Source organism: Microbacterium sp. MYb64 (genome assembly GCF_002979495.1).
Lineage (GTDB): Bacteria > Actinomycetota > Actinomycetes > Actinomycetales > Microbacteriaceae > Microbacterium > Microbacterium azadirachtae_A.
Window position 1 is genome coordinate 1 of sequence record NZ_PCOW01000024.1, and the last position, 56,005, is coordinate 56,005.

The 56,005-nt window shown below is 70.3% G+C and carries 50 protein-coding genes (1 of these 50 cut by a window edge); 25 read left to right on the forward strand and 25 right to left on the reverse strand.

The window, feature by feature from the left end:
- Positions 1 to 600 (reverse strand): NAD(P)H-dependent oxidoreductase (locus CQ044_RS16735; RefSeq protein ID WP_105689563.1); only part of this gene is annotated, 600 nt, incomplete at its 3' end.
- 64 nt (positions 601 to 664) lie between these two features.
- On the opposite strand from CQ044_RS16735, the gene CQ044_RS16740 reads away from it, so the two are divergent.
- Both CQ044_RS16740 and CQ044_RS16745 read left to right on the forward strand, forming a co-directional pair.
- Positions 665 to 1,243 carry a TetR/AcrR family transcriptional regulator gene (locus CQ044_RS16740; protein WP_105689564.1) on the forward strand — a complete coding sequence of 193 codons (579 nt, stop codon included), beginning with the start codon at positions 665 to 667 and terminating at the stop codon, positions 1,241 to 1,243.
- Between the two features lie 194 nt (positions 1,244 to 1,437).
- Complete coding sequence (locus CQ044_RS16745; protein ID WP_219844991.1) at positions 1,438 to 3,513, forward strand: DUF4407 domain-containing protein; 2,076 nt, start codon at positions 1,438 to 1,440, stop codon at positions 3,511 to 3,513.
- A gap of 223 nt (positions 3,514 to 3,736) precedes the next feature.
- Here the strand turns inward: CQ044_RS16745 and CQ044_RS16750 are convergent, their stop codons facing one another.
- Genes CQ044_RS16750 through CQ044_RS16765 form a run of 4 tightly spaced genes read right to left on the reverse strand, consistent with a single transcriptional unit; the run spans position 3,737 to position 8,197 of the window.
- Positions 3,737 to 4,630 carry a carbohydrate ABC transporter permease gene (locus CQ044_RS16750; protein ID WP_258133354.1) on the reverse strand — a complete coding sequence of 298 codons (894 nt, stop codon included), beginning with the start codon at positions 4,628 to 4,630 and terminating at the stop codon, positions 3,737 to 3,739.
- Positions 4,627 to 5,607, reverse strand: a complete 981-nt coding sequence (locus CQ044_RS16755; RefSeq protein ID WP_105689521.1) for a carbohydrate ABC transporter permease — start codon at positions 5,605 to 5,607, stop codon at positions 4,627 to 4,629. The genes CQ044_RS16750 and CQ044_RS16755 overlap by 4 nt, the downstream gene beginning before the upstream one ends.
- 4 nt (positions 5,608 to 5,611) lie before the next feature.
- Complete coding sequence (locus CQ044_RS16760; protein WP_181158357.1) at positions 5,612 to 6,925, reverse strand: sugar ABC transporter substrate-binding protein; 1,314 nt, start codon at positions 6,923 to 6,925, stop codon at positions 5,612 to 5,614.
- Positions 6,926 to 6,979: 54 nt separating this feature from the next.
- Complete coding sequence (locus tag CQ044_RS16765; protein ID WP_105689522.1) at positions 6,980 to 8,197, reverse strand: aminotransferase class V-fold PLP-dependent enzyme; 1,218 nt, start codon at positions 8,195 to 8,197, stop codon at positions 6,980 to 6,982.
- Between the two features lie 176 nt (positions 8,198 to 8,373).
- Between CQ044_RS16765 and CQ044_RS16770 the strand changes: the two genes are divergently transcribed.
- Entirely contained in the window at positions 8,374 to 9,051 is a 678-nt protein-coding gene (locus CQ044_RS16770; protein WP_045270176.1) for a FadR/GntR family transcriptional regulator, read from the forward strand.
- Positions 9,052 to 9,304: 253 nt separating this feature from the next.
- The gene (locus tag CQ044_RS16775; RefSeq protein WP_045270181.1) at positions 9,305 to 10,318 is read left to right on the forward strand and encodes an aldo/keto reductase family protein; all 1,014 of its coding nucleotides are present in this window, start codon (positions 9,305 to 9,307) and stop codon (positions 10,316 to 10,318) included.
- Between the two features lie 137 nt (positions 10,319 to 10,455).
- Here the strand turns inward: CQ044_RS16775 and CQ044_RS16780 are convergent, their stop codons facing one another.
- Both CQ044_RS16780 and CQ044_RS16785 read right to left on the reverse strand, forming a co-directional pair.
- Positions 10,456 to 10,968 (reverse strand): glycine cleavage system protein R, encoded by a 513-nt coding sequence (locus CQ044_RS16780; protein ID WP_105689523.1) that lies wholly within the window; start codon positions 10,966 to 10,968, stop codon positions 10,456 to 10,458.
- 127 nt (positions 10,969 to 11,095) lie between these two features.
- Positions 11,096 to 12,163: a PLP-dependent cysteine synthase family protein gene (locus CQ044_RS16785; protein ID WP_105689524.1), complete on the reverse strand. Its 1,068-nt coding sequence runs from the start codon at positions 12,161 to 12,163 to the stop codon at positions 11,096 to 11,098.
- Between the two features lie 158 nt (positions 12,164 to 12,321).
- Here CQ044_RS16785 and CQ044_RS16790 point away from each other — a divergent pair, with 158 nt between their 5' ends.
- Entirely contained in the window at positions 12,322 to 13,836 is a 1,515-nt protein-coding gene (locus tag CQ044_RS16790; RefSeq protein WP_105689525.1) for a sulfatase, read from the forward strand.
- Between the two features lie 3 nt (positions 13,837 to 13,839).
- Here the strand turns inward: CQ044_RS16790 and CQ044_RS16795 are convergent, their stop codons facing one another.
- From CQ044_RS16795 to CQ044_RS16805, 3 genes are read right to left on the reverse strand one after another with little or no spacing between them, the layout of a single operon-like run.
- Entirely contained in the window at positions 13,840 to 15,249 is a 1,410-nt protein-coding gene (locus CQ044_RS16795) for a sulfatase (RefSeq protein ID WP_105689526.1), read from the reverse strand.
- A complete protein-coding gene (locus tag CQ044_RS16800) occupies positions 15,246 to 16,238 on the reverse strand; it encodes a Gfo/Idh/MocA family protein (protein ID WP_105689527.1) in 993 nt (330 codons plus the stop codon). The genes CQ044_RS16795 and CQ044_RS16800 overlap by 4 nt, the downstream gene beginning before the upstream one ends.
- Positions 16,239 to 16,247: 9 nt before the next feature.
- Positions 16,248 to 17,378, reverse strand: a complete 1,131-nt coding sequence (locus CQ044_RS16805; RefSeq protein WP_105689528.1) for a substrate-binding domain-containing protein — start codon at positions 17,376 to 17,378, stop codon at positions 16,248 to 16,250.
- 225 nt (positions 17,379 to 17,603) lie between these two features.
- Here CQ044_RS16805 and CQ044_RS16810 point away from each other — a divergent pair, with 225 nt between their 5' ends.
- The 3 genes from CQ044_RS16810 to CQ044_RS16820 are packed head-to-tail and all read left to right on the forward strand — an operon-like array spanning position 17,604 to position 20,800.
- On the forward strand, positions 17,604 to 18,905 hold the full coding sequence (locus tag CQ044_RS16810; protein ID WP_105689529.1) for an ABC transporter substrate-binding protein: 1,302 nt from the start codon (positions 17,604 to 17,606) through the stop codon (positions 18,903 to 18,905).
- Positions 18,902 to 19,864: a carbohydrate ABC transporter permease gene (locus tag CQ044_RS16815; protein ID WP_105689530.1), complete on the forward strand. Its 963-nt coding sequence runs from the start codon at positions 18,902 to 18,904 to the stop codon at positions 19,862 to 19,864. The genes CQ044_RS16810 and CQ044_RS16815 overlap by 4 nt, the downstream gene beginning before the upstream one ends.
- A gap of 9 nt (positions 19,865 to 19,873) precedes the next feature.
- Positions 19,874 to 20,800, forward strand: coding sequence for a carbohydrate ABC transporter permease (locus CQ044_RS16820; RefSeq protein WP_105689531.1), 927 nt, complete (start codon positions 19,874 to 19,876; stop codon positions 20,798 to 20,800).
- Positions 20,801 to 21,095: 295 nt separating this feature from the next.
- Here the strand turns inward: CQ044_RS16820 and CQ044_RS16825 are convergent, their stop codons facing one another.
- Positions 21,096 to 21,632 carry a CGNR zinc finger domain-containing protein gene (locus tag CQ044_RS16825; RefSeq protein WP_105689532.1) on the reverse strand — a complete coding sequence of 179 codons (537 nt, stop codon included), beginning with the start codon at positions 21,630 to 21,632 and terminating at the stop codon, positions 21,096 to 21,098.
- Between the two features lie 39 nt (positions 21,633 to 21,671).
- On the opposite strand from CQ044_RS16825, the gene CQ044_RS16830 reads away from it, so the two are divergent.
- The 5 genes from CQ044_RS16830 to CQ044_RS16850 all read left to right on the forward strand — a co-directional run bounded on the left by CQ044_RS16830 (position 21,672) and on the right by CQ044_RS16850 (position 27,332).
- A complete protein-coding gene (locus CQ044_RS16830) occupies positions 21,672 to 22,652 on the forward strand; it encodes a DMT family transporter (protein WP_105689533.1) in 981 nt (326 codons plus the stop codon).
- Positions 22,653 to 22,745: 93 nt separating this feature from the next.
- Positions 22,746 to 23,480: a GntR family transcriptional regulator gene (locus CQ044_RS16835; RefSeq protein ID WP_105689566.1), complete on the forward strand. Its 735-nt coding sequence runs from the start codon at positions 22,746 to 22,748 to the stop codon at positions 23,478 to 23,480.
- Positions 23,477 to 25,021, forward strand: coding sequence for an MmgE/PrpD family protein (locus CQ044_RS16840; protein ID WP_105689534.1), 1,545 nt, complete (start codon positions 23,477 to 23,479; stop codon positions 25,019 to 25,021). Before CQ044_RS16835 ends, CQ044_RS16840 begins: the two co-directional genes overlap by 4 nt.
- Before the next feature lie 131 nt (positions 25,022 to 25,152).
- A complete protein-coding gene (gene prpB / locus CQ044_RS16845) occupies positions 25,153 to 26,061 on the forward strand; it encodes a methylisocitrate lyase (RefSeq protein ID WP_105689535.1) in 909 nt (302 codons plus the stop codon).
- A 137-nt stretch (positions 26,062 to 26,198) separates the two neighbouring features.
- Positions 26,199 to 27,332, forward strand: coding sequence for a bifunctional 2-methylcitrate synthase/citrate synthase (locus CQ044_RS16850; RefSeq protein WP_105689536.1), 1,134 nt, complete (start codon positions 26,199 to 26,201; stop codon positions 27,330 to 27,332).
- A 113-nt stretch (positions 27,333 to 27,445) separates the two neighbouring features.
- On the opposite strand, the gene CQ044_RS16855 is transcribed toward CQ044_RS16850, so the two are convergent.
- The 7 genes from CQ044_RS16855 to CQ044_RS16885 all read right to left on the reverse strand — a co-directional run bounded on the left by CQ044_RS16855 (position 27,446) and on the right by CQ044_RS16885 (position 35,052).
- Positions 27,446 to 28,042 (reverse strand): antibiotic biosynthesis monooxygenase, encoded by a 597-nt coding sequence (locus CQ044_RS16855; RefSeq protein ID WP_105689537.1) that lies wholly within the window; start codon positions 28,040 to 28,042, stop codon positions 27,446 to 27,448.
- Between the two features lie 245 nt (positions 28,043 to 28,287).
- On the reverse strand, positions 28,288 to 29,328 hold the full coding sequence (locus tag CQ044_RS16860) for an N-acetylglucosamine kinase (RefSeq protein WP_105689567.1): 1,041 nt from the start codon (positions 29,326 to 29,328) through the stop codon (positions 28,288 to 28,290).
- Positions 29,325 to 30,599 (reverse strand): 6-phospho-beta-glucosidase, encoded by a 1,275-nt coding sequence (locus tag CQ044_RS16865; protein WP_105689538.1) that lies wholly within the window; start codon positions 30,597 to 30,599, stop codon positions 29,325 to 29,327. The genes CQ044_RS16860 and CQ044_RS16865 overlap by 4 nt, the downstream gene beginning before the upstream one ends.
- Before the next feature lies 1 nt (position 30,600).
- Positions 30,601 to 31,482 carry a carbohydrate ABC transporter permease gene (locus CQ044_RS16870; RefSeq protein WP_105689539.1) on the reverse strand — a complete coding sequence of 294 codons (882 nt, stop codon included), beginning with the start codon at positions 31,480 to 31,482 and terminating at the stop codon, positions 30,601 to 30,603.
- Positions 31,479 to 32,486 carry a carbohydrate ABC transporter permease gene (locus CQ044_RS16875; RefSeq protein WP_181158359.1) on the reverse strand — a complete coding sequence of 336 codons (1,008 nt, stop codon included), beginning with the start codon at positions 32,484 to 32,486 and terminating at the stop codon, positions 31,479 to 31,481. Before CQ044_RS16875 ends, CQ044_RS16870 begins: the two co-directional genes overlap by 4 nt.
- Entirely contained in the window at positions 32,486 to 33,820 is a 1,335-nt protein-coding gene (locus tag CQ044_RS16880; protein WP_105689540.1) for an ABC transporter substrate-binding protein, read from the reverse strand. Before CQ044_RS16880 ends, CQ044_RS16875 begins: the two co-directional genes overlap by 1 nt.
- 68 nt (positions 33,821 to 33,888) lie before the next feature.
- Positions 33,889 to 35,052: an ROK family transcriptional regulator gene (locus tag CQ044_RS16885; RefSeq protein ID WP_105689541.1), complete on the reverse strand. Its 1,164-nt coding sequence runs from the start codon at positions 35,050 to 35,052 to the stop codon at positions 33,889 to 33,891.
- 168 nt (positions 35,053 to 35,220) lie between these two features.
- On the opposite strand from CQ044_RS16885, the gene CQ044_RS19665 reads away from it, so the two are divergent.
- The 6 genes from CQ044_RS19665 to CQ044_RS16915 all read left to right on the forward strand — a co-directional run bounded on the left by CQ044_RS19665 (position 35,221) and on the right by CQ044_RS16915 (position 42,080).
- Positions 35,221 to 36,633 (forward strand): DUF3824 domain-containing protein, encoded by a 1,413-nt coding sequence (locus CQ044_RS19665; protein ID WP_181158360.1) that lies wholly within the window; start codon positions 35,221 to 35,223, stop codon positions 36,631 to 36,633.
- Between the two features lie 316 nt (positions 36,634 to 36,949).
- A complete protein-coding gene (locus CQ044_RS16895) occupies positions 36,950 to 38,452 on the forward strand; it encodes a CoA-acylating methylmalonate-semialdehyde dehydrogenase (RefSeq protein ID WP_105689543.1) in 1,503 nt (500 codons plus the stop codon).
- Positions 38,453 to 38,492: 40 nt separating this feature from the next.
- Positions 38,493 to 39,680: an acyl-CoA dehydrogenase family protein gene (locus CQ044_RS16900; RefSeq protein ID WP_105689544.1), complete on the forward strand. Its 1,188-nt coding sequence runs from the start codon at positions 38,493 to 38,495 to the stop codon at positions 39,678 to 39,680.
- On the forward strand, positions 39,677 to 40,561 hold the full coding sequence (gene mmsB, locus CQ044_RS16905; RefSeq protein ID WP_105689545.1) for a 3-hydroxyisobutyrate dehydrogenase: 885 nt from the start codon (positions 39,677 to 39,679) through the stop codon (positions 40,559 to 40,561). Before CQ044_RS16900 ends, mmsB begins: the two co-directional genes overlap by 4 nt.
- A gap of 194 nt (positions 40,562 to 40,755) precedes the next feature.
- The gene (locus CQ044_RS16910) at positions 40,756 to 41,538 is read left to right on the forward strand and encodes an enoyl-CoA hydratase-related protein (RefSeq protein ID WP_045270410.1); all 783 of its coding nucleotides are present in this window, start codon (positions 40,756 to 40,758) and stop codon (positions 41,536 to 41,538) included.
- A gap of 5 nt (positions 41,539 to 41,543) precedes the next feature.
- Entirely contained in the window at positions 41,544 to 42,080 is a 537-nt protein-coding gene (locus CQ044_RS16915) for a putative immunity protein (protein WP_146116819.1), read from the forward strand.
- Positions 42,081 to 42,193: 113 nt separating this feature from the next.
- On the opposite strand, the gene CQ044_RS16920 is transcribed toward CQ044_RS16915, so the two are convergent.
- From CQ044_RS16920 to CQ044_RS16930, 3 genes are read right to left on the reverse strand one after another with little or no spacing between them, the layout of a single operon-like run.
- Positions 42,194 to 42,634 (reverse strand): YdeI/OmpD-associated family protein, encoded by a 441-nt coding sequence (locus CQ044_RS16920; RefSeq protein ID WP_105689547.1) that lies wholly within the window; start codon positions 42,632 to 42,634, stop codon positions 42,194 to 42,196.
- A 10-nt stretch (positions 42,635 to 42,644) separates the two neighbouring features.
- Entirely contained in the window at positions 42,645 to 43,118 is a 474-nt protein-coding gene (locus tag CQ044_RS16925) for an SRPBCC family protein (protein WP_105689548.1), read from the reverse strand.
- Positions 43,118 to 43,654, reverse strand: a complete 537-nt coding sequence (locus CQ044_RS16930; RefSeq protein ID WP_105689549.1) for a MarR family winged helix-turn-helix transcriptional regulator — start codon at positions 43,652 to 43,654, stop codon at positions 43,118 to 43,120. Before CQ044_RS16930 ends, CQ044_RS16925 begins: the two co-directional genes overlap by 1 nt.
- A gap of 259 nt (positions 43,655 to 43,913) precedes the next feature.
- Between CQ044_RS16930 and CQ044_RS16935 the strand changes: the two genes are divergently transcribed.
- The 3 genes from CQ044_RS16935 to CQ044_RS16945 are packed head-to-tail and all read left to right on the forward strand — an operon-like array spanning position 43,914 to position 47,370.
- Positions 43,914 to 44,690 (forward strand): electron transfer flavoprotein subunit beta/FixA family protein, encoded by a 777-nt coding sequence (locus tag CQ044_RS16935; RefSeq protein ID WP_105689550.1) that lies wholly within the window; start codon positions 43,914 to 43,916, stop codon positions 44,688 to 44,690.
- Positions 44,691 to 44,692: 2 nt separating this feature from the next.
- Complete coding sequence (locus tag CQ044_RS16940) at positions 44,693 to 45,673, forward strand: electron transfer flavoprotein subunit alpha/FixB family protein (RefSeq protein ID WP_105689551.1); 981 nt, start codon at positions 44,693 to 44,695, stop codon at positions 45,671 to 45,673.
- 2 nt (positions 45,674 to 45,675) lie between these two features.
- Positions 45,676 to 47,370 (forward strand): cytochrome b/b6 domain-containing protein, encoded by a 1,695-nt coding sequence (locus tag CQ044_RS16945; protein WP_105689552.1) that lies wholly within the window; start codon positions 45,676 to 45,678, stop codon positions 47,368 to 47,370.
- A 301-nt stretch (positions 47,371 to 47,671) separates the two neighbouring features.
- Here CQ044_RS16945 and CQ044_RS16950 read toward each other — a convergent pair whose 3' ends face one another.
- Complete coding sequence (locus CQ044_RS16950) at positions 47,672 to 48,178, reverse strand: GNAT family N-acetyltransferase (protein WP_105689569.1); 507 nt, start codon at positions 48,176 to 48,178, stop codon at positions 47,672 to 47,674.
- Positions 48,179 to 48,319: 141 nt separating this feature from the next.
- Here CQ044_RS16950 and CQ044_RS16955 point away from each other — a divergent pair, with 141 nt between their 5' ends.
- Positions 48,320 to 48,883 carry an acyl-CoA thioesterase gene (locus CQ044_RS16955; RefSeq protein ID WP_105689553.1) on the forward strand — a complete coding sequence of 188 codons (564 nt, stop codon included), beginning with the start codon at positions 48,320 to 48,322 and terminating at the stop codon, positions 48,881 to 48,883.
- A 56-nt stretch (positions 48,884 to 48,939) separates the two neighbouring features.
- Entirely contained in the window at positions 48,940 to 50,331 is a 1,392-nt protein-coding gene (locus tag CQ044_RS16960) for a hypothetical protein (RefSeq protein WP_146116820.1), read from the forward strand.
- A gap of 6 nt (positions 50,332 to 50,337) precedes the next feature.
- Here CQ044_RS16960 and CQ044_RS16965 read toward each other — a convergent pair whose 3' ends face one another.
- From CQ044_RS16965 to CQ044_RS16975, 3 genes are read right to left on the reverse strand one after another with little or no spacing between them, the layout of a single operon-like run.
- A complete protein-coding gene (locus CQ044_RS16965) occupies positions 50,338 to 50,892 on the reverse strand; it encodes a hypothetical protein (RefSeq protein ID WP_146116821.1) in 555 nt (184 codons plus the stop codon).
- Positions 50,889 to 51,512, reverse strand: coding sequence for a hypothetical protein (locus CQ044_RS16970; protein WP_105689556.1), 624 nt, complete (start codon positions 51,510 to 51,512; stop codon positions 50,889 to 50,891). The genes CQ044_RS16965 and CQ044_RS16970 overlap by 4 nt, the downstream gene beginning before the upstream one ends.
- Positions 51,509 to 52,198, reverse strand: a complete 690-nt coding sequence (locus CQ044_RS16975; protein ID WP_105689557.1) for a hypothetical protein — start codon at positions 52,196 to 52,198, stop codon at positions 51,509 to 51,511. Before CQ044_RS16975 ends, CQ044_RS16970 begins: the two co-directional genes overlap by 4 nt.
- A 122-nt stretch (positions 52,199 to 52,320) precedes the next feature.
- On the opposite strand from CQ044_RS16975, the gene CQ044_RS16980 reads away from it, so the two are divergent.
- Positions 52,321 to 56,005 carry the 5' portion of a bifunctional proline dehydrogenase/L-glutamate gamma-semialdehyde dehydrogenase gene (locus CQ044_RS16980; RefSeq protein WP_105689558.1) on the forward strand. The gene runs 218 nt beyond the window's last position, so only the first 3,685 of its 3,903 coding nucleotides appear in the window; it begins with the start codon at positions 52,321 to 52,323; its stop codon lies beyond the right edge, outside the window.

The window sequence follows — 56,005 nt, forward strand, 5'->3', positions numbered from 1 at the left end:
GGGGGAGGCCTGTGCCGGGGGCGCGGTCTTCGCGTCGCGGGCGCCGTCCGCCGCACCGAGCCGCGCGGCGCGATCGAACCACGCCTCGATGCGCGCCGGAGAGGCATCCTTCACACCGAGCATCCGCGTGGTCCGCACGTCCCTGATTCCGCAGAACCGCATGGTCGCGCGCACGACGTGCGTCTGTCCCGGCAGGCCGGTGAGAGGGCGGAAATACCAGGGGGTGTCCGCAAGCAGCAGCAGCCGGCCGTGCGGCGCGGTCAGCAGCCCCTCGGGGAGTCCGGAGGGGCGGTACCGGTACTCCTGCTGGGGCAGCAGGCTCCTGTCGAAGAAGCCCTTGAGCAGCGCGGGAACGGATCCCCACCACAGCGGCGTCGCGACGACGACCGTCTGGGCGGCGTGCAGGGCCTCCCGCGCCTCGACGAGGTCGGGTTCGAGCGTCATGCGCTCGCGGTAGCCGTAGCGCAGGATCGGGTCGAAAGCGAGATCGCGCAGAGCGAGCACGCGCGCATCTCCGTGCGCCTCGGCGTATCGCCGGGCGAGCGCGGCGGTGAGGGAACGGGCGTCGGGGTGGCCGTCGATGACGAGGGCGGCGGACATGCGATCTCCAATCTGGACACTGTCAACTAGGTGGACACTGTCAAGATAGGAGAGGATGTTGCTCGTGTCAAGTTCACGTTCCGGGTATCACCACGGCGATCTCGCGCATGCGCTCGAGGACGCGGCGATGCAGCTGCTCGCGGAGAAGCCCGCGAAGGAGATCAGCCTGCGCGAGGTCGCGCGCGCCGCGAACGTGAGCCACAACGCGCCGTATCACCACTTCGCCGACCGGAACGGCCTGATCAAGGCGATCGCCGAGCGCAGCATGGCGGATCTGCTCGCGCATGTGCGGGCAGCGATCGCCGCGAGCCCCGACCCGAGAGCGGCGCTGCGGAACGGCGGCGGCGCCTACATCCGCTTCGCGGTCGAGCACCCGAACGCCTTCGAGGCGATCTACGATCCGACCGTGTGCGTGCCGGGATCGCCCACGGCGACGATGGCGCCGCTCATCGCCGGTCTTGAGGAGGCGCTGGGGGAGGCCGCGCTCGCCGCAGGGCTGGACCGCGCCACGGACGCCGTGGGCTTCTGGGGGCTCGTGCACGGGCTCGGCATGCTTTCCGCCGCCGGGCATTTCCCGGTCGAGGTCGCGCTCCTCGGATACGAGAGCGCGGTCGATCGGATGCTGCCTCACGCCTCCGTCTGACCCCCCCGCGGAACCCACTTCCTCCGCCTTCGACCCCCTCCATCTCCGAGTCGTCCCCGTCAGCGGACCCCCTAGCGTCCGCTGACGGGGACGACGCGAAGGTGGGGGGTCCATAGCCGGTACCTCGGATCCGCCCGGCCTGCGCCCAGGGTTCGCCCACCGCTCTTACAGGCGGGTTTTCGTACGGTTGAGGGATGTCCTATTCCGCCCACCGCCCTGGCCGCATGGATTCCCAGGGCCGGATCGCCTTCGACGTCGATGGACAGCCCGACCCCGCGAACCCCGCCGACCCGACCGCCGAGGATCCGTTCATCTTCGTGCGCGACTACACGCCGACCGGATCCGATCCCGCCGCCGAGACCGCTCCGATCGAGCCGGTCGCCCCGCCGCGCCCGCCCGTGCCGGCGCCCGCACCGGAGCCGGAGCAAATGCCAGAACCCGAGCCCGAGCCTCGCATCGAGGACCTTCTCGCCGCGGCCGATGAGCCCGCCGCGCCGCAGGCCCCGGAGCCCACAGCCATCGTCGAGCCCGCTCCAGTCGTCGCCGCACCCGCACCGGCCGCCGCCCGGCCCCCGAAACAGCCCAGGCCCCCGAGACAGCCGAAGACCCCGCGCGAGCCCCGCCCGCAGGGCTGGTTCTGGCGCCGGCTGGCGATCCTCGGCGGCGCCGACGGCACGATCCTCGACCGCGTCCCCACCGAGCAGCCGCGCTTCGTGCAGATGTTCTTCGTGCTGGCGGGCACCGCGCTGGTGTCCGCGCTCTCGATGCTGTTCGCCCTCACCACGGGCGTGCAGGTGCTGGTCTGGCTGGCCGTGCCGCTCGCGATCGTCTGGGCGCTGCTGATCTTCAACCTCGACCGCTTCCTCACCTCGACGATGCGCTCGACCCGCAACATCTGGCGTCTGCTGGGTCTCGCGGTCCCGCGTGTGCTGATGGCCGCGATCATCGGGTTCGTCGTGGCCGAGCCGATCGTGCTGCAGGCGTTCCACAACGACATCGCCCGTGAGGTGACCGCGACCAACCTGGTGCAGGCGCAGTCCGACCAGAAGGCCGTGACCAGCGGCCCGGAGAAGAAGGCGCTCGACGCGGCCTCCGCCCGCCTCGCCGACCTGCAGAACCAGGCCTCGACCGGCATCGTGAAGGGCACGTCCAGCGACTCCGCCTCGCAGAAGGCGGCGCAGGACACGGTCACCAAGATCACCGGTCAGATGACGGATCAGCAGAAGGTCATCGACCAGGCCCGTGCGCTGTACCAGTGCGAGCTCACCGGGCAGGGCGCCGGCACGGTGCCGGGCTGCACCGGCGTGCAGGGGGACGGCGCGAGTTCGACCGCGGCGAAGTCGCAGCTCGACCAGGCGCAGCAGACCTACGACGCGCTCGCCGCGCAGCTGCGCCAGGCCAACACCGACCTCGAGTCCGCGGACAGCTCGTCGAAGACGGCGACCTCGGCCACCGAGGCGCAGAACCGTCAGCAGGCGAAGGACCAGATTCCCACCGCCGAGCAGGCGTACAAGACCGCGCTCGACGCGTACAACGCGCGGGCCGCGTCCGTGGCGGGCACGAACGCGGGTGCGGTGGGCCTGCTCAGCCAGATCTCGGCGCTCGACCGCCTCTCCGCGAAGGAGCCCGTGCTGGGCTTCGCGCACTGGCTGATCGCCGCGCTGTTCTTCATGATCGAGCTGCTGCCGGTCATCGTGAAGGTGCTGACCAGCTGGGGAGAGCCCTCGCTCTACGAGAAGGCCGAGGCGATCGCGAAGCAGGTCGAGCTCGACCGCGTCACGTCGAAGGGCTACCGCGACCGCGCCGCGATCATCGCCGAAGAGGCGAAGCACCGCGCCTTCGCCGACGCGCACGAGGCTGAGACGGCCGCCGCGGCGTCGGATCCGGCTCCCGCGTCGGCGACGGCCCCCGTTCCGGTGAGCACGCCGGATCCCGCGACCGCGCCTACGACCGCCCTCCCCGTGGTCACGGCCGAGGCCGCGCCGACGGCCGCGCTGCCGGCGGTCACGGCCGAGACCGCTCCGGTCGCCCCCGCCCCGCCGGCGCACACCGCTCCGGCCCCGCCCGCGCCGTCCGGTGCGCCCTCGTGGCCGGTGCCCGCGCACCCCGGTGTCGGATCCGCGCACCCGGCTCCCGCCTCCGCGCACCCGGCTCCCGCCTCCGGGCACCCGGCTCCGTCCTCGGCGCACCCGGCTCCGTCCTCGGCGCACCCGGTGGCGCCCGCCCCGCAGCCGGCGCCGCCCGCCGTGCCCGACGCCGCCCGCGTCTGACGCCTGTCCCGCGCGCCATCCGTCATTCCTCCCGACGGATGGCGCGCAGACGTCTGTCGACCTCGTTCCCGTCGCAGAATCTGTCGTTCTGACGGCGCTTGAGCGGCAGAAATCGCGACGTGAACACCTGGATCCGACGAGAATCGCGACCGGAACCGGGAAACCGGAACCGGGAATCCGGAACCGGGAAACCAGAACCGGGATCGCGGCGGGTCGAGCCGGCCTACTCCTTGACGGATCCCGCCGTGAGGCCGGCCACGATCCAGCGGCTGGCCACGGCGAAGAGCACCATGGTCGGCAGGATCGTGAGCACCGCGGCGGCCGACATCGAGCCCCAGTCCACGTTGAACGTGGAGATGAAGCTGTTCAGCGCGGCGGGGATCGTGCGGTTCTCCTCGGACTGCATGAGCACGACCGACAGGAACAGCTCGTTCCAGCAGTTCACGAAGTTGAAGATGAACGCGGCGATGATCCCGGGGGTCATCACCGGCACCAGGATCCGGAACAGCGCGCCGAGCCGGGAGCAGCCGTCGATCATCGCCGACTCTTCGAGCGCATCGGGCACGTTCTCGAAGAACCCGCGCAGCATCACCGTCGAGAACGGGATGCACACGGCGACGTAGACGAGGATCAGGCCGGGCTTGCTGTCCACCAGGCCCAGATCGGTCATCATCGTGTAGAGCGGGCCGAGCGCGATGAACGCGGGGATCATCTGGGTCAGCAGGAACGCGATGAGCACCGCGCCCTTGCCGCGGAACTCGAACCGCGAGATCACGTAGGAGCTGAGCAGCGCGATGAGCGTCGACGTCGCGCCCGCGATGAGGGCGACCACCGCCGAGTTCGCCAGGAAGACCCCGAAGTTCGAGTCCGAGAACAGCTTGGCGTAGTTCTGCACCGAGGGTTCTGAGGGCCAGTACTCGATCGGGAAGCGGTTCACGGTCTGCGGCGACTTGAACGACGTCAGCACGATCCAGTACAGCGGGAAGAGCGTGATCAGCAGCCAGAGCGCGAGCCCGACCACCTTGATGACGCCGCCCACGGTGACCCGGGAGCGGGAGGAGCGCGCCGGGCGCGAGGAGCCCGCGCGTCCGGTCGTGAGGGTCATGGTGGCGCTCATCGGCTGGCCTTCCGCATTGCGAAGAGGTAGAACGCGCAGAACACGAACAGCACCGCGACGACGATGAGGCCGATCGCGCTCGCCGTGCCGTAGTTGCCCTGCTGCGTGAAGTTGATCATCCAGGTCGTGATGATGTGCGTCCGGTTCGCCGGACCTCCGCCCGTCATCGCCCAGATGATGTCGGGGAAGTTGAAGATCCAGATCACGCGCAGCAGCACGGTGAGGAACAGGGTCGTGGAGATGTACGGGATCACGATCGAGAAGAGCTGGCGCGCCTTGCCTGCACCGTCCAGGCTCGCCGCCTCCAGGACTTCCTCCGGCACGGACTGCAGGGCGGCGAGGATCATGATCGCGAAGAACGTCACGCCGTACCAGATGTTCGCGACGATCACCGCGAACATCGCGAGCTTCGGATCCGCGAGCCACGGCAGCGGCGCCGAGATCAGATGCGCCTTCATGAGCAGGTCGTTGATCACGCCGAACTCGGCGTTGAACATCCAGCGGAACAGCATCCCGATGAGGAATCCGGACACGGCCCAGGGGAAGAACACGAGCGCCTGGTAGACGCCGCGGAAGCGGAATCGCTGGCGCAGGGCGAGGGCGATGAGGAAGCCGATCACGAATTGCGGGACCAGGGATCCGATCACCCACAGCACGGTGTTGCCCGCGACGGTCGGGAAGACTGGGTCGGAGAGGACCTTGACGAAGTTGTCGAAGCCGACGAACGGTGTCGAGGTGAGATCCCAGAGGTTGTAGTCCAGGAACGCCATGCGCGCGCCCTGGAGCATCGGCAGGTACGTGAACCAGCACACGAACACGATCGCGGGCGCGAGGAAGGCGAGGATCGTGAGCGCGTGCCGCGCGCGGAACGTGGTGCGGCGGCGCCCTGCGCCCGTGGGGGCGGGCTGTGGCCGCGCGGGCCGAGCGGCCCGGCCGGAAGAACCGGCCGGGCGCTCGGTGGCGGAGGTCGAGGTCACGACATCAGCCCTTCTTGTACTTGTCAGTCCAGTACTGGTCCCACGAGGTGAGCAGTTCCTTGGTGGTCATGTTGCCGAGCAGCACGCTCTGCACGTCCTGGTCGGACTTCTGGATCCACTCGGTCCACCATGCGACGCCTCGGGGCTGCTGCACGTTGACGTAGGTGTCGGGGTGCTCGGTCATGGTGACGTAGCTCGTCCAGGGCCCGGTCGAGTAGAACGGGTCCTTGGCCGCGGCCGCGATGATCGGCACCAGGCTGTTCTTCTGCGCGAACGTGGTCGCGGGCTTCGCCGAGGACAGGTACTCGACCAGCTTGACCGCCGCGTCCTTGTGGGCGCTCGACTGCGCGACGCCCCAGCCGGCGACGGCGAGGGGCTGCGCGGCCTTGCCGCTCGGGCCGGTGAGCAGCGGCGCGGTGTTCCACTGGTCCTGCTTCAGGCTGGACGCGGAGACGGTCGCGATGACCTCCGGGTCCTGCAGCAGGAAGGCCGTGGTGCCGTTCGTGAAGCCCGCCACCATCTCCGGGTAGCCCCAGGAGACGGCCGACGGCGGGGAGGCCTTCTTGAACAGCGCGAAGTAGTCGTCGACGCCCTTCTGCGCGTCGGGCGAGGAGAAGATCGTCTTGCCGTCCTTGAGCAGGAACGCGTTCGAGGTGTCGAGGTCGTCGATCGTGTACGCCTCGATCGCGGCGACGACGTTCGAGTTGGCGTTCTTGCCCCCGCGGAACGCGTAGCCGTACTGGTTCTTCTCCGGATCCTGGATCTTCGACGCCTGGTCGAGCAGGTCCTTCCAGGACTTGGGTGGCCCGTCGAAGCCCGCGGACTTCACGAGATCCGTGCGGTAGAAGAGCGAGAGGCCGTAGAAGCCGTAGGGGACGAACCAGGTCTTGCCGTCGGAGACGCCGGCCTTCTTGGCGTTGTCGGTGAGCGCGCTCCAGCCGTCCCAGCTCTTCAGATCCGCGGTCATGTCGTACAGCCAGTGGTTGTTCGCGAACGGGCCGACCGTGATGTCGCGGGTCTCCAGCACGTCGATGCCCTTGCCGGACTGCAGCATCTGCTGGATCGTGGTGTCGGCCTGCTCGGTGGGCGGCGAGACCAGCTTGACGGTGATGTTCGGGTTGGCCTTCTGGAAGTCGTCGAGCAGGCCGCGGATGAGCTTGGTGCGGTCCGGGTTCGTCAGGCTCTCCACCATCTGGAGGGTGACCTTGCCGTCGGCGGATCCGCTTCCGCTCGATGCTCCGCCGGAACAGGCGCTGAGTGCGAGGACGGCGACGATGCCGACCCCGGCGATCGAGGCGAGTCGGGTGCGCTTCACCATGGGGCTTCCTTTCATTGGGTGTTGCAGGGATGGTGCAGGTGGGGGAGGTGCGCGTCAGCGCCCGGCGAGTTCGAGGATCCGCGGCACGCAGCGCTCGGCGAACGCCTCGAAGTCGGCGGCCTCGTTGTACAGGTGCGCCGAGAGGCGGAAGTAGCCGGCGCCGGCGAAGCTCGTGAAGGCGGTCTCCACGCCGACCTCGTCGAACAGGCGCATGCGCAGGTCGTCGGCCTCCTCGCGGGTGCGGCCGATGCCGAGCGGCAGCCGGATCAGGCGCATGGAGGGGACCGGCATGGGCAGGTCGACGAGCGCCGGCTCGTCGGCGGCGCGCTCGAAGGCCTCCGCGATGATCCTGGCGCCGGCGTCCGCGATCTCGGCGACCGTGTCGCGCGTGCGGTCCCAGCCGTGCTCGCGCTCGATGAACGCGATCGCGGCGGGGGTGGCGAGGTAGGTCGTGGCGTCGATCGTGCCCTGCGTGTCGAAGCGCGCGGGGTATGCCTCCGTCGCGGCCCAGGAGTCGATGAGCGGCCAGAGTTCGTCGCGGTCGGGCGCCTGCGTCACGAGCAGGGCGGATCCGCGGGGGGCGCACGGCCACTTGTGCATGTTGCCGAACCACCAGTCCCCGCCCCCTGCGACCGCGGCGTCCCGGATCAGACCGGGGGCGTGGGCGCCGTCCACGAGCACGCGCACGCCGTGCTCGTGTGCGAGCGCGGTGATCTCGGCGGTGGGGAAGCGCCGACCCGTGGAGGACGTGATCTGGTCGAGGACGATGAGCCTCGTGCGCGGGCCGAGCTCTTCGGCGAACCGGGCGACGACGGTGTCGGCGTCGTCCAGCAGGCCGAGGGCGACCGTGCGCAGACGAGCGCCGAAGCGGCGGGCGAGCCGGGCCGCGCCCATGGTCACGGCTCCGTAGCCGTGGTCCGTGACGAGGATCTCGTCGTCGTGATCCAACTGCAGGGCGTTGTAGACGACCGTGGCCGCGGCGGAGGCGTTCGGCACGAAGGCGGTGTCGGCGGCGTCGGCTCCCACGAACGGCGCGACTTCGGCGCGGGCCGCCTCGACCTTTTCCGCGATCCGGGGGAACCAGCCGACCGGGCTGAGGTCGGCCTCTCGGCGCAACGCGTCCTGCAGGGCGACGACCTCGCTCGGGACGGCGCCGAAGGATCCGTGATTCAGGTGCACGATCCGGGGATCGAGCGGCCAGGCGTCACGGGCCCTGTCGTACGAGAGGAGCGGCACCGGGGCGATGCGGGCGGCCGTGCGGGGGTCGTCCATGGGGGTCTCATCCTTGAGGGCTTAGAGGGGAACAATTCAACTTGTCGCACAACTTTGGCACAGAAGCACCGTCTGGGCCAGCGAATGACGACTTTGGGCCCAAAGTCGTCCGACGACTATTCTCAAACCCGGCGGTGCTCCACACTCGTGAGAGGACTCGCCCAGGGAGGGAAACCATGAGCGCACTCGAGACCGCGCTGCACGGGTTGCGTGCGCTCGTCGCAGACGGGGAGCTCCGCCCCGGCGACAAGCTGCCCAGCGAGGGCGAGCTGTGCGAACAGCTCGGAGTGTCCCGCGGCTCGGTCCGCGAGGCGATCCGGATGCTCGCCGCCCTCGGCGTGCTGGAGACCCGGCACGGATCGGGCAGTTACGTGAGCACGCTGCGGCCCGCCGACCTCATCCGCGGTCTCTCCCTGACGGTCGACGTGCTGCCGCTGGACGCGATCCTCGAACTCGTCGAGATCCGCCGTCCGCTGGAGGCGCACGCGGCGTCGATCGCGGCGGCGCGCGCCGATGACGACATGCTCGCGGAGCTGGCCGAGCTCGTCGAGCGGATCGCCGACAGCCCCGATCACGACGAGGAATCCCGGCTGGATCATGAGTTCCACATGCGCATCGCGGAGCTCGCCGGCAACGCCGCCCTCACGAGCCTCCTCGAGGTCCTGCGCTCGCGCACCCGGCAGTATCGGATCTTCGACGACGCCGACGCCGCGCAGCTCAAGGTCCTCTCCGACGCCGGTCACCGCGCGATCGCCCGAGGTCTGGTCGCGCGCGACCCGGCCGCGGCGTCGGCGGCTGCGGCCGGGCACGTCGCGCAGACCGAGTACTGGCTGCGCAAGCAGATGGCGGAGTGACGGTCCCCGCCCCGGCCGTGGCGCTGGCTCCGGCTTCCGGCCGTGGCGCAGGCCCCGGCTGCCGCCCTCGCCGTGGCCCCGGTTCCGGCTGCCGCCCTCGCCGTGGCCCCGGTTCCGGCTGCCGCCCCAACCGCTCCCGTCGCGAAAGCTGCCGGAATATCCGCCGGAAAGCGGCAGGAGATGCGACGGGAACGTCTGTGTCCGGATGACGGATCCGGATCCCGACGTCGTCCGGCGCACCTACGCTGGATCCATGGTCAACTACCGATACCTGGGCAACAGCGGTCTGAAGGTCTCCGAGATCACGTACGGCAACTGGGTCACGCACGCCTCGCAGGTCGAGGACGCCGCCGCGGTCAAGACGGTGCACGCCGCTCTCGACGCCGGCATCACGACGTTCGACACGGCCGACACCTACGCGAACACGGCCGCGGAGGTCGTGCTCGGCAAGGCCCTCGAGGGTCAGCGCCGCGAGAGCCTCGAGATCTTCACCAAGGTCTACTTCCCGACCGGCCCCAAGGGACCGAACGACACCGGCCTCAGCCGCAAGCACATCCTCGAGTCGATCAACGGATCCCTGAAGCGCCTCGGCACCGACTACGTCGACCTGTACCAGGCGCACCGCTTCGACCACGAGACTCCGCTCGAGGAGACGTTCCAGGCGTTCGCCGACGTCGTCCGACAGGGCAAGGCGCTCTACATCGGCGTCTCCGAGTGGACCGCCGAGCAGCTCCGCGAGGGCCACGCCCTGGCGAAGCAGCTGGGTGTGCAGCTCATCTCGAACCAGCCGCAGTACTCGATGCTGCACCGCGTGATCGAGGGCAAGGTCGTGCCGGCGTCGGAGGAGCTGGGGATCTCGCAGATCGTCTGGTCGCCGATGGCGCAGGGTGTGCTGAGCGGCAAGTACCTGCCCGGCCAGCCGGTGCCGGAGGGCTCTCGCGCGACGGATCCGCACTCCGGCGCGCACTTCATCCAGCGGCTTCTGCAGGACGACATCCTCACCGCCGTGCAGCGGCTGAAGCCCATCGCGGCGGATGCGGGTCTGACGATGCCGCAGCTCGCGATCGCGTGGGTGCTGCAGAACAAGAACGTGGCGGCCGCCCTCGTCGGCGCGTCCCGCCCGGAGCAGCTGGCCGACACGGTCAAGGCGTCCGGCGTGGTGCTCGACGCCGACACGCTGTCCGCGATCGACGCGGCTCTGGCCGGCGTCGTGAACGACGACCCCCAGGACACCTACGAGGTCTCGCCGAAGCAGCGCCTGGTCTGAACTGGGCCTGGTCTGAACCCGGGCCTGGTCTGAACTGGGCCCTCCTGACCGCGAGACTCCATCTCCGCGACGAGACTGCACGCCTGAGCTGCAGTCTCGTCGCCCAGGTGGAGTCTCGCGGTTTTGTGTAGGGCGGGTCAGGCGACCGTGATGTCGACCTGCAGGTCGTGAGCGATTTGCTCGAGAGCCGCGCGCAGGGCCTCCGGATCCGCATCCGCGGGCACGCGTGCGACGACCGATGCCTCGAACAGGCGTCCGCCCGCCATCGCCGCGTCGCGCGTCTCGGTGGTCATGCTCTCGATGCTCAGGGCGTGCGCGTTGAGCACGCCGGAGATCTCGCGCACGATGCCGGGCCGATCGTTGCCGAGCACCTGGATCGACACCTCCTGCGCGGCCTCCGTCGCATCCGCCGCCCCGGATCCGGGGTGCACCGCGACCGTGAGCAGTCCGTCGAGTCCGTGCAACGACGCGCGCAGTTCCTCGACCCGCTCGACGGGCACCGACACCTGGATCACGCCGGCGAATGTGCCGGCGAGCTCCGCGAGCCGACTGTTCTCCCAGTTGCCGCCGTGCTCGTCGACGATGTGCGCGACGGTCGCGACGAGGCCGGGACGGTCGGATCCGACGACGGTGAGGATGAGCGTGGTCATGCCGCCAGCGTAGCGACCGGGGTCGGCGCGGTCACGCCCGGATCGCGGTCACGCTGGATCGCGGTCGCGCGCCGATCCGGTCGGCCCGGAACGTCGCACGGGCGGTCCGGCGGTCCGGGCGGCGCCCTCAGTCCTCGATCCACTCCCCGGTCGCGAGGAAGTGCTCCATGCGCGCGCGATGCGGGGCAAGGTCCCACTTCTGGGCGGTGACCCAATCGTCGGAGTAGTAGGTGTCGAGGTAGCGGGCGCCGCCGTCGCAGATGAGGGTGACCACGCTGCCGCGCTCGCCGGCCCGGAGCATCCGGGCGATGAGCTGGAAGGCGCCGACGAGGTTCGTCCCGGTGGATCCACCGGCCCAGTGCAGCGTGCGCTGCTTCAGCAGCCGGATCGCGGCGACCGAGGCGGCGTCGGGGACGGGGATCATCTCGTCGATGACGCCCGGCACGAATGAAGGCTCGACGCGAGGCCGCCCGATGCCCTCGATCCGGCTCGGGGTGCCGGTCGTGAACGACGGATCCCCGTTGCGCCAGCCGCCGTAGAAGGCCGAGCCCTCTGGATCCACCACCGCGATGCGGGTGTCGTGACAGCGGTAGCGCACGTAGCGGCCGAAGGTGGCGCTCGTGCCGCCGGTGCCCGCGCCGACGACGATCCAGCTCGGGATCGGATGCCGCTCGCGGCGCAGCTGGCTGAAGACGCTCTCGGCGATGTTGTTGTTGCCACGCCAGTCGGTCGCGCGCTCGGCGTAGGTGAACTGGTCGAGGTAGTGCCCGCCGCACTCGGAGGCGAGCCGCTCGGCCTCGGCGTACATGGCCGCTCCGGAGTCGACGAAGTGACAGCGCCCGCCGTAGAACTCGATGAGGTCGATCTTCTCCTGGCTGGTCGAGCGCGGCACGACCGTCACGAACGGCAGGCCCAGCATCCGCGCGAAGTACGCCTCGGACACGGCCGTGGATCCGCTCGACGCCTCGACCAGCGTCGTGCCCTCGTGGATGCGCCCGTTGACCAGCCCGTACAGGATCAGCGACCGGGCGAGCCGGTGCTTGAGGGATCCGGTCGGGTGCACCGATTCGTCCTTGAGGTAGAGGTCGATGCCCCACTCGGCCGGCAGCGGGAACACGTGCAGGTGGGTGTCGGCGCTGCGGTTCCCGTCCGCCTCGAGCAGGGCGATGGCGGATCCGGTCCAGTCGGAGGTCATGTCACGAGGGTAGCCGGGCCGTCCGACGCGAGTAGTCCTCCTGGTTCCGAGTCGTCCCCGTGAGCGGAGGCTATGGGGTGCGCTCACGGGGACGACCCGGACGTGGGGTGCGCCACCTTCCGAGTCGTCCCCGAGAGCGGAGGCTGTGGGGTGCGCTCATGGGGACGACTCGGAAGGTGGGCGAGCGGGCGGGGCGGGAGAGGTGCGCCGAGGGAAAGGGTGTTGATTCCTCTTGCCGCCGTCCCGTTGACTGGCCGCGATCCCGAACGCCTGGAGGCCGCGTGCCGCATCGTCCCAACATCCTCGTCGTCATGGCCGATCAGTTCCGCGCGGCTTCGCTCGGCGCCGTCGGATCCGATCCGGTGCGGACACCGCATCTCGATCGGCTCGCGGCCGAGGGGATCCTGGTGCGCCAGGCTGTGAGCTCCTATCCGGTGTGCAGTCCGCACCGTGCGATGTTCCTCACCGGCATGAGGCCCGAGGTGAACGGGGTGACGCTGAACGTCAACTCCGAGACTGCGCAGGACGGGGTGGGGCTTCGGGACGGTCTGCCGACCTGGGCGAGCGAGTTGCGCGCGCACGGCTGGCGCACCGGCTACATCGGCAAGTGGCACCTCGAGCCGCCGGTCGCCGATGACGAGCGGTTCGGGGAGGGGCGCCGCGACGACGGCAAGGTGTGGGACGCGTGGTCGCCGCCGGCCCGGCGCTTCGGCTTCGACTTCTGGTACTCCTACGGGGCCGCGGACCGTCACCTCGCCCCGCACTACTGGACCACGGAAGCCGGGCGGGACCAGCGCATCGACGTCGAGCAGTGGTCGGCCGAACACGAGACGGACGTCGCGCTGGGCTACCTCGCGGCGGGTGGGTCGGAGCCGTTCGCGTTGATGGTGTCGCTGAACCCGCCGCATCAGCCCTTCGATCAGGTGCCGGAACGGTATCGCGCCGCGTACACCGATCTCGACGAGCGGACCCTGCTCAACCGACCCAACGTGCCGCACGGCACCGCGGTCGCCGCCGAGGCCGCAACGATCGCCCGGGACTACTTCGCCGCGATCACCGGCGTCGACGAGCAGGTCGGACGCCTGGCCGCCGCCGTGGCCGCGCTCGACGACGACCGCCCGACGGTGATCCTGTTCACCTCCGACCACGGGATGCAGCTCGGCAGCCACGGTCTGCTGTACAAGAACGTGGCTTACGAGGAGTCCATGCGACTGCCGCTCATCGTGCACGCGCCCGGTCTCGTGCCCGCCGGATCCTCCGAAGCCGTGGTCGACTCGCTCGACTTCGCACCCACGATCCTGGGGCTCGCGGGCGTCTCGACGACGGATCCGCGGATGGTCGGCCGCGACCGTGCCGAGGCCCTGCGCGGCCGCGAGATCCCCGCCGCGGACGACGCGACGCTCTACCTCCGGCACGCCTCCCGGACGGATCCGAGCAGCGCGCGCGGATGGCGCACCCCCGAGGGCAAGCTCGTGGCGACCTGGAACCCCGGGGGCAGCCTGGGCCTGCAGTTCTTCGACCTCGTCGCGGATCCGTTCGAGCTGCGGAGCGTGCCGGACGCCCCCGCTGCCCGCTGCTTCGCCGCCGCGCTCATCGCTGAGCTCGCGGAGGCGGGGGATGCCTGGGAGGGCCGTACCGCGCTGCTGGCGGCGTACCCTGCCGTCACCACCTGAGGATCAGGCGCCGTCCCAGCCGGGCGCGGCGAACGCGCCCAGCGGATCGTCGTTCAGGGGGCGGGTCTGACCGGCGCCGAACACCGGCAGCCCCTGGCCGTCCAGGTCGGGGACCGCGTGCTCCACGAACCACGCCCGCATCCGGCCCCGCAGCGCCGCGACCTCGTCGGCGCGCGCCGGATCCCCGACGAGGTTGCGCCGCTCGCCGGGATCCGCGGCGAGGTCGTAGAACTCGTGCGGACCGTACGGATGCCGGTGCACGTACTTGCGCTCTGAGGTGCGGATCATCCGCACCGGCCCGTACTCGCTGTGCACGACGACGGGCCGCTCGGGCTCGGTCGCAACCTCACCGTGCAGCGCCCTGGCGAAGCTGCGGCCGGGCCCCTCCTCGAACGGCGCCGGATCCAGTCCGAGCAGATCGAGCAGCGTCGCCGACAGGTCGTAGGCGCTCAGCAGCTCGTCGCGCACGGCACCGGACGGCAGGAGCCCGGGAGCCGCGATGACGAACGGGACCATGACCGACTCGTCGTACATGTTCATCGGGAAGGTGCCGTTGCCCTTGCCCCAGAAGCCGTGCTGGCCGCAGTTGAAGCCGTTGTCGCTGAGGAACACGACGATCGTGTCGTCCTCGATGCCGTGCACGCGGAGGCGTTCGAGCACCCGACCGATCGCGGCGTCCATCGCCGTGACGGCCGCGAAGTAGCCGATCAGCGCCTCGCGGGCGTCGGCCTCGCCGCCGATCGGAGCGCCGTCGAGGGTCTGCAGCCACTCGTGCGGTTGCTCCTGCGGGCAGGTGTCGAATGCGCAGTCCTGGTACATATCCGTGAACTCGTCGGGATGCTGCCCGGCGAACGGCTTGTGCGGGGCAGTGAAATTGAGCGCCAGGAAGAACGGGGCGTCGTGATCCTGCTCGGCATCGATGAAGCCGGCTGCATCGTCGGCGATGACGTCGGTGAGATAGCCGGTGACGTGCTCGGGCTCGCCGTCGCGGTACATGATGGCGTCGCGGTACGGACTGCCGCCGCCGTGCAGGGCGTACCAGTGCACGAAGCCGCGCCGCGGCATGTCGCTCGCTCCCAGGTGCCACTTGCCGCTCAGCCCGAGCCGGTAGCCGGCGTCGGCGAGTGCGTCCGTCAGCGTCGGCAGGCCCCGCAGGTGGTCGCGGCTGCCCGCCCCCGCGTGTGCACCGTCGAGGTAGTCGTGCACGCCGTGCGCGGAGGGGATCCGGCCGGTGAGCAGCGAGGCCCGGGCGGGGGAGCACACAGGCGAGGCGCAGAAGAAGCGGTCGAGGCGGACGCCGCGGTCGGCGAGACCGTCGAGCACCGGGGTGCGGATCTCATGGTTGCCGGCGGCGCCGAGCGCCCACGGACCCTGATCGTCGCTCACGATCAGGACGAGGTTCTTCCGGCTCATGCGATCGCGCCCGCCCGGGAGAACGACACGCTCGCGCCGTCCGCAGCCGACCGGTACGCCGCGTGCACCAGCTCCACCACATGCCGGGCGTGCGCGAGCGGCACGGTGGGGGCGCCGCCCGCGACGACCGCCGCGAGGTCGGCGAGCTGTGCCGTGAAGGCTTGCTGGATCCCCGCGGGGTCGACGGCGTGCTCGATGCGGGATCGCCCGTCGGCGTGCACGACCGTGCCCCGGTGCGGGTCGACCTCGATCACGCCCCGTTCGCACACGATCGTCATGCTGTCGCCCCGCGTGGCAGGGTCGCTGATGACTGAGATCGTCACCCCCACGCCGTTGTCGAGGCGCAGCTGCATGTTGCCGTCGGTCTCGACCAGGGATCCGAAGCGGTTCGCCGTGTCGGCCAGCATCTCGACCGCTCGGCCTCCGCCCAGCCAAAGCGATCGATCCAGGCAATGACCGCCGATGTTGATCAGCGCGCCGCCGCCGGCGATCTCGGGGGAGAAGAACCACGCCGAACGGGATCCGGGCCGGTAATCGGTGCTGCGGTTGTCGCGGATCAAACGGACCTCGCCGAGCTCGCCCGACGCGATCACGCGAGCGGCCGCCACCTTCTCGGGGAGGAAATGCTGGATGTGCCCCACGGTCAAGGCGACGCCGGCGGTCCGGCACGCCGCGATCATCCGGTCGCAGTCGGCGACGCTCGTGGCCATCGGCTTCTCGACCAACATATGCGCACCTGCGCTCGCCGCATCCTCGGCGATCGGCAGGTGCAGCGCGTGCGGAGTGTTCACTATGACCGCGTCGACGACGCCGGCGTCCAGCATCCGGCGATGATCGGTGAACACGGCGGCTCTCGTGCCGGCCGTGGCACGCCGGGCGGCCTGCTCGTCGATGTCGCAGACCGCGGTCAGCTCGATCCCGTCCAGCACGGATGCTGCCGTGATGTGGAAAGGGGCGACCGCTCCGGCTCCGATCAATCCGATGCGCACGTGTTCTCCTCAGTGTTCGTCGTGTCGGTCGCCCGTGCCGCAGGATCGGCGGATCACGATGCGCGGGCGGAGTCTGATCTGGTGCAGCGGGCACTCGTCGCCCTCGACGAGGCGACGCAGCATGACGTCGGCCGCCATCCGGCCGATGCGGTACTTCGGCGGGGCAACCGCGGTCAGCGGGACCTCGGCCAGGTCGGCGAACTCGTCGTCGTACGAGACCAGGGCGAGACCGTCGGGCACGCGGACACCGCCGCGGCGTGCGGCGCCCTCGAGCATGGCTGCCTCACGATCGCCGAACACGAGCGCCGCGGTCGCCTCGAAGGCGCGCAGCGCACGGAACGCGGTCTCGGCGGAGTCGGCCTCCCAGTCGGTCTTCGCCTGCGAGAACTCCAGCTCCGGGGTGAGCCCGAGGTCGGCGATCGCGCTGCGATACCCCTGTACGACCCCGAACTCGGTGACCGTGCGCGAACGCGTGAGCAGCGCGATGCGGGTGTGCCCGAGGCGGGCGAGGTGCGCGACCGCGTCGTATGCGCCGCCGGCGTGGTCCGAGCAGACGTGCTCCGTGGTGTCGGCGGGGCCGATGCCGTGCAGGCTGCGCTCCACGAGCACGACCGGCACCGGCAGCGCCATGAGCTCCCGAGAACGGGCGAGCGGGTCCTCGATCCCGGTGAGGGTGGGTGCGAGCAGGAGCCCGTCGACGTCGGCGTCGAGGAGCGACGCGATGGACTCGTCCTCGCGCTCGGGCTGGTAGCGATAGGTGGCCAGCTGCAGGGAGGCGCCGGCCGCGGACAGCGACTCGTCGATGCCCTGCAGCACCCGCGGATAGTAGAGCTGGGTGTCGGGCAGCAGCACCCCGATCCGGCGTCGGGCGCGCTCCTCGCGCGGTCGGGCATGGGCGACGAAGCTGCCCGCGCCCTGCCGTCGCACGACGATCCGCTCGGCGACGAGCTCGTCGAACGCGCGCCGCACAGTGGTCAGCGACAACCCGCTCTCTTTGGCCAGCTCCTGCTCGGTCGGGAGCTTCTGCCCCGCGGTCCAGGTGCCGGCGAGGATGCCGCGGCGCAGCTGATCGGCGAGGATCTCGAACTTCAATCCCCGCGATTCCGCATCGCGCACAGGCGCCCCGCGCTTTCCGGCCATCACGATCCCTCCGTCGTACTTCTCTGATTCTGTTCCCCGGAAAGTGAGGAATAAAGACGTATTAGGCGATTCCTTGCGTGCTGATGAGGGTACTTCGTCGGACAGGTCCGACCATCGGGGAGTAATGGAGAGACAAATTCACGATTACTCCTTGAATGCTTCTTTCGGGTGGGGCGAGAGTCGTGCGACACAGGCGACGATGCCTCTCAGACGGAAGGAAATCCGATGGCGAAGATCCGAAAGCTCTCAGCCCTCGCTCTGATCGGCGCGCTCGCGCTCTCCGCCGCCGGATGCGCATCCGGTGCGGGTGGTGGGTCGAACTCGGGGGGAACGCTCACGTACTGGTCGATGTGGAAGGAGGGCGAGGCGCAGCAGAAGGTGCTCGCCACCGCGATCGCCGACTTCACCAAGGAGACCGGCATCAAGGTCACCGTGCAGTGGCAGGGGCGGGACAGCGTGAAGAAAGTCGTCCCGACGCTGAACACCAACAATGTCCCCGACCTCATCGACAGCTCGTTCGCCAAGCTCGCCCCCGTCCTCGCGACGAGCGGGCAGGCGAAGGAGCTGACCGCCGCATACGGTGGCGACGTCGACGGCAAGAAGGTCTCCGCCTTGATCCCCGAGGCCTATCTGGCCGACACCGACATCATCCGCAAGGGCGACAAGTCGCCGTGGATGCTTCCGTACACGCTCACCAGCGATGCCATCTGGTTCAACGCCGAGACGCACCCCGAACTCGCGTCGGCTCCGCCGAAGGACTGGAACGACTTCGTCGCGGAGCTCGACACGCTCAAAGCCGCGAACCAGGTGCCGCTCGCGATCGATGGCGACGTCTCCGGCTACAACGCCTACTGGTACACGTCGGCGCTCGTGCACATCGCCGGTCCCGGAGCGATGAAGAAGATCGCCGAGGACAAGACCGGCAAGGCGTGGGAGGGATCCGACGCCGTCAAGGCGGCGACGATGGTGCAGCAGCTCGTGGACGGCGGGTACTTCATCTCCGGCTACAACGCGAGCAAGTGGCCGGCGCAGCAGCAGTCCTGGGCCGACAACAAGGCCGCACTGCTGTACAACGGCACCTGGATCCCCACCGAGACGGCCTCGTACGCGGCGAGCGGCTTCCAGTACTCGTCGTTCCCGTTCCCGACGGTCGACGGCGGCAAACAGGTCTCGCGTGCCGACTTCATCGGGTTCGCGGTGCCGGCCAAGGCCAAGAACGCCGAGAACGCTCAGAAATTCGCCGCGTTCTTCCTGAAGAAGAAGTACCAGGACGCGCTCGGCACGGACGCGAAGATCCTGCCGATTCGCGCGGACGCGACCATCAGTCCTGAGGTCGCGTCGGTGAAGAAGGCGCTGGACACGGCGGACGGTTTCTACGTGCAGAACGATGGGATCGCCTTCCCCGGCTACGCCGAGAAGCTGCTCTATCCGACCATCGACCAGCTCGTGCAGGGCAAGCTCTCCGCGACCGACTTCATCGCCGCGATGAAGTCGGGACAGGCCGACTACTGGAAGCAGAACTCATGACCCAGACGGCAGCGATGCCCGGGGTGTCCGCCGGCCGGGGCGCGCGTCGCGCGCCCCGCGTCGGCGGCAACGCCATCGACAACGCGCGCAAGAGGCTCTTCGTCCCCTTCGTGGGCCCGGCCCTCCTGTTCTACTCGGTGCTGTTCGTCGGTCCGTCGGTCTACGCGATCTGGATCAGCTTCCACAAGTGGGCGGGCGCGGGGCCGATGGAGTTCGTCGGCGTCGGCAACTACGTGAAGCTGTTCGGGGACAAGCTGTTCCTGCAGTCGTTCGGCAACACGCTGCTGCTGCTGTTCGTGGTCGGCATCGCCGTCTTCGTGGTCTCGTTCGGCCTCACCCTGGTGCTGCGCGACATGGTCGGACGCAAGATCGCCCGTTCCGTGATCTTCTTCCCGCATCTCGTGAACGCCATGATCTTCGGCGTGCTCGCCGGGTTCGTGCTGAACCCCGGCGGGCTCGTGAACACGCTCCTGGGCTGGGCCGGCGTGACGGATCCACCGGCCTGGCTCGCGACGGAGAACCTGTTCCCGCTGATCATGGTGATGCTCACCTGGATCACCACCGGCTATTACACGACCATCCTGATGGCCGGCGTCGACCGGATCCCGCCCTACTACTACGAGGACTGCGCCCTCGCCGGCGCGAACGCGTTCCAGCGGCTGCGCTACGTGATCCTGCCGCTGACCTGGGACGTGTTCGGCACCTGCGCGGTGCTCTGGACGATCTCCTCGGTGAAGATCTTCGAGATCATCTGGATCTTCGGCGGCTCCACCGGCCAGGGGATCCCGCCCACGCGCACCTGGAGCACGGCCGTCTACACATACGTGACGGCGTTCTCCGGGGAGTCCATCCCCGCATACGGCATGGCCAGCGCCAGTGCGATCCTGTCGCTCGCCCTGGTGTCCGTGCTCGTCGTCCTGCTGCGCCGCGTGATGAAGCGCGACGCGATCGAGATCTAGGAGTCCCTGATGACCTCTGCCCTGCTGCTCCGGGAGGAGACCAGCACCCGTGCGGTCGTGACCGGCCGATCCGACCGACCGCGTCGCCGGGGCGCGGCGATCGGGCGCGAGCGCGGCGTGCTGCGCGGGATCGGGCTGGTGCTGCTGTGGGCCTTCGTCGCCCTGAACATCGCCTGGATGGTCTGGATGGTGATCCAGGCGTTCCGCGACACCCGTTCGATCCTGAGCGACCCCTGGGGGATGCCCACGTCGCTCGACCCCGTGAACTTCGTCACCGCCTGGACCGCGGGCGATTTCGCCACGGCGACGCTCAACAGCGTCAGCACCACCCTGGTCTCCTCGTTCGTGACGGTCGCGATCGCGGCGCCTGCCGCCTACTACCTCGGCCGCGTGGAGAACCGATTCACGAACGCGCTCACGATGTACTTCGTACTCGGGCTGGGGATCCCGGTGCAGGTGATCCTCATCCCGCTGTTCGTGATGCTCAACGAGGTGTATCTGACCGACAGTCTGATCGGCCTCAACATCGTCTACGTCGGCGTCTCCATGCCATTCACCGTGTTCCTGCTCATCGCATTCTTCCGCTCCCTCCCCCAGGAGCTCGAAGAGGCCGCCGCGCTGGACGGGACCTCCGCCTTCGGCACCTTCTGGCGGATCACGCTGCCGCTCGCGAAGGGCGGCATCCTGACTGCGTTCGTGCTGCAGGTCATCTCGCACTGGAACGAGACGCTGCTGGCGCTCACACTGCTGCAGTCGACGGACAAGTACACCCTGCCGGTGGCGCTGATCTCGTTCATTCAACAGCAGACCTACTCCGGTGCCGACTGGGGTGGACTGTTCGCCGGCCTGTGCATCGTGGTGCTGCCTATGCTCGCGATCTACCTGTGGCTGGGCCGCCGTCTCACCGAGGGGCTCACGCTCGGCATGGGCAAGTAGCAGCGCGGGCGGCTCTGCTTCTCGAGGAGTCCCGGTGGGATGCGCTGACGGGGACGACCCGGAACTGGAGTGGAGTGGGGTGCGCTCGCGGGGACGACCCGGACAGGGGTGCTCCCACAATGCGGTCGTCCCCGTCAGCGGACGCCCTGGGGTGCGCTCGCGGGGACGACCCGGATGTGGGGTGCTCCCGCAACAGAGTCGTCCCCGCCAGTGGACGCTATGGGGTGCGCTGACGGGGACGACCCGGAACTGGAGTCGGGCGCGGAACCGGGAGCGGAGCGAGCTGAGCCGCGGGCTACGCCTCGGCGCGACGGGCGCGGTAGGCGGCGACGGCGTTGCGGTTGGCGCAGACCGTGGAGCAGTAGCGCTTGGAGCGGTTGCGGGAGAGGTCGAGCGCGAGGGCTTCGCAGGTGTCGTCGGCGCAGACCGAGATCCGGGATCCCTCCTCGGCGCGGATCACGTCGATCAGCGCCATCGCCGTCTCCACGATCACGCGCTCGGGCAGCGGGTGATCGTCGGCGACCGCGTGCAGGTGCCAGTCCAGCGGGCCGTGCCGGGCGAGGCGGGGTGTCAGGGAGATGCCGGCGAGCGCCTCGTTGACGGCGACGGCCATGTCGTCGCGCGGCGCGAGCAGCATCGTGCGCAGCTGTGAGCGGATCCCTCGCAGTCCCGCCAGCTCGGCCTCGTCGCGATCGAGCCGTCCGGTGTAGCCGAACTGCCCCAGGAACTCCGCCTCATCGCTCAGAGAGGTGAGCGTGTCGGGATCCTCTGCCGAGTTCACGAGCCACACGGCGGCCCGGAGGGTCTCCTCGGTGTCATCGGTGAAGATCATGTTGACACCTTACATCCTCGCCGAGTAGCGTCACATGTCATGAGCACAGTGGCGAATGACACGCGCGCCGTCGGCATGCGTTCCGGACTGGTCTTCGCCCTCGGCGCGGCGCTCTCCTTCGGGATGAGCGGAGCTTGGGCCCGCGGTCTCATGGACGCGGGGTGGAGCCCCGGTGCCGCCGTCACGGTCCGCATGTGGGTCGCCGCGCTCGTCCTGCTCGTGCCGACGCTGCTCGCGCTGCGCGGCCGCTGGGGGATCGTCCGGAAGCGCGCCGGGATGATCGTCGTGTACGGGCTGCTCGCGGTCACGGCTGCGCAGCTGTGCTTCTTCCAGGCCGTCGCCGTCATGGACGTCGGCCTCGCGCTCCTCATCGAATACACGGCGCCGATCGCGGTCGTGCTCTGGCTCTGGCTCCGGCGCGGGGAGCGCCCCGGCGTGCGAGGCATGATCGGCGCCGTCGTCGCATTCATCGGACTCGTGTTCATGCTGGAGATCTTCACCGGCTCCCGGATCGACCCGGTGGGAGTCCTGTGGGCGCTCGGCGCGATGGTGGGCGCCGCGACCTACTTCCTGCTCTCCGGGCGCAGCGACACCGGGCTGCCGCCGATCGCCCTCGCCGGACTCGGCCTGCTGATCGGGTCGATCGGCCTGACCGTCGCCGGCGCGACCGGGATCCTGCCGATGGCCTGGAACACCCACGACGTCGCCTACCGGTTCGGAACGCTGCCGTGGTTCGTGCCGGTGCTCGCGGTCGGGGTGATCGCGACGGCGCTCGCCTACGTGCTCGGCATCGTGTCGACGCGGAGGCTGGGATCGCGCTTCGCGTCCTTCGTGGCGCTCTCCGAGGTGATCGCTGCGCTGCTGTTCGGCTGGCTGTTCCTCGGGCAGCTGCCCGATCTGCTGCAGGCGTTCGGAGGCGCGCTCGTGCTCGTCGGCGTGGTGCTGGTGAAGCTCGGGGAGCCCGTCGTCGACGAGGTGGATCCCGATGCGGTTCCGGAGCCGGCCGGGGTTCTCGGCTGACTTATGTATACGAAATAGCGCGCATCTAGGAAAGCAGCGCCGATCAGTCGCCTTTGTGTATACACTGGCGTCATGACCATCGTCGCCGAGGGGATGCGCGCAGGGGAGTTCGCCTACCGTGCGCTGCTCGAGGAGATCCAGTCCGGATCCCTCGCCGCCGGCACCGTGCTCGCCGAGGTCGAGCAGGCCGAGCGACTCGGCGTGAGCCGCACTCCGCTGCGTGAGGCGCTGCGTCGACTGACGGCGGACGGGCTCGTCGAGCAGCTCTCGCCGCGCATCACGGTGGTCGCCGCGATCGATGCCGACGACATCCGCGACCTGTTCGCGCTGCGCCGCGCGCTCGAGGAGACCACCGCGCGCGCCGCCGCGTCCGCGGACGGCCGCGCGGAGTTCACAGACCTCGCCGCCCGCTTCGCCGACGCCGCGGAGGCGCTCGGAGACGAGGAGGGGCGCGCGCAGTACTACGCGCTCATCGCGCGTTTCGACGAGGCGCTCGACGCGGCCGTCGGCAACGACTACCTCACGGCCGCGCTGCGCACCGTGCGCACCCACCTCGTGCGCGTGCGCCGGATGGCGCGCGACAAGCCGGCGCGCCTCGCCGCGAGCGCCGGCGAGCACCGGCTGATCGCCGAGGCGATCGGATCCGGAGACGGCGACCTCGCCGCGCACGCCACCCACGTCCACCTGCACAACGCGCTCGCGAGCATCCTCGACTCGCTGACCGGTGCGGATCCCGAGCGTCCTTCGTCTCGCTTCGCTCGCTCAGGAACCGTGCGGCGAGACGAAGGACCTACCACGACCCCGTCCGGAAAGAAGGCCAGAGCATGACCGTCACCCACCACCTCCGCGTGCACCGCAGCGACGAGCAGCTCCCGCGCGAGGGGCAGCTCGCCTGGCGCATCGCCGAGATCGCGGCCGACCCGGTCGAGGTCGACGCCGACGTCGTCGACATGATCATCAACCGCGTGATCGACAACGCGTCCGTCGCGGCCGCCTCGCTGACCCGCGCCCCCGTCAGCGCGGCCCGTCAGCAGGCGCTGGACCACCCGGTCTCGGTGAACGGATCCGGATCGACGGTCTTCGGCTGCGCGCTGGAGCGTCGCACGAGCCCCGAGTGGGCGGCGTGGGCGAACGGCGTCGCCGTGCGCGAGCTCGACTACCACGACACCTTCCTCGCCGCCGAGTACTCGCACCCCGGCGACAACATCCCGCCGATCCTCGCCGTGGCCCAGCACGTGGGCTCCGATGGTCGCGCGCTCGTCCGCGGCATCGCGACCGGCTACGAGATCCAGGTCGACCTGGTGAAGGCGATCAGCCTGCACGCGCACAAGATCGACCACGTCGCGCACCTCGGTCCCTCCGCCGCCGCCGGCATCGGCACCCTGCTCGGCCTCGACGTCGAGACGATCTACCAGGCCGTCGGGCAGGCGCTGCACACCACCACCGCCACGCGGCAGAGCCGCAAGGGCGAGATCTCCACGTGGAAGGCGCACGCCCCCGCCTTCGCCGGCAAGATGGCGGTCGAGGCCGTCGACCGGGCGATGCGCGGCGAGACCTCGCCGAGCCCGATCTACGAGGGCGAGGACGGCGTCGTCGCCTGGATGCTGGACGGGCCCGACGCGTCGTACGACGTGCCGCTGCCCGTGACCGGCGAGGCCAAGCGCGCGATCCTCGACACCTACACGAAGGAGCATTCCGCGGAGTACCAGGCGCAGGCCTGGATCGACCTCGCCCGGAAGCTGCACAACGAGCGCCCGGCCCTTCGACAGGCTCAGGGACCGGATGAGTGGGCCGACATCGAGTCGATCGTGATCCACACCAGCCACCACACGCACTACGTGATCGGATCCGGCGCGAACGACCCGCAGAAGTACGACCCGCACGCGTCCCGCGAGACGCTCGACCACTCGATCCCCTACATCTTCGCCGTGGCTCTGCAGGACGGCACCTGGCACCACGTCGACTCCTACGCGCCCGAGCGCGCCCAGCGCGAGGACACGGTCGCCCTCTGGCACAAGGTCACCACCGCCGAGGATGAGGAGTGGACCCGTCGCTACCACTCGATCGACCCGGCCGAGAAGGCGTTCGGCGGACGCGTCGAGATCCGCCTGACGAACGGCGAGACGGTGACGGACGAGATCGCCGTGGCCGATGCGCACCCGCTGGGGGCGCGGCCGTTCGCGCGCGAGGACTACATCCGCAAGTTCCGGATCCTCGCGGAGCCGGTGCTCGAGCCGGCCGAGATCGAGCGCTTCCTCGCCCTCGTGCAGCGGCTGCCCGAGCTCACCGCCGCCGAGGTCGCCGAGCTCTCGATCGTCGCCGCCCCCGGCGTGCTCGCGACCGCGCCGGCCCCCAAGGGCCTGTTCTGACCGACCGTGTCCCGTTTTCGGCGCTGTGATGTCCCAGTTCTGGTTCGGAATCCCGCAGATTCCGAACCAAAAGTGGGACACGGTCACGGCGCCGGCCCGAGGAAGAACTGAGAAGAGCTGAGGAGAGACTGATGCTGTACGCCACCACACCGGCCGCGGAGAAGCGGCGGATCCTTCGCGAGCGGCTCGCCGCGGGCGAACTGCTGCGCTTCCCCGGCGCGTTCAATCCGCTCTCCGCCCGGCTCATCGAGCGCAAGGGCTTCGACGGCGTCTACATCTCGGGCGCCGTGCTGTCGGCGGATCTGGGCCTGCCCGACATCGGCCTCACCACTCTCACCGAGGTGGCGGGGCGGGGGCAGCAGATCGCCCGGATGACCGACCTGCCGGCCATCATCGACGCCGACACCGGCTTCGGCGAGCCCATGAACGTGGCCCGCACGATCCAGACGCTCGAGGATGCGGGCCTCGCCGGCACCCACATCGAGGACCAGATCAACCCCAAGCGCTGCGGGCACCTCGACGGCAAGGCCGTGGTCGACGAGTCCACGGCGACCAAGCGCATCAGGGCCGCGGTCGACGCCCGGCGGGATCCGAACTTCCTCATCATGGCGCGCACCGACATCCGCGCGGTGGAGGGCATGGACGCCGTGGTCGACAGGGCCAAGGCCCTCGTCGACGCCGGCGCGGACGCGATCTTCCCCGAGGCGATGCGCACGCTCGCCGAGTTCGAGCGGATGGCCTCGGAGCTCGACGTGCCGATCCTCGCGAACATGACGGAGTTCGGCAAGAGCGAGCTGTTCACGACCGAGCAGCTGCGCAGCGCCGGCGTGAGCATCGTGATCTGGCCGGTCTCGATGCTCCGGATCGCGATGGGGGCGGCAGGGCGTGCGCTGGATACGCTGAACGAGGAGGGGAGTCTGACCTCCGCGCTCGGCGAGATGCAGCACCGGGCGGATCTGTACGACCTCATCGACTACGAGTCGTACAACCACTTCGACACGAACGTCTTCAACTTCACGATCGACACCACCGGGCGTTGAGCGCCCTTCGTCTCGCCAAAGCGGATCCTGAGCCTGTCGAAGGGCGCTCAGGGACCGATAGAGGGTTCCTGAGCGAGGAGCGCAGCGACGAGACGACGGACGCTCGACGACCACGTGAATTGCAAAGGAGCAGCACCATGAGCGACCCCGACATCAAGAAGGGCCTCGCGGGCGTCGTCGTCGACACGACGGCGATCTCGAAGGTCAACCCCGAGACCAACAGCCTGCTCTACCGCGGCTACCCCGTGCAGGAGCTCGCGGCGACCCAGCCTTTCGAAGCCGTCGCCTACCTGCTCTGGAACGGCGAGCTGCCCCGCGCCGACCAGCTCGCGGCCCTGCGCGCGACCGAGCGCGAGCACCGCGCGCTCGCCGCCAACGTCAAGGCCGCGATCGACCTGGTGCCGGTCGACGCGCATCCGATGGACGAGATCCGCACGGCGGTCAGCCTGCTCGGCGCCTCGGACGCGGTCGGATCCGGATCCGTCCTCGACGCGAGCGGCACCCCGGAGCAGAACCTCGAGCGCAGCATCCGGCTGTTCGCCGCGCTCCCGGCGATCGTCGCCTACGGGCAGCGCCGCCGCCGCGGCGAGGACATCGTCGCCCCGCGCGACGACCTGGACTACTCCGCGAACTTCCTCTGGATGACCTTCGGCACCGAGCCGGATCCGGTCGTCGTCGATGCGTTCAACCGCTCGATGATCCTGTACGCGGAGCACTCCTTCAACGCGTCGACCTTCACGGCGCGCGTCATCACCTCGACGCTGAGCGACCTGTACTCCGCGGTGGTCGGAGCGATCGGCGCGCTCAAGGGACCGCTGCACGGCGGCGCGAACGAGGCGGTGCTGCACATCTTCGACGAGATCGGTGAGGCGTCGAACGTGAACGCCTGGCTGGACACGGCGCTCGCCGAGAAGCGCAAGATCATGGGCTTCGGGCACCGCGTCTACAAGAACGGCGACTCCCGGGTGCCGACGATGAAGGCGGCGCTCGACACGCTCGTGGAGCACTACGACCGCCCGGACGTCGAGGCGCTGTACACGACGCTTGCGGACGAGTTCGTCGCCCGCAAGGGGATCCACCCGAACCTCGACTATCCGTCGGGGCCGGCGTACAACCTCATCGGCTTCGACACGCTGACCTTCACGCCGCTGTTCGTGGCGTCGCGGGTCACGGGCTGGACGGCCCACGTCATGGAGCAGGCCGCATCGAACGCCCTGATCCGCCCGCTCTCGGCCTACGACGGCGTCGACGAGAGGCACATCGAGGTCTGACCGGAGCGCGCCTGACCGCCCCGCACGTCTACAGGACCATTGTCATTCCGCAGGAGGATCCGCCTGGATCCGTCCTGCGGAATGGTGGTCGTCCTGTATTTCTGGCGCTGAGGTCAGCGGTTCAGCCAGGGGCGGATCGCGCGGGTCACCCAGGGCAGCACCCAGTACGTCATGATCGGCGTCAGGACGACGGTGGTCGCAAGTACGCGCAGCCAGATCGGCAGGCCGTTCCAGCCGGGCACGGGGCTCATCAGGTAGGTGAAGACCAGGTTCACCGGGAAGAAGCCGAGCCAGATCGACACCGCCTGCTTCCAGCGCGGCGGCGAGGGCGCGACCATGACCGTGGTCGTGCCGGTCGAGGAGGGCACCGAGATCGTCTCGGTCGATGGCTCGTCGAACCAGCCCTCGATCCCGGTCCGCCGGCGGGTGCGCTCGCTGCGCACGAAGCCTTCGCCCATCGACAGCCACCACGCGCGCTCCCTCGACGCCTCCCACGCATCGAGGGCCGCCTCGTCCGCGAAGCGGTAGAGCATGTGCCAGTGGTGCGAGTCCGCGCCGTCGCGCACCCAGCCGGATCCGAGGAAGCCGGGGTGAGAGCTCGCAAGGTTCACCCCCGTCTGCACCCAGGCCGTGGCCTCGGCGATGCGGGCGGGATCGACCTCGCGGCGGATCGAGACGGTGATGGGCGCGGATGACGGCGTACCGGACATGGTGGGTCCTTCGGGGGAGTGCGTGCTTGTGGCGTCCCCGAGTGTACGCATCTCGTGTTTCCCGGATGTTGCAGGATGCCGTGGGCCCCGGGTGGCACCCCCGGTGGGTGCCGCCGAACCGCCGTAGCTCCCTGGGGCGCCCCGGGATCCGCTCCCGTCGCGAAGAGTGCCGCTTTCCGGCCCGTTTTCCGGCTTCTTTCGCGACGGGAGCATCCGGCGCGCGAGCGCCGGCGAGCGCGCGGCCGTCAGGCGGCCACGGTGCGCTCGATCGCGGTGCGGGCGCGGCGCAGCACGGCGTCCGACGCGCCGCGCTGCTCGAGCAGCGCCAGGCCGGCGCCCACGACGGGCCGCGCGTCGACGACCGTCGGCACGGCGTTCGGGAGATGCTCCGCGAGCCCCCGCCGCACATCGTCGAGCAGCAGCGGGAGACGAGCGGCGATCATTCCGCCGCCGAGCACGACCGGGATCCGCGCGCTTTCGAGGCCGAGGCGGCGCGCGGCGCTCGCCGCCATCCCGACGATCTCGCCGGCCTGGCGCCGCACCAGCGCGCAGGCCACGGCATCGCCCTCGGCGGCGGCCACGAAGACGGCCGGCACGAGCTCCGACAGCCGCTCCTCGGGAAGGCGTCCGAAGTGCACGTCCTCGATGAGCGTGGCGAGGTCCGGTCGGCCGATGCGCGGCGGGATCAGGGTGGTCAGCACGGTCGCGGGGCCGCGGCCGTCCAGGGCCCGCGCGGCGAGGCGCAGCGCCTCGGTGCCGAGATCGGTGCCCCCGCCCCAGTCGCCCGAGACCGCGCCCCACGCGAGGAAGCGGGCCGTGGCGCCGTCGGCGCGCACGCCGATCGCGTTGAGGCCCGTGCCGCAGACGACCGCGACGGCGTCCGGGGCGAGCGTGCCTGTGCGCAGCAGTGCGAACGTGTCGTTCTCCAGATGCGCGTCCACGTCGTCGTCGCCGCGGAACCACGGCAGCGGGAGGATCCGCGCCCGGTAGGCCGCGACCTCCGCCTCGTGGTCGAGGCCGGAGAGGAACACGCCCACCCTCAGCAGCGGCGCCCCTCCGGCCTCCGTGCGCACCCGCTGCACGGCCTCGTCGACGACGGAGACCGACGCTCCCTCACGGCCCGGGTGCACATCCGAGGGGCCGAGCCGCACGTGCGCCACGACCGCCCCCGTCTCATCGAGCGCGATGGCGTCGGTCTTGGTCCCGCCGCCGTCGATCGCGACCACGATGCCCCGGGCGGACGCCGTGGGGTGCTCCCGTCCGGCGCGCACGGCCGTGCCGCTCATCGCGCCCATGCCAGGTGGTCCCGATTGTTCGCGAGCAGGAGGTCCGCGAGCTTCTCGGCCCGGTCCCACTGGCCGACGAGCGGGTGCACGAGCAGAGCGCGCTCGACGAGCTCCCGGCCCCGCGCAGCGGATCCGGTGTGCCGCGCGGCGTCGAGGGCGAGCCGCTCGTAGCCCGCGACGTGGCCGATCAGCCCCTGCACATCGGCAGGCAGCGGAGCCACGGGCACGGCGACGGGACCGGCCGCGCCGATCGTGGCCGACACCTCGATGACGTGGTCGTCGGGAAGGAACGGCAGCGTGCCGTCATTGCGCAGGTTCGCGACCTGCACGTCTCCGCGGTCGCTCTGCAGCGAGGCGATGAGATCCACCGCGGCCTCGGAGTAGAACGCGCCGCCGCGCTCGGCGAGGATCGCGGGCTTGGAGTCGACGGTCGGATCCGCGTAGAGCCGCAGCAGCTCCTGCTCCACCTCCATGACCTTCTCCGCGCGCGGCTGCTCGTGCCGCTGCTCCTCGAAGACGCGGTCGTGCGCGTAGTAGTAGCGGAGGTAGTACGACGGCACCATCGCGAGGTTCCGCAGCAGCGGCGCCGGCAGCTCGACCTCGTCCGCGAGCTCGGGCAGGCGGTCCCGCAGCATCTCCGGCAGCGCATCGGCGCCGTCCAGCAGCACGCCGCGCTCCCAGGTGAGGTGATTGAGGCCGACGTGCTCGAGGCGCACGCGGGCCGGATCCGCGTCGAGCATGCGCGCGAAGCGGCGCTGGAAGCCGATCGCCACGTTGCACAGGCCGATCGCGCGATGGCCCTCCTCGAGCAGGGCCCGCGTGACGATTCCGACCGGGTTCGTGAAGTCGACGATCCAGGCGTCGGGCTTCGCGTGCCGGCGCACGACCTCCGCGACCTCGAGCACCACGGGAACGGTGCGCAGCGCCTTGGCGAGCCCACCGGGACCCGTGGTCTCCTGCCCGATGCAGCACGCCTCGTGCGGCCAGGTCTCGTCGCCGAGCCGGGCCGCCTGGCCGCCGATGCGCAGCTGGATCAGCACCACATCCGCGTCGGCGACGCCCTCGACGAGATCCGCGGTCGCGCGGATCCGTCCCGGATGCCCCGCACGTGCGAACATCCGCCGGGAGACCCCGGCGACCAGCTCCCGGCGCCGGTCGTCCGGATCCACGAGCCAGAGCTCGTCGATCGGCAGCACGTCGCGGAGTCGAGAGAACCCGTCCGTGAGTTCGGGGGTGTAGGTGGATCCCCCTCCGATGACGGTGAGTTTCATGTCAGCCCTTCACGCCGGTCAGATTGATGCCCTCGACGAAGACGCGCTGGGCGAAGAAGAACACGATCACGACGGGGATCGTCACGAGCATGGTCACGGCCATGGTCGTGCCCCAGTCGGTGCCGTGCGTGCCGTGGAACGTGGACAGGCCGTAGGCGACCGTCCAGGCCGACGGATTCTCCGAGGCGTACAGGAGGGGGCCGAAGTAGTCGTTCCACGAGTTGAAGAACAGGAAGATCGCGGCCGAGGCGATGCCGGGCTTGGTCATCGGCACCATCACGCGCCACAGCACGCCCCACTCGCCGTTGCCGTCGATCCGCGCGGCGTCGGCGTAGGCCGTGGGGATCGTGAGGAAGAACTGCCGCAGCAGGAAGATCGAGAACGCATCGCCGAGCAGGTTCGGCAGGATCAGCGGCCACAGCGTCCCGGTCATCCCGAGTTTCGAGAACATCACGTAGACCGGCACGATCGTCACCTGCGGCGGCAGCAGCATCGCGACGATGATCGCGAGGAAGATGATGTTCGCGCCGCGGAAGCGGATCTTCGCCAGCACGTAGGCCGCCGGTACCGAGGAGATCAGCATGAATGCCGTGGCGAGCACCGCGTAGAAGGCCGAGTTCAGGAACCACAGCCCCAGCGGCACCTGCGTGAACGCGCGGACGTAGTTGGAGAGGTCCCACGGCTGGGGCCAGATCGAGGCCGTCAGGGTCTGCCGGCTCGACATGAACGAGGTCAGCAGCACGAACAGGATCGGAGCGAGGAACAGCACCGCGAGCACCGAGAGCACGGTGTGGTCTGCGATCCAGACGAGCACCCGCCGGCCGCCGCGCACCGGGCGCGGGGGACGGGCGGATCCCGTGGTGATGAGGGCGGTCGCGGTCATGAGAAGTCCTCCGGGGAGAAGGCGCGCGACTTGCGCAGAAGCAGGGCGACGAACACGCTCGCGACCACGAACAGCACCACGGCCATGGCTGCGGCGTAGCCGAGCTGGAAGTTGGCGAATCCGCGCACGTACAGCCACTGCGTATAGGTGAGCAGCGAGTCCTCGGGATAGCCGATGTCGGCGGCGAGCCCGCCGGAGGCGGCTCCGGAGCGGCCGGATGCGACACCGGAGGCCACGGCCGCCTCGGTGAAGTACTGCAGGGCCGCGATCATGCCCGTCACGAGGGCGAACAGCAGCACAGGGGCGATCGACGGGATCGTCACGTAGCGCACCTTCTGCACACCGTTCGCTCCGTCGAGGGAGGCCGCCTCGTACTGGTCCCGCGGCACGTTCAGGAGGGCGGCGAGCAGGATGATCATCACGTCGCCCATCACCCACACCCCCAGCAGCACGAGCGAGGGCTTCGCGAGCGCCGGGTCGTTGAACCAGAGCGGGCCGGGGATGCCGAGGCTCTTCAGCACGAGGTTCACGGGGCCCGTCCCCGGGTTGAAGAGGAACACGAAGGCGACGACGGATGCCACGGGCGGGACCAGTGCGGGCAGGTAGAAGATCGTGCGCCAGATCCCGCCGGCACTCCTGGCGCGCAGCAGGAGACCTGCCACGGCGAGCGAGCAGACGATCCTGACCGGCACGAGGACCACGACGAACCAGAGGGTGTTCAGCGCGGCCGTGACGATCCGCGGATCCTTCGTGAACAGGTAGACGTAGTTGCTGAACCCGTTCCACTGCGGCGCCGAGACGAGGTCGTAGCGAGTGAACGAGAAGTACAGGTTCGCGACCAGCGGGTAGACGAAGAAGACGGCGAGACCGAGGAGCGTCGGCGCCAGCATCAGGGCGATGCTCCACCGCCGACGGCGGGCGGCGGATCCGCGCCGGCGGCGGGCGGGGGAGCCCGGGGCGTGCGGAGGAGTCTCCGCACGCCCCGGTGCGAGGGTCGCGGTCATCACGGGCCTTCGCTCAGCGCGAGCTGGTCGTCGATGTCCTTGTCGACCTTCTTCAGGCCGGCGTCGATGTCGCCCCCGCCGCCGGACTGGAACTTCGTCCAGTAGCCGGAGAGCGCCACCTGGTTCGCGCTGCCGATCACGGTCGCCGGGATCGAGGTCAGGTGCGGGCTCTTCGCGATGTCGAGGAACGTGCCGAACTGATCCGGAAGGTCGAGCTTCGACGACGCGAGCGCGTCCTTCGTGGTCGGGACGTTCTTCAGGCCGTTCGCGAGTTTCACGACCGCGTCGGTGTCGAAGGTCAGGTAGCGCAGCAGCGCCCAGGCGGCTTCGGGGTTCTTGGACCCCTTGGAGACACCCGCGATCGTGCCGGAGGAGTACCCGCCTCCGTAGAGATCCTCGTGACCGTCCAGCACGGGGAACGGCGCGACGCCGTACTTCACGTCGGGGGCCTGATCGGCGAGGAACGCGACGCGCCACTCCCCGTCGAGGTTCATCGCGAGCTGGCCGGTCTGGAAGGCCTGGCTCGCGGAGAACTCGTCGCCGAGGCCCGCCGTGAAGGCCTTGAGCTTGTCATAGCCGATCTCGTCGATGAAGCTCTTCTGCCAGGTCATCAGTTGCTTCCAGCCGGGGGAGGACGCGATGCTGCTCTTGCCGTCCTTCATCCACTCGGCGCCGGCGGCGGCGCCGAAGACCGTGGGTGCATTCTCGTAGGCGCCCATCAGCGGGTTGAAGCCGAGGGTCTTGATGGATCCGTCGGGGTTGTACGTCGTGAGCTTGACCGCCATCGTCTCGAGCTCGCTGAGCGTCTTGGGCGGGGCGCTGTAGCCGGCCGCCTGGAGCAGGTCGGCGTTGTAGTAGAGGCCCTGCACATCGGCGAGCATCGGCAGCGCGCACTGCTTGCCGCCGAACGAGGTGTAGCTGCGCGCGACGTCTGACAGCTGGGACAGATCGACGCCGTCGCGATCGATGTAGGGGGTCAGATCCCGCAGCGCTCCCGAGGAGCAGAACGCGCCGACGTTGTCGACGGCTCCGGAGATGGCGACGTCGAGGCCGTTGCCCGCGGCGATCGCCTTGATGATCTTGTCGTCCTCCTGGCCGGTGCGCACGTCGACCTTCACATCGGGGTGCTTCTTCTGGAAGTCGTCGATCACGGACTGCACGACGCCCGCCTCGCGGTCGCTGAAGAACTCCCACAGGGTGACCGTGCCGGACAGGTGATCGGGCGCCTTCGTGGCGATGGCGGTGTCTGATCCGCCGGAGCAGCCGGCGAGGACGACGCCCGCGATGGCGATCGCGGCGACGGCTCCGAGCCGTGTCATGGTGTGGCGTTTCATGTGAACCTCTCTGTTCGTCGGGGCTGACGCCCCTTACATCGCCGTGGTCCCGGGCACTCCCGGGGTGGTCAGTCGGGGAGGATCCGTGCGCGCAGGCGCGATACGAGCACGTGGCGCGCGCCGAGCAGCACCGCATCGGCGGGGGCGCCGGTGGTGTGCACGGTCGGGTTCCAGCTCGACGAGGCGCGCAGGGCCGCGGAGACCGCGTCGGCCAGCGGCGCCCCGCCGGCGATGCCCGTGGGGCCGCCCAGGATCACGAGCGCCGGATCGAGCACCGCGATCACCGGGGTCAGCGCGAACGCGATGCGCTGCGCCAGCGCGGGCAGGATCCTCTCCTGTTCGGGTGCGGCAGTGAGGGCGTCGAGCGCGTGCGCGTAGTCGAGGGTGATGCCCAGGGCGGTGCTCGCGGCGCGCGCGACCGCGGATCCGCCGACCAGCTCCTGCAGATCCTCCGCATCCGGGTCGATCGCCATCGCCGTGCGGGGTGCCGGCAGGTAGCCGATCTCGCCCGCGCCGCCGGTCGCACCGTGCAGGATCGCGCCGTCGAGGTCGATCGAGAGGCCGAGCCCCTCGCCGAGCCACAGCAGCGCGAAGCCCGCGGCTTCGGTGCCGGCGCCCTCGGCCCGCTCCGCGATCGCGGCGAGGTTCACGTCGTTCTCCAGCGTCACGGCGATGCCGAGGCCCGCCTCGAGCTCGCCGCGCGCGTTCTGCATGGGCCAGCCGTCGAGGGTGTCCGTGAAGTTCAGGCGATCCGCGGCGGGATCCGTGGCGGCCTGCACGCCGATCACGATCTCGACGATCGCCGCTGGATCGACGGCCGCCGCTGTGCAGGCGGCGTCGATCGCGCGGCGGACATCGCCCTCGGCGGAGCGCGGGTGCGAGGCGTCGAGTGCGACGGTCGCGACCGGGTGCCGCGTGCCGCGCGCGTCGACGACGGTCGCCCGCAGCACGGTCTCGTCCACATCGATCGCGACGCCCAGGGTGTGGTCGAGGCGGACGTCGTAGGTCACCGCGTTCGGACCGCGGCCGGCGGAGAGCTCGCCCGCGGTGCGGATGAGGCCGGCCTCCTCGAGGCGTGCCACGATCTGCGCCGCGGTCGGCTTGGAGAGCCCGGTCAGCTCGCCGATGCGATTGCGCGTCAGAGGACCCTCGTCGAGGAGGAGCGCGAGCGCCGCCTGGTCGTTGCGCAGGGCGAGCCAGCCGGGGGTGCCGGGGGCGGGGGAAGACGTCATCGCAACTCCTGAAGATCTATTAGCTAAGTTTCTTTATAGATACGAGAGGCGAGCCTGTCAACCCTCACCTGCTCATCTGCTCTTGCGCGGAGAGCCCGGCGCGGTTCCGCCTGAAGCGGGGCAGTTCTGCCCATCGAACGATGCGGCGCTGCTCGATAGTCTGAGTTCATGGCTACCGAGGGGGAACCGCTTCAGGGCGGGCATGAGCTCGATTTCGGATCCGGTTCGCAGAACCCGACACCGCCTCCGCCGGCTGCGACGCCGGTGCCGGAGGAGGGCGTTGCGGACGCTGCGGCCGTTCCTCCGGCTGCTCCGGGATCGCCGCCTCAGGTGCCGGAGCAGTCCTTTCCGCCGCCCGGCCAGCCGTCGCCGTACGGCTCGCAGCCGGGTCAGCCGTATGGCGCGCAATCGGGACAGCCTGACCCGGGGCAGCTGTACCCGGGTCAGCCCTACGCGGCGCAGCCTGGCCAGGGGCAACCGGCCCAGGCCTACCCCGGTCCGTCGTACGCCGCGCAACCCGGTCAGCCCTACCCTGGCCAGCCGTACGCCGCGCAGCCGGGTCAGCAGTATCCCGTCCAGCCCGGTCAGGCCTATGCTCCGCCGCCGCCCGGCAAGACCTCGAAGGGACTGCTCTGGGGCCTGATCGGCGGCGGCGCGGCCCTGCTGCTCGTCGCGATCCTGGTCGTGGCGCTGCTCGTGGTGCCGGCCATCACGCGGTCCTCCGTCACGGCCGCCGACACGGTCAAGGCCTATCTGACGGCCGTCTCGAAGGGTGACGCGAAGACCGCGCTCGGCTACCTCGAGGGCGTGCCGGACAAGACGCTCCTCACCGACGCGGTGCTGAAGGAGTCGAACAGGCTCGCCCCGATCAGCCGCATCTCCGTCGCGAAGGGCGGCGAGGGCAAGTCCACGGCCACCGTCATCGCGTCGTACCGGATCGGCGACAAGACGCTGTCGTCGGTGACCTATGAGGCTTATCGGATCAAGGACACCTGGAAGATCGCGAACGGCGTGAACCCGGTCTCCCTCGACGCCTTGCGCGGACTCGACGCGACCTTCAACGGCGTGCCGACGGCGGACATCAAGAACGCGTACGTGTTCCCCGGCGCCTATGAGATCGCGCTGGATTCGAAGTACTTCTCGATCGACGGCGACACGACCTTGACGATCGCCTCGCCCGAGGACGCCGCCGCGCTGTACGACGTGAAGACCGCGCTGAACGACGCCGGAGTCGCGGCATTCCGATCGCTCGTGCGCACGGCCGTCGAGGGCTGCGTCGCGATGAAGACGCTGGCGACGCCCTGCGGCATGGACATCACGGCGATCGACCTCTCCGGCGCCAGCCCGGTGGAGGGCACCGTCACCCGCACGCTCACCGCCGACGGCAGCGCCGCGCTCGGCAACCTGGAGCCGGAGTCCAGCGGATCCTCGCCCACGGTCGTGTCCAGTTACGACTCGATCAGCGTCGACATGACGCTGCAGGGCAGCGACGGGCAGACCTATACGGTCACGTTCGGCGGCTACCTGGACACGCCGACCGTCGACTTCGGAGCGGCGACCCCCACGGTGACCTGGGAGTAGCTCCCACCCGTCCGCGGAGAGGATCCGCAGAGAAGAGAGGACCCCCGCCGACCCGATTCGGCGGGGGTCCTGCGGTTCGTGACCGCGTAGGCGCCCGTGCGAGAAAGCCGGGCGCATCCCGTTGCGCGGGGAAGACGAGCACCCGATCCGGTCAGCGTCCGCAGCCCGCGCAGAGTCTGTTGTACGTGTCGAAGGTGACCGGAAGGTGAACGGCCTGACAGGTGTCGATGAATTACATGGAACCCCTAGTAAATAGATGGAGGTCCACGTAATCTGAGAGGCAGCGCCGACGACGACGCAGAACCAGGAGCACACGATGGTCCGCGACATCACCCACTTCATCGGAGGATCCCCGATCCCCGGCACCTCGGGCCGCTGGGGGGAGGTGTTCGAGCCCTCGACCGGCGCCGTCCAGGCGCGGGTGCCGCTGGCGAGCGGGGACGAGGTGCGTGCCGCGATCGCGAACGCCGAGGCCGCTCAGCCCGAGTGGGCGGCCACCAACCCGCAGAAGCGGGCGCGGGTGCTCATGCGCTTCCTCGAACTGATCCGCGACGAGATGGACGACCTCGCCGCCCTGCTCTCGCGCGAGCACGGCAAGACCCTGGACGACGCGAAGGGCGACATCCAGCGCGGCGTCGAGGTGATCGAGTTCTGCGTCGGCGCCCCGCACCTGCTCAAGGGAGAGTACTCGACGGGCGTCGGCACCGGCATCGACGTGTACTCGCTGCGCCAGCCGCTCGGCGTCGTGGCCGGGATCACCCCGTTCAACTTCCCCGCGATGATCCCGCTGTGGCAGATGGGCCCGGCCATCGCCGCCGGCAACGCCTTCATCCTCAAGCCCAGCGAGCGCGACCCCTCCGTGCCCGTGCGGATCGCCGAGCTGTTCCTGGAGGCCGGCCTGCCCGCCGGGATCCTCAACGTCGTGCACGGCGACAAGGAGGCCGTCGACGTGCTGCTCACCGATGAGCGGGTGCGCGCGATCGGCTTCGTCGGATCCACCCCGATCGCGGAGTACATCTATACGACCGCGAACGCGCACGGCAAGCGCGCCCAGTGCTTCGGCGGGGCGAAGAACCACCTCGTCGTGATGCCCGACGCCGACCTGGACCAGGCCGCGGACGCCCTCATCGGCGCCGGCTACGGCTCGGCGGGGGAGCGCTGCATGGCGATCTCGGTCGCGGTGCCGGTCGGTGAGGAGACCGCCGACGCGCTCGCCGCGAAGCTCGCCGAGCGCGTGGCGGCGCTCAAGGTCGGGCCGTCGCTCGAGCCGGGCATGGACTACGGCCCGCTCGTGAACCGCGCCGCGGTCGAGCGCGTGAACGACTACATCCAGCAAGGGGTCGACGCGGGTGCCGAGCTCCTCGCCGACGGACGCGGCTTCTCCGTCTCCGGTCACGAGGAGGGCTTCTACCTCGGCCCCACCCTGTTCGACCGGGTCACGACCGACATGTCGATCTACCGTGAGGAGATCTTCGGCCCGGTGCTCGTGATCGCCCGCGCGACCGACTACGAGGAGGCGCTGCGGATGGCGTCAGAGCACGAGTTCGGCAACGGCGTCGGCATCTTCACGCGCGACGGCGACGCGGCCCGCGACTTCGTCGCCCGCGTCAATGTCGGCATGGTCGGCGTGAACGTGCCGATCCCCGTGCCGATCGCGTACTTCACCTTCGGCGGCTGGAAGCGCAGCGGCTTCGGCGACCTCAACCAGCACGGCGCCGACGCCTTCCGCTTCTACACGAAGACCAAGACCGTGACGAGCCGCTGGCCGGCTGCGGGCGTCCGCGAAGGCGCCAGCTTCGTCATCCCCACGATGCACTGACCCGGCCGCACTCACGCAGAAACGCCAGAAGGAACACGACATGACAACCGTCGCCACCCCGACCACGATGACCAGCGAAGAGCGCGCCGCCATCCTCGGCGCCGTGCGCGAGTTCGCCGAGACCGAGCTCGCCCCGTTCGCCGCAGAGCGCGATGAGAAGCACCTGTTCCCGCGCGACACTCTGATGCGCGCCGGCGAGCTGGGACTCGGCGGGATCTACGTGCGCGAGGAGTCCGGGGGGACCGGGCTCGAGCGCGTCGACACCGTCGCGATCTTCGAGGAGCTCGCCAAGGGCGACCCCACCATCGCCGCCTACATCTCGATCCACAACATGGTCGTCTGGATGATCGACGGCTACGGCACCGACGCGCAGCTCGCGCGCTGGATGCCCGAGCTCATCTCGATGAAGGGACTCGGCAGCTACTGCCTCACGGAGCCGGGGGCGGGATCCGACGCTGCTGCGCTCGCGACGAGCGCGATCCGCGACGGCGACGAGTACGTGCTGACGGGCGTGAAGCAGTTCATCTCCGGCGCCGGCGAGGCCGCGGTCTACATCGTGATGGCGCGCACCGGGGCTCCGGGCGCGCGCGGCATCACCGCCTTCCTCGTCCCCGGCGACGCGGAGGGCCTCAGCTTCGGCGCACCCGAGAAGAAGATGGGCTGGCACGCGCAGCCCACCCGCCAGGTGATCCTGGACGGCGTGCGGGTTCCCGCGACGAACATGCTGGGATCCGAGGGGCAGGGCTTCGCGATCGCGATGAGCGCCCTGAACGGCGGCCGCCTGAACATCGCCGCCTGCTCGATCGGCGGCGCGCAGTGGGCGCTGGACCGCGCCGTGCAGTACGTGCACGAGCGGGAGGCGTTCGGCGAGCCGCTCGCCGAGAAGCAGTCGATCCTGTTCGCCGTCGCCGACATGCGCACGGATCTGCAGGCTGCGCGGCTCATGGTGCGCGACGGCGCGCAGGCCGTCGACGAGAAGGCGCCTGACGCGACGATGCGCTGCGCGATGGCCAAGCGCTTCGCGACGGATGCCGGCTTCGATGTCGCCAACAAGGCCCTTCAGCTGCACGGCGGGTACGGGTACCTTCAGGACTACGGGATCGAGAGGGTCGTCCGTGATCTGCGGGTGCATCAGATCCTGGAAGGGACGAACGAGATCATGAGACTCATCGTCGGGCGCGAGATGCTGCGCCCCTCCGGATCCGCGTCGATGCGGCCTGCATCATGACGCGGATCGCGTTCCTCGGGCTCGGTCACATGGGCCTCCCGATGGCGAAGAACCTGCTCGCCGCGGGGCATGAGGTGATCGGCTTCGACGTCGTGCCCGCCGCGGTCGACGCCGCCGCCGCCGCAGGGCTGCCGGTCGCGCAGTTCGGGGTGGATGCGGTGTCCGGCGCCGACGTCGTCATCACGATGTTCCCCGCGGGCAAGCACGTGATCGCCGCGTATCAGGACGGGCTGCTGGCCGCGGCCGACCCCGGAACCCTCTTCATCGAGAGCTCGACCATCGCCGTCGACGAGGCGCGCGCCGCGCATGAGCTGGCGATCGAGGCGGGTCATCGCAGCATCGACGCGCCGGTCTCCGGCGGTGTGGTGGGGGCGGAGAACGGCACGCTCGCCTTCATGGTGGGCGGCTCGGACGAGGACTTCGCCGCCGCGCTCCCGCTGCTCGAGACGATGGGCAAGCGCATCGTGCACTGCGGTGGTCCGGGGCTCGGGCAGGCCGCGAAGGTCTGCAACAACATGATCCTCGGCATCTCGCAGATCGCCGTGGCCGAGGCGTTCGTGCTCGGCGAACGGCTGGGGCTGGAGCACCAGGCGCTGTTCGACGTGGTGTCGCAGGCCTCGGGCCAGTGCTGGTCGATCACGACGAACTGCCCCGTGCCGGGTCCCGTGCCGACGAGCCCCGCCAACCGCGATTACCAGCCGGGGTTCGCGGGTGCGCTCATGGCGAAGGATCTGGGCCTCGCGCTGCAGGCGATCGAGGGCACCGGCACGGAGGCGCAGATGGGCCGGCTCGCCCAGCAGATCTACGCGACGTTCGCCGCCGGCCCCGGCGCCGGTCGCGACTTCTCCGGGATCATCACGGACATCCGCGACGCATCCTGACCGGACCCTCCGGACCGGACCCTCCGGAACGGACCCTCCTGACCGCGAGACTCCAACTGGGCGACGAGACTGCACGCGTGCGGCGCAGTCTCGTCGCCCAGTTGGAGTCTCGCGGATCCTGCAGTGCCGACACCGTCCGTTCACCGACATCGGAGATACTGGAAGCGCCACGAAGGTGCGGCGAAAGGATGAGCATGGCCACGAACGAGTACGAGACGATCCTCACGGAGCAGCGCGGACGAGTCGGCTGGATCACCCTGAACAGGCCCCAGGCGCTCAACGCGCTGAACTCGCAGGTCGCCGAGGAGGTCACGGCCGCCGCCACTGCGTTCGACGCGGATCCGGGAGTCGGGGCGATCGTCGTCACGGGATCCGAGAAGGCCTTCGCCGCGGGTGCCGACATCAAGGAGATGGAAGCGATGTCCGCCGCGGAGATCACCGCGACCGACCACTTCGGCGTGTGGCGCGACTTCGCCGCCGTGCGCACCCCGGTCATCGCCGCCGTGTCGGGCTTCGCCCTGGGCGGCGGATGCGAGCTCGCGATGATGTGCGACATCATCCTCGCCGCGGACAACGCGAAGTTCGGCCAGCCCGAGGTGAACCTCGGCGTCATCCCGGGCATGGGCGGCACGCAGCGGCTCATCCGCGCGGTCGGGTACTACAAGGCCGCCGAGCTCGTGCTGTCGGGACGGATCATCGGCGCGGAGGAGGCCGAGCGGGCGGGTCTGGTGTCGCGCATCGTGCCGACCGCCGACCTGCTCGCCGAGGCGTCGACGCTCGCCGAGACGATCGCGTCGAAGTCGCTGCCGTCGATCATCGCCGCGAAGGCGACCCTCGACGCCGCCATGGAGACCACGCTCGCGGTCGGGCTCGACATCGAGCGCGAGGCCTTCGCCTCCCTGTTCGACACGGTGGACCAGAAGGAGGGCATGGCCGCCTTCCGCGAGAAGCGTCCGCCGCAGTTCGTGAACCGGTGATCGCCGTGGCCGACATCCATTCCCTCGGATCCTTCGCGGATCCGTCCCGCCAGGACGCTGCAGGGCGCGAGGATCCGGCGTCGAACGTCGTGCCGCTCTTCGCCGACGGCGCGCTGCCCGACATCGAGGATCTGCGCCTCTCGGAGGATGACCGGCGCGAGCTGGTCGGCTGGACCATCGCCTGCGCCGAGCGGCTCCTGCCGCTCTTCCAGGCGGAGCGTCCCGACGACGACCGCCCGCACCAGGCGCTCGCGGCCGCGGAGGCCTTCCTGCGCGGCGAGCTCGACATCGACGCCGTGCGGGAGAAGGCGTTCGCCTGCCATGAGGCCGCGCGCCAGGCGCAGGATCCGAGCGCCGTCGCCGCCGCCCGCGTGTGCGGGCAGGCCGTGGCCGTCGCGCACCTCGCGGGGCACAGCAGGCAGGTGCCGCGGCACACGGCTCGCGCGTTCCCCGGCGACCGCTCTCGCCGGGACGAGGAGCTCGCCTGGCAGCGGATGAACATCCCCGCCCGCTTCGACGCGTACGTGTACGACGGCGACTGACGGCTCCACCGCAGCGCGACGCCCTTCGTCTCGTCGCTGCCGGTCCCTGAGCGAGCGCAGCGAGACGAAGGGCATCCCGTTGCCCGCGCATGGGGCGTGTGAATGGCGGCGCGTCAGCCGCGCAGCTCGTCCAGGGCCTTGGCGATGCGGCGCTCGCGCGTCGCATCCTGTTTGGCATCGGCGACGGAGACGGCGAGCTCCTTGCGGCGCGTGAAGCTCAGCGCCTCGTAGGCGGCGGTGAGCCCGGCGTCGGCGAGGGCGGAGGACAGCACCCCTGGCACCTCGACCGTCCGCTCCGCCATGTCCGCGGCGATCACCGCCTCGAACTCGTCGCCGAGTTCGAGGCCCATCGCCGTGCGGTTCGCCTTGCTGAAGCCGATGAGGTTCTTCCCGCCCATGCGCCCCAGTCGGAGACGGGCCGTGTTCGCCCCGATCGTCACCGTGACGGGGAAGGCCTTCGCGGTGCTGACCTCGGCGACCTGCGCGTCGGTGAGCACGATGGCGCCGGCCGGGCCCATGGGCTCGAGGACGGTGCGGATGCGGAGCTCGCTCATGCCGGCCAGCCTACGACTGCTCCGCCTGCGCGGCGAGCGTGTCGTTGCGCTGCTCGATGAGCCGCACGAGATGACGGCGCATCACGACTGCGTCGACGATGCGACCGACCGGGCCGAACGGGGAGCGGAACTCGATCTCGTCGCGCATGAGAGTGCCGTGTCCGCCCGGCGTCGTATCGGCCGGGATGGACGAGAACGTGTGCCGGTGCCGGAACTCGGCGAACGGGCCGCGGATCTGCCGGTCGGAGAAGGCGTGAGGCTCGTCCACGTCGAACACGAGCGAGGTCATCCGGAAGCGGATCCCGAAGTGCCGCGCGTCCCAGGTCACCGTGTCGCCCTCCGCCATCCGGCCCGAGCGCACGCCGTCGGCGATCCGCTCGTCGTGCGCCGTCATCGAGTCGACGTGCACGCCGACGTCCAGGGAGAGGGCGAACACCCGCTCGAGCGGAGCGGCGATCATCCGTTCCAGGACGAACGAACCCATCAGAGGGGATCCGGCTGCGGACGCGGATCCGCGAAGTCTCCGGCCGCCTTGCGCATGCGCGCCACGATCGCGACGAGGTCGGCCGAGTCCTCGGCGGAGATGCCGGGGGCGGCGAACACCTCGTCGTTGAGCGCCGTGGTGGCGCGTTCGACGAGTTCGCGGCCGACCTCGGTGAGCTCGAGCAGCGCTGCGCGGCCGTCGTGCGGATCGCGGTGCCGGGCGATGAGGCCGTCGCGGACCAGCCGGTCCGCGGTGCTGGAGACGCTCGTCGCGTGCACCTGCAGGCGCGCGACCACGCTCGACAGCGGCAGAGTGCCCGTGCGACTGAACGCGAGGAGGCGCAGCACCTCGTAGCGCGCGAACGACAGCGCGAACGGGCGCAGCGCGGCGTCCACCCGCGCGAGCAGCAGCTGCTGGGCCCGCATGACCGAGGTGACCAGCGACATGCCGTCGGCGGCGTGGTCCCAGCCGTGCACGAGCCACTGCCGCTTCGCCTCGGCGAGAGGGTCGACGGGCAGGGGGTGCGGGCGGGCCATTCCCCTACGTTACCGGGGCGGGAACCGGATCCGGATCCCCGGAGAATCGCTGTGCGGGCGTGTTCGTAGCGCTCCGCCAAGGCTCTGCGGGCGGAATGGCGTCCGGGTTGGAGGGTTGCGCCAGGGTGTGTCCGCCGGTGTCGGGCGCGGTCGGATCCGGCACGGCGCTGAGGTACGCTGGCACCACGTTATCGCCCGGTAACCGAGGCGATTCCGCCCGCGGCCGGACCGGCCGATCGAGGTCGCGTGAGGAGGCTCGATGAAGATCTTCGTCCTGGTGAAAGAGGTGCCCGACACCTACGGGGACCGCAAGCTCGACCTGGAGACGGGTCTGGCGGATCGCGGAGCCGGAGACGTCGTGCTCGACGAGATCACCGAGCGCGCGCTCGAGGTCGCACTGAGTTACGCCGACGCCAACCCCGGGACCGAGGTCGTGGCGCTGTCGATGGCTCCGGAGTCGGCGACCGCGTCGATCCGCCGGGCACTCGCGATCGGCGCCGGATCTGCGGTTCACGTGTCCGATGAGGTGCTGCGCGGCGCCGATCTGGGCCTGACCGCTGCGGTGCTCGCGGCGGCGATCCGTCGCGGTGCGCCGGATCTGGTCATCACCGGCAATCTCTCCACGGACGGGTCCGGAGGCGTGATCCCCGCGATGCTCGCCGAGCACCTCGGGTTCGCGCAGGCGACGGCGCTCAGCGCCGTGACCATCGGCGCCGATGCGGTGGCCGGCACCCGCGCGACGGACTTCGGATCCCAGCCGGTGAGCGCGCCGCTCCCGGCTGTGATCTCGATCACCGAGGCCCTGCCCGACGCGCGCTTCCCGAACTTCAAGGGCATCATGGCGGCGAAGAAGAAGCCGCTCGAGGTGCTCTCCCTGACCGACCTCGGCGTCAGCGCCGATCCCGCGGAGGCACCGCAGGCGATCCTGACCGCGGTCGCCGAGAAGCCGCCGCGCGCCGCGGGTGTGAAGATCACGGACGAGGGCGACGCCGCAGCGCAGCTCGTCGAGTTCCTCGCGCAGAACAGGCTGGTGTGAGCATGGCATACCCCTCCGACTCGATCCTGGTGCTCGTCGATGTGACTCCGGCGGGTGCCGCCGCGACGTCGACCGCGGGCCTGCTGGGAGCTGCGGCGCAACTGGGCTCCCCGGTCGCGCTCGTGGCCGCCCCTGCCGGTACCGCGCAGGCGGCGGTCGACGCCGTCCTCGCGGCCGGCGCGCAGGTCGTGCTCACCGCGGACGTCGACGGCGGATCCCTGACCGTCCCCGTGGTCGACGCGCTGCAGGCCGCGTACCGCGCGGTCCGCCCCGACGCCGTGCTCGTCTCGAACTCGATCGCGGGCCGCGACGCCGCCGCGCGCCTCGTCGTGCGCGAGCGGCTGGCGCTGTCGGTCGACGCGATCGGCGTCTCCCGCGACGACGAGGGCGTGGTGGCGCATCACTCCGTCTACGGCGGGGCGTTCCTCACCGACTCCGCTCCGACTTTCGGCGCCCCCGTGATCACCGTGCGTCAGGGGGCGATCGACGCGCGCGCCGAGGCCGTGGCCGACGCCCGCGTCGAGGCGCTCGCGGTGGAGGCGTCCGGTGCGCCCGCCGCGACCGGCGAGCCGATCGAAGCCGTCGAGGCGGCCTCGTCCCGGCCCGAGCTGCGCGGCGCCAAGGTCGTCGTCTCGGGTGGGCGCGGACTCGGGTCCAAGGAGAACTTCTCCCTCGTCGAAGACCTCGCCGACGAGCTCGGCGGTGCGATCGGCGCCTCCCGTGCCGCGGTGGACGCGGGATACATCCCTTACGCGCATCAGGTGGGTCAGACCGGAGTCTCGGTCTCGCCGCAGCTCTACATCGCGCTCGGCATCTCCGGGGCGATCCAGCACCGTGCCGGCATGCAGACCGCCAAGACGATCGTTGCGATCAACAAGGACCCGGAGTCGCCGATCTTCGACGTCGCGGACTTCGGCATCGTGGGCGACCTGTTCACGGTCGTGCCGCAGGTGATCGAGGCGCTGCGGGCGCGGAAGAAGTAGCGATGACCACCGTGCGCAGGGGACTGCCCCGCACCCGCGGAGGCGAGGCCTGGCCGCCCGCCGGCGTGGTCGCAGCGGTCGCGGAGGTCATCGCGACGGCGCCCGCCGACGAGCGTGCCGCCGAGATGGAGAACGCCGCTCCGAGCGCTCCCGCGGCAGCGGAATCCATCTCTTCGCCGGCGAGTTCGGCGTCAGGGATGGAAAACGCCGCTCCGATGGTCGGCGGAGACACGAAAAGCATCTCGGCGTCGGCGGATCCGACGCGCGACGCCGCGGGCGCGGCAGCTGCCGGATCCGCCCTGCGCCGTGGCCTGCCGCGGATCGCGGGCGGTGAGCCCTGGCCTCCGGCGGGAGCCGCGCCCGTCGTCATGACGAGCCCGGCCGCCCAGGGTGCCGCAGGATCCGCAGCCGTGGCGCCGACCGCCGCGAGTGCCTCGACGATCGAGTCTTCGGCGGCGGCCACTGCGGCAGCTACCGCCACGGCCGCCGCGTCGAGCGCCCCCGCATCCGCGAGCGCTCCGGCGGCGACCGGATCCGCCCTGCGCCGCGGTCTGCCGCGTGTCGGCGGGGGAGACCCCTGGCCTCCGGCCGGAACCGCCATCGCCGCCTTCTCTGCCGGGGCCGTGGCCGCCCCCGCGGCGACCGAGGCGACGACCGCCTCCGAAGCGACGGTCGCCGCTCCGGCCGCGCCGTCGACGGCTGTCGCCGCCCGCCCCGATGTCTCCGCGCCGCTGCCGTTCACGCGCACCGTCTGGAACGGGTCGGCGCCGCGCAGCGCCGTCGCGGAGCCCGCGGCATCGAAGCTCCGCCCGACCTGGCTGCAGGCGATCGGCGGTCTGTTCGCCGCGGCGGGCCTCGCGGTCCTGGCGGGAGCTGCGATCGTGCTGGTGCGTGCGTTCCTCAGCCTGCCGTTCATGCAGGACTTCCTGACGACCTACCCGGGTGAGTACCACCTGCCCGAGGGGGCGCCCGTCGGGATCCCCGGATGGATCGGCTGGCAGCACTTCTTCAACGTGTTCCTGATGACGCTGATCATCCGCTCCGGCCTGCAGGTGCGCACGCAGAAGCGTCCGACCGCGTTCTGGACCCCGCGCGGCAACCCCAAGGGCAAGATCAGCCTGACGCTGTGGTTCCACCAAGGACTCGACCTGCTCTGGATCGTCAACGGCGTGATCTTCGTGGTGCTGCTGTTCGTCACGGGGCAGTGGATGCGGATCGTGCCGACGAGCTGGGACGTGTTCCCGAACGCGCTGTCCGCGGCGCTGCAGTACGTATCGTTCGACTGGCCGACCGAGAACGGCTGGGTCAACTACAACAGCCTGCAGCAGCTCGCCTACTTCACGATCGTGTTCCTCGCCGCGCCGGTGGCCATCGTCACGGGGTTCCGGATGTCGGGGCTGTGGCCGAAGAAGGCGGAGGGCCTGTCGAAGGCGTATCCGATCGAGCTCGCCCGCGCGGTGCACTTCCCGACCATGCTGTTCTTCACGGCGTTCATCGTGGTGCACGTGGCGCTCGTGCTGCTCACCGGCATGCTCCGCAACCTGAACCACATGTTCGCCTCGCAGGACGCGGTGACCTGGACCGGTTTCTGGGTGTTCGTGCTCTCGCTCGTCGTGATCGCCGGGGGCTGGGTCGCCGCCCGCCCGCTCGTGATCGCCCCCATCGCGAAGGTGTTCGGCCAGGTGTCGGGCCGCTAGATCCGGTGCCCTCGCGGCCGGATCCGTCGCCGACGCCCCCTCGCAGCATCGAGGCCCCCTCCTAGCAGCGCACACCCGAGGGGGTGCGGATGCTCGGAGGGGGCCTGGGCGCGGAGAGTGTGCTCTACGAGGTGGGGTGCCCCGTGGGGCGTCGCTGCGCTGCGCACCTTGCGTGGGACAAGTGCCCTCACGGCCGGATCCGTCCACGCCCCCTCGCAGCATCGAGGCCCCCTCCTAGCTGCGCACACCCGAGGGGGTGCGGATGCTCAGAGGGGGCCTCGACGCAGAAGCGCGGTAGAGGTCAGCGCACGAAGCGGACTTCCTTGATGGTCTCGCCGAGGAAGGGCTCCTGCTGGCTGGCGCCGTCGAGGGTGAAGCCGTTGCGCACGTAGAAGCGGTGCGCGCGGGGGTTGTCCTCGGCGACCCAGAGGTAGGAGTTCTCGCCGGCGCCGACGGCCGCGTCGAACAGGCGCTGGCCGATGCCGGTGCCGTGCCAGGCATCGAGGAGGTAGATGAAGTAGAGCTCGCGCTCCGCCGGGGGGTTCTCGTCCCGGGCGGGGCCGGAGCCGACGAAGCCGACGATCTCGCCGTCGACGAGCGCCGCGCTCATGCGGTACTCCTCGCCCTGGGAGGCCCAGTGCGTCCACAGCTCGGCCAGTCGCTTGGGCGAGACCGCCTCGAGCGTGGCGGTGCTGATCAGGTGGTCGTAGGTCTCGTGCCAGCACTTCGCGTGCACACGGCCGAGCGCTTCGGCATCGACATCGCGAACGGGCCGGACGGTGACGGTGGGAAGGGCTTCGGCGCTCATGTTCGCGACTCTACGCGCGCCGTGCGCGGACACGAAATCGAGTGACATCGGCTCTACGGGCGCTCTGGCACGTCGTGCCGGGACTGTGTGAATCCGACAATCGATCAGGGGAATCCATGCCGGATTCACTACGCTCCTCGTGTGAACGTGATCTGGCGCACCCTGCTCGTCGTCCTCTCCGCTCGCCGGCGGTCCCGCCGGGGGCAGACCTTGGCTCCGACGGCGGTCGGGCGGATCCGTCTCACCACGCTGCCGACGGATCTGGACATCCTGCGGCACATGAACAACGGCCGGTATCTGTCCCTGTTCGACCTCGGCCGGTGGGATCTGCTGATCCGCACCGGGCTGTTCGATGCGATGAAGGAGCGCGGCTGGTACGCCGTGGTCTCGAGCGAGACGATCACGTTCCGCAAATCGCTCGAGCTGTGGCAGCGTTTCGACGTCGAGTCCCGGTTCATCGGCCACGACGACAAGGCGCTGTTCATGGAGCACCGCGCCGTGGTCGACGGGGAGGTGTACGCCAAGGTGATCGTGCGCGCGCGCATGCTGCGCCGCACCGGGGGGACCGTCTCGCACGAGGAGTTCTTCGGCGCGCTGGGCCGTCCGGAGGACGTGCCCGGCGTCGAGGACTGGATCCACGATTGGGCTGCGGCATCCGCGCTGCCGCCGACCAAGGCGCCCGCGCCCAGCGTCTGGGCGGACTGACCGCATGCGCCAGCGCGGTCTCGTCGCCGTTGGGGCCTGCGCGCTAATCTGAGCCCGTGGGGGCGATACTTCGGACGACCGGCCGGGTGCTGTGGATGCACTGGCCGGCGATGCTCGCGTGGTATCTGGCGGGGACAATCGCGAACTACTGGGTCACGGAGCTGGCCGGTTTCGTCGGCGCCTACAGCTCCGTCGGCGGACTGCTGATCCTTCCGTTCGCGGTGCTCGCCCGGCTGATCAGCCTGGTCGGCATGCTGCTGTCGATGCGTGACGGCCTGCGCTCCCTGCAGAGTGTGGCTCCGGTGCCGGAGTCCGCCGGTGAACGCCGCCGCAGTTTCCTTACGGCGCTGCTCGCGAGCATTCTGCCGTTCTTCGCGGTGTATGCCGCGCAGGGCCTGCTGCGCGAGGACGTGCAAGCGTACGGGTTGCGCGCCCTCGCCAAGAACAAGGAGGAGATCGGCGCCACGCTCGGCACCGATCGCACCTTCGACCCGGGCGACAACGTGCTCGAGCTCTCGTTCAACGTCTGGACCGTACTCATCATCGTCGTCGCCTTCGGCGCACGGTGGGCGTGGGGCCGCTGGTCGAAGAGGCTGTCCCGGACCTTCGCGGTGCTCGCGGTGTACTGCGAGGTGGTCTGGGTGTTCTTCTCGATCCTTCTGCTGAAGGACCTCACTGACGCCGCCACGACCTGGGTCGACAACCGGGCGGTGATGGCTTGGCTCGGCGAGGTGCGAACGGCGTTCGGCGGTTGGTTCCCGCCGATCGTCTGGTTGGGCGACGGGGTCGGCTGGCTCCTCTCACAGGCCGGTCCGGTCCTGCTCGCGCCGTTGGCATGGCTCACGGTCGCCGGCGTCGTCTACGGCCAGGCGATCGTCGCCGAGAAGCTGCAGATCCAGCACCGCCTCGTTACTGAGATGCGGGATCGCGTCGCACAGGTGCCCAATCCGGTGATGCGCCGGTTGCGCGACCTGGGCACGGAGCTCGGCTCGCGATTTCTCCCGATCTGGCGGGCGATTCTGCTGATGTGGCGGGCGGGGCCGGTGATCATCGCCTCTTATGCCTTGCTCTACACGGTCGTGATCGTCGCTGAGTCGTGGCTGCGCTACGGGGTGAGCCGGTGGATCGGACCGCACGACGCTGACCTGTTCTGGGCCGTGTACTGGCCGGTGATCTTCCTCATCCCGCCGCTCATCGTCGAGCCGATCCGCTTCGCCCTGATCGCCGGCGCCTACGACACCACGTTCGGGATGCTGCGCCGTGCGCAGGAGGCCCGCACCGACGCGGCGGCGCCCGCCACCGCGGAAGAGGTCGACGCAGCTGCCATCACTGCGGCCGCGGGAGCCCTGCCCGCGGCGCGGCTTCGTGGGGGAGCAGGCGATTCGGTCGACATGACGGCGTCGTTGCCTCCCGGTGCCCCGGCGCCGCCCCTGAATCCGCCGGACTGATGCGAATCAGGGGTCGACGCTGAAGCGAACGAATCGTGACTCGGCGAAGAGCGGTTCCACCTCGACCCAGAACGGGCCCCGTACGTCGTCGGGGACGACGTACGGCAGGACCAGCTCGTAGGGCTCGGCCTTCTCGCCTTCCAGCGTGGGCACGCAGTCCTCGGGCTCCTCGTCGTCCCAGAGCAGCCCCAGCTCGGTGCGCGCCGAAAGCCACACTCTCCCCGTGCTCTTCTCGACGAGTTTCGGTGCCCAGCAGCCTGGCCCTTTGTCGGCCGTGGGCGTCACCTTCACTCCCACGAGGATGAGCTTGGCGTTCCGTGGCATGTCGAGGCCTTTCGTGTCCGACACCTCCTTCGCCCGCACCGGCCCCCAGGTCGCTTCTTGAAGGTCGACGGTGCCGGATGCGCCGGGCTCGACGGCCCAGATCGGCTGACCGGAGTCGGGGTAGGCGTACTTCCACTGCCACCATCCGATCCCGAGGACCGTGGCGGGCAGCAGGACGGCCACGAGGCCGAGCGCGAGGGCGTTGCTGCGCCACCAGCCGCGCGCGCTGGACGTCATCGCGCCCACCTCTCCGGATCCAATTCCACCTCGTTCTGCAGGGGCAGGGAATCGAGGTCGACGGTGACCTCGACCACCCCGTCGGCGACCGTGGTGTACGTGGGGGCGAACTCAAGCGTCGCCGTTCCTTTCAGCGCGCCCTCGGGCAATTCGAACGCGATGCTGCCGTGCCGGGGCACGCCCGTGATCAGGACCATGTCCGCAGCGGTCTCCCCGCGCTCCGTGGCCGAGTAGGTGCGCCCGCCGAGGTGCAGGTTCGTCACCTGCAGCAGAGCCCCGAACTGATCTTGGACGGCAGCCGCATCGAAGTCGACGACGAGCCAGGTGCCCTCGGCATGCCAGCGGCCTCCGTCCGACACCGCCCGCCCTGCACGGACGCGGGTGACTGTCACCGACAGATTGCGTGCCGTGGCGGTCTCGCCCACAATGGTCGCGCTGACGAACGTTTCGTAGGGAGCGTCTTCGGGCTTCTGCACCTGGGTGAGACCCCATGTCGCCACGACGAGCGCAGCAGACAGGGCCCAGGTCCCGGCGGTGCGCAGGCGTCGGTGCGGTGCCGCGGCAGGCACCAGGGCCGACCTGGCCGCGGTGGCCGGCGGAGGTGGAGGGGGAATGCTCACGGCGTCGCCTCCTGCTCGGCGGGCACCGCGTCGACCTGCACGGTCACGAACGCGCCGGTGCGGACGTCGGACCAGTAGTCGCCGCGGGTGAAGAGCTCGCCGACGTAGTGAGTGGAATCGGGCAGTGCGATGCGGATCTCATCCCCTACGGAGACGACGTCCGCGTCGACTGCCCAGGCGAGTCGCACTCGGGCGGGTACGTCAGGCTGCAGAAACGTGGTGTTGCTGCCGTCGACCACGCGGCTCGCATCGAACCCCTCGAGAGCGACGTCTTCGACGCCGATTCCGCGGAGGGCGTCTTTCGTGGCGGCGAGCCGAGGCTTGTCGAACTCGTTCGTGACATCGAGGACGACGACAAGCGTGCGCTGCCCCGCTGCGGGGTAGATGCTCGTCCCGCGCACCTCTCCGCCGATCGCCGCGCTGACCACCGACATGTCGAGCTCGGATCCGACGAAGTGCTCACCCGCCCGCAGCTCCGCGGGCTTCGGCTTCGGGACGTCTGCGAGGCCACCGAACGCCGCCGTGGATGCGAGCAGGACCGCCCCGGCGCCGCTGATCAGCCAGCCCGTCGGCACGCGATCGGTCATCTTCCTGGCCCACGCCGTCATGCGCGCTTCGGAAGCCGCGCGCGTGGCCGCTTCCGCGACGGCCGGCGGCGCGGGATCCGCCTCGTGCTCTTCCCCCACGAGCACAGCATATAGAGAGGCGCGGAGGGCGTGCCGCCCTGCCGTGCGGGCCGAGGAGCGCCATGCTGGAGGGGAGCATTCCGCGCCCACCCCCGAAGGCGCGAGGCGGGAAGGACGAACCGATGCCGCAGTGGCTGAACGCCGCCGAGACCGAGCGTGCCCGCCGGGCCGTCGTCCTCGCCCAGCGCTGGATCGACGAAGCCGCCGCGACGCATGCGGATCCGGCCGCCGAGCGGTTCGCCGGGGTGCTGCGGGACCCGAACGGGCTGTCGTTCACGCTCGGCTTCGTCGACGACGTGATGCGGCCGGAGAGCCTCGGCGCAGCAGCCGCCGGGCTGAACCGCGTGGCGCCGCTCGTGCCCGGATTCCTGCCCTGGTACCTGCGCGCCGCCGTCCGTGCCGGCGGTCTCGTGGCGCAGGGGCTCCCCGCGCCCACCGTGCCGATCGCGCGCACGGTGCTGCGCGAGATGGTGGGCCACCTCATCGCCGACGCGCGCTCCGCCAAGCTCACCCCGACGATCGCGAAGCTGCGCTCCGGCGGCGCCCGGCTCAACCTCAACCTGCTCGGCGAGGCCGTGCTGGGGGAGGACGAGGCGCAGCGGAGGCTGGACGGGATCCACGAGCTCATCCGCCGCGACGACGTCGACTACGTCTCGGTCAAGGTGTCGGCGGTCGTGAGCCGCATCTCGATGTGGGCGTTCGACGAGGTCGTCGAACAGGTCGCGGAGCGGCTGCTGCCGCTGTACCTGACGGCGGCAGGGGATCCGTGGGCATCGACGAGCCCGAAGAGCGTGCAGACCTTCATCAACCTCGACATGGAAGAGTATCGCGATCTCGACCTCACGATCGCGGTGTTCACGAGGATCCTGGAGGATCCGCGGCTCAAGGACCTCGAGGCGGGCATCGTGCTGCAGGCCTACCTGCCCGACGCGCTGCCAGCACTGCGCGAGCTGACCGCCTGGGCGAAGGATCGCGTCGACCACGGCGGCGCGCCGATCAAGGTGCGCCTCGTGAAGGGCGCGAATCTCGCGATGGAGCGCGTGGAAGCGGCCCTGCATGGCTGGACGCCGGCGCCCTACGACACCAAGATCGACACCGACGCGAACTACCTGCGCTGCCTGGACGAGGCGCTCACGCCCGAATCCGTCCGAGCCGTGCGCATCGGCATCGCCGGTCACAACCTCTTCGACATCGCATATGCGTGGCTCCTCGCGGGCGACCGCGGGGTGCGGCCCTCGACGGGGCTGCTGCCTCCGGACGTTGAGCGAGGACGCCCGGAGGGCGACCGAGACGAAACGCGCCCCGACGCAGAAGGCGTTCCCTCTCGCTCCGATCGCGTCGCGACCGCCGATGCGGGATCCGGATCCGCGCCGATCGAGTTCGAGATGCTGCTCGGCATGGCGCAGGGCCAGGTCGAGGCGGTGAGCCGCGAGGTCGGGCACGTGCTGCTCTACGTCCCGGTCGTGAAGCCGCGCGAGTTCGACGTCGCGATCAGCTATCTCGTGCGGCGACTCGAGGAGACGGCCTCGCCGGAGAACTTCCTCTCCTCCGCCTTCCGGCTCCACGAGGATCCGGATGCGCTGGACCGCGAGATCAACCGCTTCGCGCTGTCCCTCGAACGCTCCGCCGACCCTGCGCTGCCTGCGCGCCCGCGCCGCCGGCAGAACCGGCTCGCCCCGGTGCACGAGTCCGCCGCGCTCACCACGGATCCGGATGCGGAGTCCGCCGCGCTCACCCAGGCCGTGCTCGGGATCGCCGAGGCCGTGGATCCCGGCGACACCTTCGTGGAGACGGCCGTGTTCGCCGCGCGCGAGGACGAGTCCGCGATCGCCGCAGGCGCCCCGGGCTTCCGCAACGCCGTCGACAGCGATCCGGCACTCCCCGCGAACCGGGAGTGGGCGCGCGAGATCCTCGCCCGCATCCCCGGATCCACGACGGGGGACGGGATCGTGCGCAGCGCCCGCGTCACCGACGCGGAGGAGCTCGACCGGATCCTGGCCAGGGTTCGCACCGCGGCCGCGGCCTGGGGTGCGCGGCCGGCGGCCGAGCGCGGTGAGGTGCTGCTGCGGATCGCGGCGGTGCTCGAGTCGCGCAGGGCAGAGCTCATCGAGGTCGCCGCTGCCGAGACGGGCAAGGTGATCTCCGAGGGTGACGTCGAGGTCAGCGAGGCCGTCGATTTCGCGCGCTACTACGCGGCCAAGGCCCGCGAGCTCGACGCGATCCCCGGGGCCGCGTTCGTGCCGGCCCGGCTCACCGTGGTCGCCCCGCCGTGGAACTTCCCGCTGTCGATCCCCGCCGGCGGCGTGCTCGCCGCGCTCGCCGCGGGATCCGGTGTCGTGTTCAAACCCGCCCCGCAGGCACGGCGCTCTGCCGCCGTGATCGCCGCCGCGCTCTGGGACGCCGGGATCCCGCGTGATCTGCTCGCGTTCGTCGACGTCTCCGAGGGAGAGCTCGGCCGCGAACTCATCGCGCACCCCGACGTCGACCGGGTGATCCTCACCGGATCCTTCGAGACCGCCGCCCTGTTCCGCAGCTGGCGGCACGATCTGGCGCTGCACGCCGAGACGAGCGGCAAGAACGCGATCGTGATCGCCCCGTCCGCGGATCTGGATCTCGCGGTCGCCGACCTCGTGAAGAGCGCGTTCGCGCATGCCGGGCAGAAGTGCTCCGCCGCATCGCTCGCGATCCTGGTCGGCCCCGTGGGCCGCTCCCGCCGGTTCGCGCGCCAGCTCGTGGACGCGGCCCGGTCGATGCGGGTGGCCTGGCCCGAGGATCCGCGCGCCGAGGTCGGTCCCGTGATCGAGCCGCCGCAGGGCAAGCTGAAGTGGGCGCTCACCGAACTCGCCCCGGACGAGAAGTGGCTGCTGAAGCCGCGTGAGATCCCCGGGTCCGAGGGGCGGCTGTGGACGCCGGGCATCCGCCTCGGCGTACAGCCCGGATCGCGCTTCCACCGCGAGGAGTTCTTCGGTCCGGTGCTCGGCATCATGCACGCGCCGACGCTCGCGAGGGCGGTCGACCTGCAGAACGCCGTCGAGTACGGCCTCACCGCGGGGCTGCACACGCAGGATCCGGCCGATCTCGCGCTCTGGCTCGATCGCGTGCAGGCCGGCAACCTGTACGTGAACCGCGGCATCACCGGCGCCATCGTGCAGCGTCAGCCCTTCGGCGGCTGGAAGCGCTCCTCCGTCGGCACCGGCGCCAAGGCGGGCGGGCCGAACCACCTCATCGGGCTGGGCTCCTGGCGGGACACGGGCGGCGCCGGATCCACGACCCTGCACCTGCGCGGACTGGACTCGCGGATCACCGCGCTCATCGAGGCCGCGCAGCCGTCGCTCGACTACACGGCTTTCGAGTGGCTGCGTCGCGCGGCGCTCTCGGATGCGCTGGCCTGGGATCGCGAGTTCGGCAGGGTGCGCGACGTCTCGCGCCTCGGCGTGGAGCGCAATCTGTTCCGGTACCGCTCGGTGCCGGTCGCCGTCCGCGCCACGGGCGAGGCCCCGTTGCGGGCGCTGCTGCGGGTGGCGATCGCCGCGATCCGCGGCGGGGGCGCGTTCACGCTCTCCTCGCCGATCGGCCTTCCCGCGGCGGTGCGCCGCGTGCTGGGCGAGGCCGGAGTCACCGTGTTCGTGGAGAGCGACGAGGAGTGGACCCAGCGGTTCACCGGACCGGCCACGCCGGGCGACGGATCCGACCTGCTCCCGTCCGGTCTGCTCCCGTCTCAGAAACTGCCGGAAAGCCGGACGGAAAGCGGCAGAAATCGCGACGGGAGCGAGAGGGGAACCGCCGTCGAGGGCGCGCCGGCGCGCC

Bases quoted from the DNA above. Each gene is read 5' to 3' on its own strand.
- CQ044_RS16940 (WP_105689551.1), top strand. From the start codon at position 44,693: ATGGCATACCCCTCCGACTCGATCCTGGTGCTCGTCGATGTGACTCCG.
- CQ044_RS16900 (WP_105689544.1), top strand. From the start codon at position 38,493: ATGACAACCGTCGCCACCCCGACCACGATGACCAGCGAAGAGCGCGCC.
- CQ044_RS16750 (WP_258133354.1), bottom strand. From the start codon at position 4,630: ATGAGCGCCACCATGACCCTCACGACCGGACGCGCGGGCTCCTCGCGC.
- CQ044_RS16805 (WP_105689528.1), bottom strand. From the start codon at position 17,378: ATGGCCGGAAAGCGCGGGGCGCCTGTGCGCGATGCGGAATCGCGGGGA.
- CQ044_RS16765 (WP_105689522.1), bottom strand. From the start codon at position 8,197: ATGGACGACCCCCGCACGGCCGCCCGCATCGCCCCGGTGCCGCTCCTC.
- CQ044_RS16745 (WP_219844991.1), top strand. From the start codon at position 1,438: ATGTCCTATTCCGCCCACCGCCCTGGCCGCATGGATTCCCAGGGCCGG.
- CQ044_RS16850 (WP_105689536.1), top strand. From the start codon at position 26,199: ATGAGCGACCCCGACATCAAGAAGGGCCTCGCGGGCGTCGTCGTCGAC.
- CQ044_RS16760 (WP_181158357.1), bottom strand. From the start codon at position 6,925: ATGGTGAAGCGCACCCGACTCGCCTCGATCGCCGGGGTCGGCATCGTC.
- CQ044_RS16920 (WP_105689547.1), bottom strand. From the start codon at position 42,634: ATGAGCGAGCTCCGCATCCGCACCGTCCTCGAGCCCATGGGCCCGGCC.
- CQ044_RS16815 (WP_105689530.1), top strand. From the start codon at position 18,902: ATGACCCAGACGGCAGCGATGCCCGGGGTGTCCGCCGGCCGGGGCGCG.
- CQ044_RS16945 (WP_105689552.1), top strand. From the start codon at position 45,676: ATGACCACCGTGCGCAGGGGACTGCCCCGCACCCGCGGAGGCGAGGCC.
- CQ044_RS16930 (WP_105689549.1), bottom strand. From the start codon at position 43,654: ATGGCCCGCCCGCACCCCCTGCCCGTCGACCCTCTCGCCGAGGCGAAG.
- CQ044_RS16965 (WP_146116821.1), bottom strand. From the start codon at position 50,892: ATGACGTCCAGCGCGCGCGGCTGGTGGCGCAGCAACGCCCTCGCGCTC.
- CQ044_RS16825 (WP_105689532.1), bottom strand. From the start codon at position 21,632: ATGATCTTCACCGATGACACCGAGGAGACCCTCCGGGCCGCCGTGTGG.
- CQ044_RS16775 (WP_045270181.1), top strand. From the start codon at position 9,305: ATGGTCAACTACCGATACCTGGGCAACAGCGGTCTGAAGGTCTCCGAG.
- CQ044_RS16855 (WP_105689537.1), bottom strand. From the start codon at position 28,042: ATGTCCGGTACGCCGTCATCCGCGCCCATCACCGTCTCGATCCGCCGC.
- CQ044_RS19665 (WP_181158360.1), top strand. From the start codon at position 35,221: ATGGCTACCGAGGGGGAACCGCTTCAGGGCGGGCATGAGCTCGATTTC.
- CQ044_RS16835 (WP_105689566.1), top strand. From the start codon at position 22,746: ATGCGCGCAGGGGAGTTCGCCTACCGTGCGCTGCTCGAGGAGATCCAG.
- CQ044_RS16885 (WP_105689541.1), bottom strand. From the start codon at position 35,052: ATGACGTCTTCCCCCGCCCCCGGCACCCCCGGCTGGCTCGCCCTGCGC.
- CQ044_RS16820 (WP_105689531.1), top strand. From the start codon at position 19,874: ATGACCTCTGCCCTGCTGCTCCGGGAGGAGACCAGCACCCGTGCGGTC.
- prpB (WP_105689535.1), top strand. From the start codon at position 25,153: ATGCTGTACGCCACCACACCGGCCGCGGAGAAGCGGCGGATCCTTCGC.
- CQ044_RS16830 (WP_105689533.1), top strand. From the start codon at position 21,672: ATGAGCACAGTGGCGAATGACACGCGCGCCGTCGGCATGCGTTCCGGA.
- CQ044_RS16925 (WP_105689548.1), bottom strand. From the start codon at position 43,118: ATGGGTTCGTTCGTCCTGGAACGGATGATCGCCGCTCCGCTCGAGCGG.
- CQ044_RS16860 (WP_105689567.1), bottom strand. From the start codon at position 29,328: ATGAGCGGCACGGCCGTGCGCGCCGGACGGGAGCACCCCACGGCGTCC.
- CQ044_RS16865 (WP_105689538.1), bottom strand. From the start codon at position 30,599: ATGAAACTCACCGTCATCGGAGGGGGATCCACCTACACCCCCGAACTC.
- CQ044_RS16950 (WP_105689569.1), bottom strand. From the start codon at position 48,178: ATGAGCGCCGAAGCCCTTCCCACCGTCACCGTCCGGCCCGTTCGCGAT.
- CQ044_RS16910 (WP_045270410.1), top strand. From the start codon at position 40,756: ATGGCCACGAACGAGTACGAGACGATCCTCACGGAGCAGCGCGGACGA.
- CQ044_RS16795 (WP_105689526.1), bottom strand. From the start codon at position 15,249: ATGAGCCGGAAGAACCTCGTCCTGATCGTGAGCGACGATCAGGGTCCG.
- CQ044_RS16880 (WP_105689540.1), bottom strand. From the start codon at position 33,820: ATGAAACGCCACACCATGACACGGCTCGGAGCCGTCGCCGCGATCGCC.
- CQ044_RS16790 (WP_105689525.1), top strand. From the start codon at position 12,322: ATGGGGACGACTCGGAAGGTGGGCGAGCGGGCGGGGCGGGAGAGGTGC.
- CQ044_RS16785 (WP_105689524.1), bottom strand. From the start codon at position 12,163: ATGACCTCCGACTGGACCGGATCCGCCATCGCCCTGCTCGAGGCGGAC.
- CQ044_RS16870 (WP_105689539.1), bottom strand. From the start codon at position 31,482: ATGACCGCGACCGCCCTCATCACCACGGGATCCGCCCGTCCCCCGCGC.
- CQ044_RS16895 (WP_105689543.1), top strand. From the start codon at position 36,950: ATGGTCCGCGACATCACCCACTTCATCGGAGGATCCCCGATCCCCGGC.
- mmsB (WP_105689545.1), top strand. From the start codon at position 39,677: ATGACGCGGATCGCGTTCCTCGGGCTCGGTCACATGGGCCTCCCGATG.
- CQ044_RS16770 (WP_045270176.1), top strand. From the start codon at position 8,374: ATGAGCGCACTCGAGACCGCGCTGCACGGGTTGCGTGCGCTCGTCGCA.
- CQ044_RS16875 (WP_181158359.1), bottom strand. From the start codon at position 32,486: ATGACCGCGACCCTCGCACCGGGGCGTGCGGAGACTCCTCCGCACGCC.
- CQ044_RS16780 (WP_105689523.1), bottom strand. From the start codon at position 10,968: ATGACCACGCTCATCCTCACCGTCGTCGGATCCGACCGTCCCGGCCTC.
- CQ044_RS16935 (WP_105689550.1), top strand. From the start codon at position 43,914: ATGAAGATCTTCGTCCTGGTGAAAGAGGTGCCCGACACCTACGGGGAC.
- CQ044_RS16810 (WP_105689529.1), top strand. From the start codon at position 17,604: ATGGCGAAGATCCGAAAGCTCTCAGCCCTCGCTCTGATCGGCGCGCTC.
- CQ044_RS16840 (WP_105689534.1), top strand. From the start codon at position 23,477: ATGACCGTCACCCACCACCTCCGCGTGCACCGCAGCGACGAGCAGCTC.